This window comes from Paenibacillus konkukensis, assembly GCF_023523925.1.
Lineage (GTDB): Bacteria > Bacillota > Bacilli > Paenibacillales > NBRC-103111 > Paenibacillus_S > Paenibacillus_S doosanensis.
Map to the genome: position 1 here is coordinate 3024197 of NZ_CP027059.1, position 57671 is coordinate 3081867.

The following is a 57671-nucleotide window of genomic DNA, read 5'->3' on the forward strand; positions in this document are numbered from 1 at the left end:
ACTCGCCGTAGGCGAGCAAATCCTCGACGGCCCAGTCCAGAAATTCACGCCCGGAAGTACCCAGCGTCTCGGCCAGCGACATGCGGCACAGCGCGGCCTCTCCGATGATCGTATGCGCCTGCCTTGCCGTGGTCAGAGTCGCTTCGATCGGGGCATGCTCCTTAAGCTGCTCGCCGAACTGATCGACGGCCCTATCTCCCCGCAGTCCCGGCAGCACGGAGATGCTGAATTGGTAACCGCCGAGCCCCGTCTCGGGGTTGCGGGTTTCAACATAGCGATGGGCGAGCCGCTTAGCCCATTGCAGCGGCTTCTCTTCGCCGAAGAAGCGATGATACATCGCCGCGGCGTAGAACAGATCGCTCCCCGCATTAATGAACGTAAGTCCGCGCCCGGTGAAAAAGACCGGGCTGTCCTCCGCATAATCCTGCTCCCATACGTCCTGTTCCCGCAGATCACGGACCGGCTGCCCGTGGCGGCTGAATTCGAGATTGCTCCAATCGGTAATATGACCGGCCCACAGCGCCTCAATATAGCGCGCGGTCTCCTCCGGGTTTACCCGGTTCATCAGCTCATAATACGGATAATGGCATTTCAGCTCATGCTGCGGCCCTTTATCGGCGGCATGCACCGGCTGCTTGCTCTCCAAGTCGAATGCCATGTGCCCGCCCCAGTACAACAGCTTGCCGTAGCGCAGCTCATCCAAGGCGTAGCGGACCGCCGCTTCCGCCGCATCCCGATAACGGGCTTCTCCCGTCAGCTCGCTAAGTCCGTCAAGCGTCCGCAGCCAATTTTGCTGATTGGCCAAATTGGATAGAGTCCAGCTCTGTCCCTGAGATAGCCAGCGAACCGGCTCATAAGTCCGCGAATGAATGCCGTCGGCAAACAGCGGAGTAGCTTCCTTCCCGTAACGATCCCGCGCCTTATCCAGCGCCAATTCGGCGAATTGCCGCACCGCTTCGATATACCGCCGGACGATTGAAGCTTCCTTATCCGTCACACGCTCCGTCATATGCACTGTCCTCCCCGAATGTCGAACTTGCGCCAGCCCCGCAGAACAAATCGCCCGGAATACTGGCGCATCGATCTCTATACTTATTCGATCGGATGTTATTTCTTGCCTGCCTTCGCATAAGCCTGCTCATATTCCTTAATCATCATATCTCCGCCGGCCTTCCGCCATTTATCCACTTCGGAGAGCCAGCCGGCTTCATCGATTTTGCCCAAGATAAACCTGGTTTGCGCATCCATAATCATCGTCTCCAGCTCTTTGCCCTTATCCGTATACGTCGGAGAATCGAGATTAAGCGCCGGATTCGGAACCGAGAACTCGAGATTATCCCGAGCGACCTCATTGCCTTTTTCCCCCAACGGAGTGTCCTTAAGCGGAAGCACGTTATAGCCCTCTATATTGAACAAGCTGTCCCGGTACGGCTTGACCTCGCGCTGGAAGGCGCTGAAATCTTTCATTTCCGTCTTGCCGTCGGCCGTTTTGACAAAGTGCTTGCCTTCGAGCCCCCGCAGCTGCAGCGTCGACATCGGCGGGTCCATCATTTTATCCGCAAAAGCGAGAATTTTCTTAAGATCTTCTTCCGTTTTGACCGTCGATTTCGGAAAAACGTACAGGCCATTGTTGCCGATTTCTCCCGATACTCTCGTTCCTTTAGACCCTGCCAAAGGGATGACGTCGAATATGCCGTTCGGATTCGATTTCTGCAGGCGATCCTGCATGCTTTTGGCATTCTGGGCGACGGCTATGCGGATCGCCCCTTTGCCGAGGTCGTAAGCCTTCTCCGCCTCGGATTCGTCCAGCACGGCAAAATCCGGATTGATCAGCTTTTCGCTGTATGCCTTACGGAGCATCCGCAGCATATCCATAAACGGTTCCGTCATAAATTCCGGAATAAACCGGCCGTTTTCCACTCCCCATTTGTTCGGGGCTCCAAGGCTGGTGGCAAGCCGCGTCGTAACGGAAGCGGAGCCGTCGTTGTATTTTTTGGACAGCACCATGCCGTACGTATCGTTTTTCCCGTTTTTGTCAGGATCGTTGAGAGCCGTCGCCTTCAATGCCTGATACCATTCTTCCGCCGTAGCCGGAGGCTTTAGCCCGAGCGCATCGAGCCAATCTTTGCGGTAGATTAAGGCCGCTCTTGCGATATCGCGGTAGATCGGGATTCCGTAAACTTTGCCGTCGACCGAAATATTGTCGTAAAACTGCCCGTTTTGCGCGGACAAGTTTTTGTACTCCTTCAGATAAGGTCCGATTTCCCAGAACATGCCCGACTTCATCGCGCTGATCGCCGTCGGAATGTACTTGACTCTCAGCATCATAGGCATTTCATTCGAAGCGATCATAATATTAATCTTATCGTCGTAGGCTGCGGTCGGTATCCACTCAATATCCAGCCTCGTATTCGTATAGCTCTCGATCGCTTCGAGCACGTCGCTTTCCTTCTCCGGAATGTCGCCGACCTGCGCCGTCGCAATCGTCAATATAAACGGCGATTGGCCTTCCCCTTTCTTCGCCGTATTCGCCGCTCCACCCGGCCCGCTGCAGCCCGCGGCGATCCCGCTCGCGAGCATTAGTGTCAGCACCGCAGCAACTTCTTTTGTTCTCATTGTTCCGTCCACCTCCTGTAGAAGCTCAAGAAGCGTTCCGCCGGAGCCTTACGGCCCGGAGGCTTGCGGCGGGCAGGCAAGCTCATTATGCCTTTGCCCGCGCGTTACACGCTATCGGCAATTTTTAACCTGACGTTCGCTTGAGGATCATTCTGCGCCAAAAGACCCGAACAGCGAACGGTTCGAGCCTTATCAGCGTTTATTTCTTATTGTACTGGTCCCGGTACTGCCCCGGGGTCATGCCGACGATTTTACGGAACGTGCGGATAAACGCCGTCGTATTCGTATAGTTGAGCTTCTCGGCAATTTCGGAAATTTTCAGATTGGTCGTCTCCAGCCAAGTTTTCGCCATATTCATCCTGTATTCGGCGAGGTATTCGCTGAAATTGATACCCATCTCCTTCTTGAACACCCGGCTCAAATAAACCGGATGGAAGCTCAGTATGGTCGCGCATGCCTCCAGCGAGATTTCTTGATCGAACCGCTCGTGGACGAGCTTCACCATCTGATTGGCGATATTGACGTATTGCGACTCGGCCTGCGTGTTCAGGAAGCCGATGATCGGCTCGAACAGCTCGACCTTGAACCATTTTACAATTTCCTCCAGCGTGCTCAGTTTGATGAAATGGTCGATCGTCGCCTTGTCTCCGAGCACTTTCTTCACCGCTCCCCCTTGCTCCTGCACAAGTTGAAACGCTTTGGAGATAAGCTGCATCATGAGAACGGGATATTCGTTGAAATGAATGCCTTTCTCCACGATAACCCCGATATATTTGTCGAACACGCCGTCCACGCGTTCTGTATCTCCCAACTTGACTGCGTTGATAAGCTGATCCTCCAGCAGCTTCAGTTGGGTGTACACCGTCATTTCCATATCTTTCTTGCCGGCGTCGATATCGTCGTAGTGGATGATGATTTCATTGCCGAGGCTTATTCTGCACTTCAACGCTTCCAGACACTCGCCGTAGGCCCGGCTGGCTTCCGTTGCCCGGTCAAAGGGACGGCTGATCCCAATGCTGATCGGCAAGTGCAAATACTCGCGGATTTTCTCTCTGATCATCTCCGCCGTCCGGAAAAAGTATTCCTTGCAAGCCGCATCGTCCTCCAGATTGCAGATGAGCAGCGTAACCTGGGATTGCTCCAGCAAAATCGGGCTGAACCGTTCCTGCTGCGCAATGAGCTCGCCGACCATATTGTTGATGGCAAACAGCAGCAGCTCCTTGTCATGATCGCGGTATTTGCCCTCCTGCAGCGTATCGATCTGCACCGTAATGACGCCGAGCCGATTCCATTCCGTCGGAAAACCGAACATTTGCGAACGGTAAGCCAGATCGCCGTCCGATAACTGTCCCGTGAACAGCTTGAGTACGAAAAATTCCTTCAGCTGCGTAAACTGCCCCTTCACTTGCTGCTGAAGCTGCTGCTCCGTGCTGAACAAGGTGCGGAAACGCTGCTCGATCGAATCGAATTCATCCTTATGCTCCTGGCCCTCTACCTGGATATCCTTCGTAAATTCGAACAATCTCTTGATCGGGGAATACATCCGACGGCTGCCGTAAAAAGCGACCAGGGCGACGAGAATGAAAATGACGATGCAGGCGATGAACGTCACCCAAGCGATTTTCTTCGACTGCTTCGTAATGTCCTCGATCGAAACGACGGACACATAGATCCATCCGTTATACGACGAAGAACGGTAGGTTACGCCGAGCTCCTCGTCGTGAACGTAAGCGTTAAAAAATCCGGAGTCTTCGCCGGTTTCGCGCACTTTCTCCGCGACCAGGGCGTGAATTTCCGCGTTCGAGTCGGTCTCGCTATCGTCAAGCAAAAAGTTCTGTCCTTCGCTGTCGAGCACGCTTACATCGCCCAGTTTCTTATTGTTGGAAAGCAGCGCTTTCACTTGGCTGTTCAATATTTCAACGATTAGCAGCCCCTTAGGCTGGCTCGTCATTGGAATGACGGGAATCTTGTACACCATGCGGAGCGCCGGAGGGCTCGAAGAGCTTGTCTCCCCGCCGCTGCCGTCGTCGGTCTCGGCCGCTTCGTCCGGTATCTTGGCGTTATCCGGCTTTTTCGCGGCTTCGTCCGTTTTAGGGCTTTTCGTAATCCAGAACAGACTGTTAGGATATTTCGCATACGAAGCAAATTGCTCATGACCCGGATATGTGCTGAATTTACGGAATATGGAGAAGCTGACCATCCAATCTTTATTTAAATTGACGAAATACGCTTCTCTGACGCTCGTGAACGTTTGCAGATTATACAAGCCTTTGGATAAGTCCCTCAGCTTGGAAAAATCGTCATACCCGAGCTCTTCATTCAAAGAGGAGGTTACGGTGGGCGAGTTGACGAACTGCAGCGAGGTCAGCTCAAGCGTCTTTAGCGCTTGCTCCACGCGCATTTGCGTTTGCAGCAGCACCTGCATGTTGCCTTCTTTCACTTTATCTTCAATATCGCCCGAGGCGATGATATACGAGATGATACCGATCAAGCTAACAGGAACCGCCGCGAGAATGAAGCTGAAGCTGAGCAAACGAAATAAATATTTGGGCATTCGGCGTTTTCCTCCTGTCTAATTTGATGGCGGACCTGCACGGGAATTGTCCGGGCACGATGATTGAAAACGCTTAAATCCCGAGGACGATTAGGCCAAAAGTAGGATGAAAGCCTGCCGTTTTTCCCAGCCCGGGTAACACCGGTTCATTATACAGTATTCAAATATTGTACTGCAATGGGATATTGGTGTAAATACGATACCTGGAGCAGCAGGCAAGCGACGGACGCTTCGTCCGCCCCGGCAATCTACTTGTATCTTGGAGCAGAATGCAATTACAATCCATAGTCCGAATTTAACTTCGTAGCCGCAGTCGCTGTTCTGACAGGCATTTTCCGTTTCAATGATTGTGCCGGCCATGGCAATGATCCGGGGCAAAGAACCAATCCCCCAAAAGCCATCCATGCCGCTACGCGGCACCACAGACAATGGAAATGGGGTACCAAGAGTAATTTCCAGGGTAGTGACGTGATGCTCCGAAGCTTATTCCGTCCGCATCCAGCCTAAGCTGGATCGGCGTCTAACCCTTCTTCTGGGATCGTTCTATGGGTAGACTTTCCTTTCGGGGGAGACCCCGGATTTCCACAGGAATTTGCTGCGCATCATTTACTAAACAATAAAAAAACGCCCCCGGAACATCGGTTCCGAAAACGTCTTTCGTGTTCATTCGGATGCAATTGAAAATGCCTTACAAGAACGGTCGCGGCCCGCTTCCTTCAGTTCTCCAGACCGACCGCCTCTTCCAGAAGCCGTTTCCGGCCATATTTCATCCGGTATTCCCCCGGGGTCATACCTTGGCTTCTGCGGAAAGAGCGGATAAAGTTTTGCGAATTTTTGTACTGGAGCTTGCAGGCGATCTCCTTGACCGGCAGATGCGTCTCGATCAGCCATTGGCAAGCCATATCATGGCGATGCTTGGACAAATATTCGCTAAATGTAATATGCATTTCTTTATTGAACAAACCGCTTAAATAATTGGGATTGTAATGAAGACGACCGGCAACCGATTCCAGCGATAAATCGGTATCGTATTCTTCCCTGATCATCGTGACGATTTGATCAAGCAGGTTCCTTTTATATGATTTCATGTTTTCCTCGATTGTAGTTAGACATGGTTCCATCCAGACTTGCCGGAACCAGCGTTCCGCCTCGTCCGCGGTTCGCAGCGCCAGCACCTGCCGAATGTAAGATGCAGGATAGCTTGACCATAGCTTGGCGCTCATTCCCCATTGGCGCATATGGTCCAGAAGCGTCAAGAGCAGCCTGACAAGCCATAATTCCAGCATCCGGGGATTGCCCGCCGAGCCGAACAACTCGCCGACCAGCTCCCGCAGAAGCAAATTTGCATGCAGCCGCTCCCCCTGCTTCACCGCTTCAATCCATTCCCGCTCCAGCCGTTCGGGATAGAGCGCCGCCGAATTCGGAACTGCGGCATCCAGGTCCTCGCAGAGAAATACCGACGTCTCCTTCGTCCAAATACGGAATTTGAGCGCTTCGACGCTTTCCTGATAAGCTGCAGAGCTCTTGGACAGCTCCTTGAACGTTCGGCTGACTCCAATGCTGACCTGAAGGGAGAGATAGCGGAACAAAGCGCTCTGAACTTCCCGTATCCAGGAGCTCAGCGTGTTCTTGAACGCTTCCTGCGATGGTCCGATAGCGAAGACCAGCAGCGCCAGCTGCTGATCGTTCGAGACGGCCGGCAGCCGCGAGCCGGACGGAATCAGCTCATCCAGCATATTGCGAATGGCGAACATCATCAACCCGCGGTCCTGCTCCGCGAAGCGCGTTTGCAGAGCCAGCTCCGGCTCAATGATCATGACGGCAAACCATTCGGCCTCAGCCGGAATGCCGATAGACCCGAATGCGCGCTGCCCGGACGGCAGCCCTCTTAAGAGCAGCTCTTGCGCATAATAGTGACGGAGCTCCGCCCTTTGTCCGTTAAGCTCGGCTTCAAGCCGCCGCTTAAGGGCATTCCACTCGCAGGACGGGTCGGCCGATGGATGGGGGATGCTGGACGGCGGATGCTTGCTTGCGTCGGCGGAAGTTCGTCTTTGCCGCGGGTGCAGCCGGCCGATGATAAAAGAAACCATACAGCATAACAGCAGCAACCCTAGTGTCTTCCATGATGCATTTGCTTCCGACCATATCTCCACGACTGCGAGTCCACACACGAAGATAAGACTGAGAGTCAGGCAAATGATGAAGAGCTTATTTTGCGGCAAAAGATCATCCTCCCCGGAAATCCGTTTACCTTGTATTCGTCTATAGAAATTGTACCGCTCTTTGGCATAGCAGACTATCATCTGTATTTAACCATTCGCCCTTTGCAGGGGGTAAACCTAATTTCGGCATATCCGGTGTAACGCTGAAATTCGAGGCTCAGCCCGCATAACGGCGGCCTTGCTGCAAGAAAGTGCAAGCCCGTCAAAAATGTTGCAATCACAGCAGCGGCCCTATCAAAAAATTGCAATTGAACCGAAAGGGGCATTTTAATAAGATGGGATGTATATGACAAAACGGCAGTCTGGAGAGATGAATATGAGCAAAAGATTGTACCATGGGGCGGCGTTTTATCCCGAGCTATGGAGCGAGGAGATTATTGAGCAGGATATTCAATACATGAAGGAAGCGGGCATTAACGTTGCGCGCATCGGTGAATTTGCCTGGTCGCGGATGGAGCCGGAAGAAGGACGCATCGACATGTCGTTTTTCGTGGACGTCATTCAACGTCTCTACGACAACGGGATTGAAACGGTCATGTGCACGCCGACGCCGACACCGCCGATTTGGCTGACGCACGGCCATCCGGAGCGGATGTATGTGGATGAGAACGGGACGGCGATGGGTCACGGATCGCGGCAGCACGCCTGCACCAATAACGGTTATTTCCGCGCGAGAGCGGCTATCATCACCGAGCATATCGCCCGCGCCGTCGGCGCTTTGCCGGGCGTCATCGGCTGGCAGATCGACAACGAATTTAAAGCGCATGTAGCCGAGTGCATGTGCGCGACCTGCAAGAGCTTGTGGCAGGAATGGCTGGAGCGGCGCTACGGTACGATCGAGCAGTTAAACGAAGCTTGGGGCACGGATATTTGGAGCGAGTATTACCACAGCTTCGAGCAAGTCCCGCAGCCGGGACCGGCGCCGTTTCTGCACAACTCTTCGCTCAAGACGATGTATCAATTGTTCTCGATGGAAAAAATCGCCGAATTTGCGGACGAGCAGGCCGCGATCATCCGCAAATATTCAAAGGCGCCGATCACGCATAACAGCAGCGTCGCCTTTCATGTGGACAATGAACGCTTGTTCCAGCATCTGGACTTCGCTTCGTTCGACACGTATGCGAACTTTGACAACACGCCCGGCTATTTGATTAATTGCGACTTATTCCGCAACTTCAAGCGGGGCAAAGATTTCTGGATCATGGAAACAAGCACGTCGTTCAGCGCTTCGCTGGAGAGCTACGCCATGCCGCATCCGAACGGCTACTTGCGCTCCGAAGCGGTCGCCGCCTACGCCCTCGGCGCGGAGGCGTTCTGCTATTGGCTGTGGCGCCAGCAGCGGGCCGGCTGCGAGCAGCCGCACGGCTCGGTCATCAGCGCTTGGGGCAAGCCGACGATCGGCTACCAAAGCGTCCTTGAGGTAGAGGAAGCGCGCAAGCGCATCGAACCGATCATCGTGTCGTCCCGTCCGGCTCAAGCCGAAGTGGCCGTAACCTATTCCGACCGGGCCAAAGCGTTTCTCAAAACCGAGCCTCACCGCAAGCTGAACCACCGCGCTTTGGTCACTTCGTTCTACGAACGGATCTTATCGATGGGCATTCACCGCGATCTGATCCCAGAAGGAGCCGATCTGTCGGGGTACAAGCTGCTGATGACGCCGTTCATTCATTATTTGTCGCCGGACTATGTGCAGCGCGCCCGCGCCTTCGCAGAGCAGGGCGGCGTCTGGATCGTCGGACCGCTGAGCGGCGGCAGAACGGAGCATCACACCGTCCATACCGACGCCGCGCTCGGCAAGGAACTGGAGACGCTGGCCGGCGTAGAAACGCTGTACACGTATCCGATGGAAGGCACCGGAACGATCGGCCGCGCGTTCGGCCTGTCCGCTCCGCTCAGCCTATGGAGCGCTGTATTCGAGCCTAAGGAAGCTGCGGCGGTCGGGATTCTCGAGCAGGGACTCGCTCCCGGCAAGGCGTTCATTACCGAGCGGCCGCTCGGACGCGGCAAAATCGTCATGCTCGGCTCGCTTCCGGCGGGAGACGAAGGAGACGCGCTGCTGAAGGCGCTGATCGACCGCTACGCAGCCGATGCCGGAGTGACGCTGCGGACGGACGTCACCCAAGGCACGATCGTAGCGCCGAGATATACGGATCGTCACGAGCTGTGGGTCATCGTGAACATGGACGGCCAAGGAGGCTCCGTTACTCTGCCCCGGCAAGGGTTCGACCCGCTGACGCAGGCGGATGTGCCGGCCGGCAAGCTGGACGTCGGCGCCTTCGAATACCGCATCGTTCAATTTCCGCGGCCGGTGCAGAATTAAACTTCTCGTACAGCAAGCCAAAGGACCTTAAGCCCCCGTTTGTCTCCGACAAAACGGGCTTAAGGTCCTTTTTTTGCTCACAACCCCAGTGTTTTGAATCAATTTATTTTACAAGCCGCGCATGAATGAACCGTCCCTAAAAAGGATACAAATACGATTTTCGATTTAAACGATTGAACGATTCTGCCGTATGCGAAGCTCTCCGTCACCCAAGGCGAAAAAAGCGCAGCGATGAAAAGCAAAATACAAACGAGGAATGCGATCTCGGTTCTATGCTTCATCTCACTTGCCTGCCCGGAACAAAAGCTACCGCCCGGACCGGAGATCCCGAGCCTCCTTTGATTTTCAGCGGCAGGCCGATGAAGAACGACTCTCCGAGCGTCCGGTCGAGCCCCTTCAGGTTCTCGAAGATGTTAATGCCGCTGCCAAGCAGCGAATAATGCGCCGGATTGCCCGAGCTGCCGGAGCCGTCAATCGCCAGCGTATCGCAGCCGACCGCCTTAATTTTCCGGGAAACCAAATACTCCGCAGCTTCCCCGCTGATTCCGGGCCAACTGGCCGTGTAGGAGCGGTCGACGTTGCGCGGCGCATAATGACGGTCCCAGCCGAACCGAAACAGCACGATATCCCCTGGCTCGATAGGTCCGTTCGCTTGCTCCCATTCGCGCAATTCATCGATAGATACCAGGTCCTGATCCGTATAATGGGCAAAATCGAGCGTTACGGCCCGTCCCATGCAATTCGAAAGCGGCGTCTCCGCCATATACCGGTGCTCCGGATGCCCCTCTTGCAAAAAATGGCCCGTAGCGTCCACATGCGTTCCGCAATGCTCGTTGATCAACAGCTGTCCGACCAATGCCGGACTTCCCGTGTCGAAGGAATCCCACTTGGTGTGGAAATAACGGGAATGCGTCGGATATACCGGCATTTCCTCCTCCAGCGTGTGCGATAAATCGATCAGCCTCATCCCCGCCAACAGCTCCAGGCAGCTGCGAATTTGCTCCATCTTATTTTGGCCTCCATCCCGTTTGGTTTCCAGACAATACCATTATGCCGAAAAACGGGATGGACGGCAATGACACATTTCGCCGTATCCGCGTTCCGAAGGCGATGCGACAAAATGGGACGATCGGGCTACGGGCGGTCCCCTCCTAATCTGGTATACTCTTCCTTATACCGCTGCCGTAGAAAATGCCTCTGCTTTTAGAAGCCTGGTGAAAAAAGAGCGGAGGGGCCATTTGAATCTGGAAAAGCGTAAGCGGTCGCCTTTGAAAACGGATTCTCTCCACATAAAAACGAAAAAACAATCCAAAGAATCCGATTTCAACAGCGATTGGAGGATCAAATGGACGCCGCAGCGGACTTTTTCACCACCCTTTTAGAGCAATAGATGAAAAGGAGTGTGTCCGATGAGCGAACAAAATGAGTACCGGTTTCAAGTCAACTTAAGCGGCATGATCAATATTTTATCCAACCATCTGTACAGCAGTCCGAAAGTATATTTGCGCGAGCTGCTGCAGAACGCTACGGACGCCATTACAGCAAGAAACAAACTGGAGCCCGCGAGCCGGGGGCAAGTAACGGTAGACATCGCCGGCAGCGGCTCCAATCTGACGATGACGGTCGACGATAACGGCATCGGTTTGACCGAGGAGGATATTCACCGTTTCCTGGCCATGATCGGCCATTCTTCCAAGGTCGGAGAAGATTTCCTGGCTAGCGAGACGTCTTTTATCGGGCGCTTCGGCATCGGCCTGCTGTCCTGCTTTATGGTCAGCGAAGAAATTGTCGTGCTGACGCAATCGGCTCAAGGCGGCCCTTCGATGGAATGGCGCGGCAAGCCTGACGGCACGTACACGATCCGCAAGCTGGAAACCCGCCTGTCTACGGGGACACGCATCTATTTGCGCTGCAAACCCGGCTGTGAATCGTATTTCGAGCCGGAAACGGTCAAAGAGCTGCTCTTTTACTACGGAGCGCTGCTGCCTTACCCGGTGATTCTCCGGGCAAGCGGGCTCCAGGAGACGGTGAATGCCTCCCGTCCGATCTGGATCGAGGAACCGGAGCTGGCCCGCGGAAGCCGCCAGGAGGTTCTCGCCTTCGGTCAGCGGCTGCTCGGCGAGCGGTTCCATGACTTCATTCCGCTGCGTACGGCAAACGGGCGGACCGGCGGGATCGCCTACATCCTGCCGCGCAGCGTCAATCTGAACGCCAGACGGACGCATCGAGTCTATTTGAAGCAAATGCTCGTTTCGGATCAAGCGGAGAATATTTTGCCGGAATGGGCTTTCTTCGTCAAATGCCTCGTATGGACCGACGAGCTGCAGCCGACCGCCTCGCGGGAACATTTCTACGAGGACGAGCGGCTTCAGGAAGTCAGAAGCGAGCTGGGGCAGGCGATTCGGGAAGAGCTGATGAGGATGGGGGAATACGAGCCGGATCGGCTGCAGCATATGATCGGACTGCATGTGCTGTCCATGAAGGCGCTGGCTGCCGAGGATACGGAGTTTCTCTCCGTCATTTACCGCTGGCTTCCCTTTGAGAGCACTTACGGCGAACGCGCGCTGGGAGAGCTGCTGGACGAGGGAAAGAAGCTTTACTATACCCTCTCCGTCGACGAATACCGGCAGATCGCCCATGTTGCGGCGGCTCAGTCGCAGCTCGTCTTAAACGGAGGCTACATCTATAATGCCGAGTTGCTGGAGCATCTGGCCTATTTGAAGCCGGAGCTGCAGCTGGAACGTCTCGTTCCGGAGGATGTGTCTCTCGCGTTTACGGACCTGACCTTGGAAGAAAAGAACCGGTATTATGAAGCGATCCGCATGGCCGATGCAGCCCTGCAAAGCTTCAAATGCCAAATTCAGCTGAAGCGGTTCAAGCCGGCCGAGCTGCCCGCGCTCTATACGTTATCCAAGGAATCGTCCGCTCTGCGGTCGATCGAGAAGGCCAAGGAATCGAGTCCCGATCTGCTCGCTTCCGTTCTCGGCAATTTGGGAGCGAGTCTGAACGAAGCGGCGTATTCCACGCTCTATTTCAACCTCGACAACCCGATGATCGAGCGCATATTTTCGGCAGCTCATCCGCAGATGCTCCCGGCCGCGGCGGAAGTGCTGTACACGAACGCTCTCATGATGGGACACTATCCGATGACCCGGCAGGAGCTGTCGGCGATGAACCGCGGCATTATCCGTTTTATCGATTGGGGACTTGAGGCTACGGCCGAGAATGGGGGGACTTCCGTATGAACCAGGATTTACAAGCGCTGCTTCAGGAAGCCGGGACGCTTCCCGACGGCGCGGCGAAGCTGGAAGTGCTGGAGGCGGCCGTGCGGATCGCCGACGCCGAAGGAGAGCTCGAACTGGCTTACGATACAAGGAGCGATATTGTAAGAACCGCGATATTTAACGGCTTCCCGCTCAAGGCCGTTGTCGCCTTCTCCTGGCAGCTCGGACAATACGACCGGCATCCCGAATTATTCGACAGCTACGATCTGCTATGGTCGTACAAATGGATTGTCGGGGAGATTGCGCACTTCCCGGACATTCCGCTCCAGCAGATCGCAGCGCTGGTCGAAGACTTGGGCAAGCGGTACGAGGCGCATGGATACAGCTCGCGTACTTACCTGTATTACCGCTTCCGGCTGGCCATGGATTTGGGCAATATGCAGGAAGCCGAGACGTTCATGGAACGGTTTCGGCAAGCTCGGCGGGACTATATGAGCGACTGCGACGCCTGCGAGCAAAATCAAATCGTCCAATATTACGCGGCCGCGGGGGACGATCTGAAGGCCCTGGAGGCCGCCAAGCCTATATTGGCGGGCTCGATGCGCTGCGCCGAGGTTCCTCACATTACGCTAGCGCATCTGCTGCTGCCGCTGCACCGTGCGCGGTCCGCGGAAGAAGCGGCCAAGGCGCATACCCGCGGATATCGGCTGATCAAAGGAAAACGGGACTTTATCGAAGCGATCGCCAGACATATCGACTATTTGGCCGTGACGAACCCGAAGAAAGGCATCGAATTGTTCGAGCAGCATGTCGCGTTGACGCAGCAGCATGAGGACCCTTATCAGACGATGCTGTTCCGTCTGTATTCGTCGAAGCTGCTGCACAGAGTCGCCGCAGACGGCTTGAAGTATCAGCCCCGTCTTCCGGCTTCGTTCCTGGCGGAACACGGGGAGATGGATCTGGAAGCATTGGCCCGGCATCTGGGCCGGCAGGCGACTTCGGCAGCGGAGAAGTACGACTTGCGCAACGGCAATACGATCTACTCCGAACTGGCTGCCGCCGCCTTGAGCGAATAGCCGGGCGCACTTGAAAAGGACCGCTCGGGTTCGCCCCCGGACGGTCCTTATGCATATCTATGTATCCATCGGGATATGATCCCAGTCCTCGCGGTCGCAGCCGGCCATCCAGAACAATCCCCTGCGCCGCTCCATAACGACGCTCTCGTTCATGCCTGCCGGAGCCTCTTGCCCGTGAATCCGGCTGTTGACGCACGCCCAATGCAGACGGTAAATTTTGTCGGCCTCGTTCAGAATTTCTTCTCGGCTGCGCAGCGCCGTACTCCGGTAAAATTCCCCGAACGAATCGCATTTGGAGACGACCTCAATCGCATAATTGCAGTCGCAAGTACGATCCGGGAAATCCAGCGTATCCGTTAGCCGAAGCGCCCAGATGAGCGGCCAGTACGCTTCGTACTGCCAAGCGATATTGACGGCCTCTTGCGGCGACGGTTCTTCCGCTTCCAGCAGATGGCGCTCGTTCCCGGTCAGCTCGTCCTCCACGCCGAATTTGCGCAGCGTGCTCAGCACGAAGTCCCTCGATTCGGCGAGATCGCCGCCCTGGGCCGCATCGCAAGCGTATTGAATCACGATCAAGAGAGCAACCGCTCTTCTCGCAATCTCCTCTTGCGACTTCCACTGGCATTCCGCTAGGGGCGGGAGCGGCGGCAGCGAATCCAGATACGGGATACCGCGGCCGTGGATATAATCGATGGACGCCCGCTTTCTGCGCTCGCCTTCCTCGGATGGCCTCTCCGGCCCCATCACTTTGCCGGTGCATGCCCTGGGACGGAAGTTTGCCGGGCCCGATGCTCCATCGGGATACACGATGACTTGTCCGTCATCGTCAAGCAGCGTCCCGTCCTGCATAAAGCCGATTCCCCCGACGGCTGATAGCAGCGCCATGCACTGCCGCAGCTGTTCGTCGCCAAGAGCTTTCTCCGCCTCTACCGCAATCAGCGCGTTCAATACGGAGATTTGCGTCAGCACAAGCTCCTTCCGGTTCTCGTCGGCAAAAGGAATCCGGTCGTAAAACCCGATCATTCCCGGAATATTCGTTTCGAAATAAGCGGGATTCGTACTTTCATGCGAAACCCGAATCGTCATCTTCCGTTTGTTGAACAGCGAGTTCGTTTGAACCGTATAATCGTTGCCATTTTTCTTGATCGTGTGGCCTTTGGCGAACAGCTCCATGATGAAGCCATCGATATCGTCCATATCGTTTCTTGATGCAAAAATAGTAAAATAATTCAACGTCCAGCCTCCTTCCGCTTATACAACTAGCCTACTAAATTTCCGAAGCGGACGTCAAATTTACCATAAATTGGTTATAACACTCGTTTAGGGGCGCTATTTATCGTCGATAGAAGCGATCTTTTCGATCGTTTGCACAAAAGCTTCCACTTCACTGCGCTCCAAATGGGATAAGTAATGTTTAAGCATACCGCTATAATGCTGCAAATTTTGTTTTAACACGTCTTGCCCGTGCGGTGTAATGGAGACAAAGACATTGCGGCGGTCGTTATTGCCGTATTCCCGGGAAATGAAGCCTTCTTTCTCCATCCGGTTCACCATCGTAGAGATCGTGCTCGGATTCAAACCGAAACGTTTGGCCAATTCCGTAATTTTGCACGGCTGTTCATCGGCAATGATTTTAAGCAAATACATCTGCTCCCGGGTGATGCCGGATTGAAACTGCTGCTGCATTCTCGTATTCATATTGCGCTGCACTTTATTCATAGCGGCTCGGATGCGAAAGGCAAATTCATTAAGCTCGTCCAGAAAGAATGCCCCCTTTGTACAAATAATTCGGATTATAAGCGTCGCTTGTTAGCGCATTCACGATTCGGTGATGGAAACCATAACAGCAGTGTGACAAAAAACCGTTTCTTCTATTATACAATAAACACGCAAAAAAGGGCCTGCCTCCATACAAAATGAGGCAAACCCTTTCTTGCGTCATCAGATTCCGATCTCGATCATCGGCTTCAGCAAGTCGTCATGCACCTTGCCGTTGCTTCCGACCACATGGGATACGGTCAAACTGTACGGCCATCCGAGCGTGTCGGTAACCTTGCCGCCCGCTTCCTCAATAATCAGCACGCCCGCGGCGATATCCCACGCGTTCAGGCCGTATTCCCAGAATGCGCCGAGCCGGCCTGCCGCGACATAAGCCAGATGCAGCGCCGCCGAGCCGAGCGAACGGATGGAGCGGCATTGCGGCGCTATCGTCCGCAAGCTCTCCATCACCGCCTGCCGGTTGGCCGCTTTGGAGGGGAACCCTGTCCCGACGACCGTTAGCCGCAGCTCGGGCGCGGCGGAGACCGCGATCGGGCTGCCGTTCATAAAGGCGCCCTCGCCCTTCTCCGCCCAGAACATTTCATCGCGGCACGGGTCGTAGATGACCCCGGCGACAAGCTCTCCGTAAGAAGCGAGCGCTATCGATACGGTAAATCCCGGAATGCCCTGCACGTAATTGTTCGTTCCGTCGATCGGATCGACGATCCAGACGAACGGTTCGCTCTTGGCCCGCTCTAACCGGTCCGCCAGCTCGCCGGCATGAGCGAACGATTCTTCCTCTCCGAGAAACCCGTGTTCCGGATAAGCTTCCTCCAGCCTCTGGCGGATCAGCTGCTCCGAAGCCCGGTCGACTTCGGTGACGACATCGAATACGGAGCTTTTCTCTTCCGCGGCAAAGCCGCTGCCCATCTTCGCCTGAATCATCAGCCCCGCTTCTCTGGCGATTCTCCCCGCCGTTTCCAAATAACTCATGCCAGCTCTCTCCTCTTCTCGATAAAATCGCCTATAATCGCAGCGATGGCATGCCGCTCATGATGCACCGTCACCGCATCGGCCGCGGCCGCAAGCTCGGGATGCGCATTCGCCACGGCGTACCCGAGGTCAGCCTGCCGGATCATCGCCAAATCGTTCAGATTGTCTCCGACCGCGATCGTGTAGGGCTTATCGAGCTGAAGCAGCCGGATAAGCTCGGTCAGCGCGCTGCCTTTGGTCGTATGCGGAGGCAAAATTTCCAAATAATTGGATTCCGAATATACCAGCTCGCAAGGGTAAGCGCTATCCCTAATAGCCTGCTCAATCCCCTTCATTTTCTCCGGAGAGGCGCTGATCAGCATCAGCTTGGTCACCGGACCGTCCATCATCTCGTCGTTCCAAGGAAGGCAGACGACGCCGTCCTTGCGTTCATGCCGTTCAAGCACCTCGTTCCGAGCCGGGGCGTATACTTGGCCGTCGCGGTACACGAGCAGCGCCGTTTCCTCCGGCCCCGGCAAGCTTGCCATCAGCAAGCTCCGGATGCCGGGAGGGACGGTCAGCCGGCGTTCGTACAACACTTCATTCGTTGCCGGGCGTACGATTTTGGCCCCGTTGTACAAAATGACGGGCAGCTCCAAGCCAAGCTTCCGCACGAACGGCTCCACCGCCGCCTCCATCCGGCCTGTGGCCAAAGTAAACAAGCCGCCCATTTCCATAAACCGCCGGATCGCGCTCTCGTTCTCGGGACTAATTTGCTGCGTTTGATTCAATAAGGTTCCGTCCAAATCGGAAATGAGTAGTATATTTTTCACATGCTCCAGCCACCCTGTCTGTTTTATATGGAAACCGAACCTTCCTTATTTCCACTGTTTTTCAGGCCTGTGACCAGCTGGGATTCCAAAGAAACGACCATATCCATCGAAGCGATTTGCTCCATGGCGGATATGAGCTGCTCCTGCTTTTTCAGCTTCAGGCTAAAATGCAGGTGCATCGACGGAGCGGACCCGTCTTCCGGGGCGTGCTCATCGGGGAGCATCTTCAGGTTGGTGATCTGTACGTCGTGATCCCCGAAGATCGAAGCGATTTTGCCCAGCGCTCCGGGGTTATCGATAATCTGAATGGCGACCTCTTGATATCGGCGGTGGCGCATCAGATGCTTCTCCCACTTATTAAGCAGGAACAGGCTGATCAGCACGAGAAAGGTGCAGAACAGCGCGCCCATATAAAATCCCGCGCCCACGCTGAGGCCGATGGCGGCGACTACCCATACCGAGGCGGCCGTCGTCAAGCCTTTGATCATATTGCCGTTGCGGAGAATCGCCCCGGCTCCCAGAAAACCGATACCGCTAATGACCTGCGCCGCCAAACGGGCCGGGTCCGTCCGCACATTCGCCTCATTGACAAATTGGGAAAAGCCGTAGCTGGACAGCAGCATAATCGTCGTCGAACCGAGACAAACCAGAATATGCGTGCGGAATCCCGCCGCATGATTGCTCCATTCCCGTTCCATTCCGATCAAACCGCCCAATACGACGGACAATATCATCCGGAGCACAAGCTCCCAGTGAGTGATTTCCCATACGCTTCCGCTTGTCATTGTCAATTTCTTTCTCTCCCAGCCCAGTAAAATAAGTTAGATGTATTAAATAATGCCTCGCTTCAATTCGGGGCTTGCCGCCGACTCCTCCGTTCGGGGAATCAGCCTGCCCGTCTCCTTGTCGTACACATTGACCTTCTCCTGCGGGATCGTCACCCACACCATTTTGCCGACCGGATAGTCCAACTCTCCGATCACCTTGGCCAGCAGCAGATTGTCGCCCCGGGTCGTCAGCTGAATAAGCGTCTCCGATCCCGCAGGCATCACGGAATAAATGCTGAGCATTGCGGCGCCTTCCGTTTTCTCGGACGAAATGAGGATATCCTCCGGATATACCGCAAGCACCGCTTTGCCGCTTCCCGCTCCGGATGAAGCTCCCGGCAGGACGAGCGTGCCGAGCTCCGATTCCGCGGTCAGGCTGCCGTTAAGATAAGCGACATCCGCGTCGATGAAATTAATTTTGGGATTGCCGATAAAGTCGGCGACCCTTAAGTCGACCGGGTGGCGGTAAATATTTCTCGGCGTATCCACCTGAACCAAATGGCCTTCGAAAAACACAGCGATCTTGGTCGACATCGTAAGCGCTTCAACCTGATCATGCGTAACGTAAATAATCGTCGTCTTCAGCTCGCGGTGAAGCCGTTTCAGCTCCGCTCTCATTTCCAGTCTCAGCTTGGCGTCAAGATTGGAGAGCGGTTCGTCCAGCAGCAAAATCTTCGGCTCGGTCACGATCGCTCTCGCAATCGCCACCCGCTGCTGCTGGCCGCCGGACAGCTCCGACGGATAGCGGTCCTTGTACTGGATAATCCGCATCTTCTCCAGGGCGCTTTCCACCTTGGCGCGGATTTCCGCCTTCGGCGTCTTGTTGATCGACAGCCCGAAGGCCACGTTGTCGAATACCGTCATATGAGGCCACAAAGCATAGCTTTGGAATACGAGATTCAGTCCGCGCTTGGAAGGGGGCGCATAATAGCCCTTCGCGCCGTTGACCATCTCCTTGCCGTTAATGGTAAGGACGCCTTCCTCCGGGTTCTCCAGTCCCGTAATCACGCGCAGCGTCGTCGTCTTGCCGCAGCCCGAAGGTCCGAGCAGCGTCATGAAATCGCCGTCTTCAATGAACAAATCCAGATCCTTCAGTATATGATTGTTATCGAAATATTTATTAATCTTTCTCAGCTGTATCCCGCTCATATTATCCTCCTATGCCCTTCGAAAGGTCGGCTTTGCCGTATTTGGTCGCAACGAAATTCGTAATCAAAATAATCGCGATAATAATGATAACGATAGCGTCGGCATACTGTTGATAGCCTTTTTCCGCATAGCGGAACGTCAATGTCGTCAGCGTGCTCGTCTTCGGCGTCACCAGCAGAATGATCAGATCAAGCTCCTTCATCGCGCTTATGAACAAGAGCAGGAAGGCGCTGATCAGCCCTTTGCGGCTCAGCGGCACCATGATATTGAAGAATCTCCGGAACCAGGAGGCTCCGTGCAGCTTGGCCGCTTCCTCCAATTCCCCGCTGATTTGCAGCATGGTGCTCGTACCCGAGCGGGTGGCGAACGGCAGCTCTTTGACGATCGTGATCAGAATGACGATGGACAAGGTTCCATACAAGGCAGGCAGCAGCAAATGCGGCTGTGCGAACATCGAAAGATAGATGGCGGCGAAGGATATGCCGGGAATGAGGTAGGGCATGAAGGAAAGCTGCTCCACCAATTTTCCGGAAAAGCTTTTACGTCCTTTGGAGATGACGTATCCGAATATTAAACCCATTATAGCCGCGATTGACGCTGCCAGCAATGCGATTTGTAAAGAATTTTTTAAGCCGAGCCAGATTGTGTCGCTCTTGAGAATTCCTACCTCGCCGGAAGCGATGGAGAAGTCCGAATCGCCGAACCAGTAATGCGTCGTCAGGTTGCTTAAGCTGTAATTGCCGTCCTGCAGCATGAACGTTTGCCATAAGAGCAGCAGTAGCGGGAAGATGCCCGCCGAGAACATGAACAGGAAGACGGCGGCGACGGCCGGTATTTTCCACTTCCCGAGCGGAGTGACGGTTTTGCGCGAATCTTTGCCGCCGATCGTCGCATAGCTCTTGCGCTTGCCGATCGCCCGCTGATTGAAGTAGATCGTCAGCGACGAGATGATGATCAGAATCAGGCTGAGCACGTAGGCGTCGGAAATCATCCGGTTTTTCATGCTGCCGTACAGCATCGTAGCGATCGTATAATATTTGACCGGAAGCCCGAGAAAGGCGGCGGCGCCGAAGGTGCCCATGCTTTTGGAGAAGGTCAGGATGAGCGCCGACAAAATCGCCGGAAGGACGAGCGGGAACGTAATTTTGCGCAATATCGTAAACCGGCCTGCCCCCAAAATATCCGCCGTTTCCTCCAGCGAGCTGTTGATCGAGCTGAGCGATACCGCGATCAACAGGTAAAAGAACGTATAGTAGTGGGCGACCAGCACGATGGAAATCGGGAAGAAGCCGTACGAAATCCAGTCGGGCGGGTTCACGCCGAGCACATATTGCAGCATCCCTTGCGTTCCGCCGACGCGGTCGTTCTTGAAGACAATCAGCCAGGCGAACGATTTGATCCAGGAAGGCAGCATGTAGGGAATGATCGCCAGAAACGCCCACGTCTTTTTATAGGGAAGGTCGGTGCGCGTGACGAGCCAGGCGAGCCCTCCGCCGATGACCATCGAGAAGAACGAGACGAATACGGCGATATTGAATGAATTCAGCAGCGGCTTGTAAAAAATCGACGAGCTGATATCGCTGTACAGCACATGCAGCCAATGATTGATTGTCAGCTCCCCCGGTACGGCGCCGGGATTGGCCCGAATGTCCTCCGGATGCCAGGTGAACGTATGCGCTACGATCTCCCACAGCGGAATGACGATAGTATAGCCCAGGAAAATAATCGCTATGATGCTGATCAAGCTGAGTGGATTCGTAAAGATGCCCTTAACCCTGTTCAATGAGCGCGTCATCGTAAACTTCGGAACGGGTCTGCCGGGATATTCGACTTTGTTCACCGCGTCTACACCTCTTTTTTCCAGCCTGTCGCTGTTATGTTGTCGCTTCCGTCCGAACCGCATTTCGCAAGCGCTCTACCGAAGCCAGAACCTGCTCGCGCAGCGGTCTATCCTGCTCGAATTTATTCATCGTCAGCTCCAAATTATATACGCCGTCATACCCCGCCTGCCGCAAAGCGGATACGTACTGCTCCAGAGGCAGGCTGCTGCGCTCGGTCAGCGGGTTATGGGTGCCGGTCTTGCCGATGCCGTGGATATGGGTATGAACCGCCCTCGCCACAAACTCCGCATCCGGCAGATCGGTCAGCAGCTCCTTGGGAGGAGCCTTTAATTGATGCGCGTCGAGCAGATTGGAGTAGAAATGTCCCATATCCCACGTAACGCCGACGGCGGGATGGTTCACCTCGCTTACGATACGCAGCACGCCGCCGATCGAATCGCCCGGATCGACCTTGCTGGCCTTCTTGCGGTTGTTCTCGATGCCGATCCGAAGCGGCAGGCTCTCCGCATCGATCAGCGCGGTCCATTCGCCGAGCAGCGCGACGGTTTGGCGGTGCAATTCCTCCTCGGAGCCCGTCTTCGCGTCGAACGCATGCAGCGCCATCGTCAAGCCGCTCTGGTATTTATGGAAATGCTTCAATATATAGCTCATCGAAGGATAAATTTCGGCGAAGCTCGTTCCCGGATGCTCTCCGGCCACATGGCCGTGAACCGTCAGCTGCAGCCCCGTATCCCAGATCAGCTGAATCAGATCGCGGTAAGCCCATTCGTCGGCTCCGCGGGGCAATATCCGCACCTCGACCGAACGGACGCCGCCTGCTTTGAGCGCATCGAGCAGCTGCTCTACCCGGTCGTAATGCGCGATCAGATCGTTCGGGCTGTCCTTGCTCGCCTTGCCGAGAAACACCGGGCTTTGAATCGAAAAACCTAACATGGAACAACACTCCGTTTCGTTAGAAGGTCACTGACTTTTAAGAAGGTCACCGATTTTTAGGAAGAAGATCATTGATTTTTGATCCAGAAGTTGACGACATCCTGATATACTTTGTAAAACTTCTCGCTGTCGTACTGCCATACGTTCAGCTGATCGATGTTTTTGCCGTTCTTGTGCTGCACGTCCGAACGGGTCATCCACGAGCCGACCTCGTTGAACGGCGTCGTGCCCTCGCCCTTGCCGTCCGCCTCGCCGGCCATCCAGCGCACGAGCAGCTTCGCCGCGTTCGGATGCGGCGCCTTGTTGGCGACGAAGAGCAGTCCCTCGTCGACGACCGACAGCTTCGGCTTCATATCCCAGATGATGTCGGCCTTCAAGCCTTTGTCGGCCATCTTGCGGATATCGCCGGATACGCCGATGAAGACCGGCGCCGGTTTGTTCGGAGCCGCCTTGCCGACCGCATCCTGGCCGTCCCCGCTCGCCTTGACGAGGATGACGTTTTTGTAAAACCGCTGCAAAAATTCATAGCCCGCATTCGTCGTGCCGTTCAGCACGATATCGCTCCCGAACTTCTCTTTGTAAGCCGCAGCCATCTCATCGGCATTGACGACGAAGGAGACGAACATATCCATCTGCGCCGGGGATTGCAGCGGATCGACCATCAGCACCCGGTTTTTCCATTCCGGGGTCGTCAGATCCCACCAGTTATTGACCGGAGGCGTCTTGTTCTGCTCCGTATTGTAGAAGAGCGTGCGGAATTCGAGATACGGCACGAACGCGATGCCTTTGCTGCGCCACGGCTCATACACCTTCTCGGCGATATCGGCCGGCAAGTATTTGAAGAGCGCGCCCTTCTTCACCAATTCTTCCTCGATGCCCCCGCCCACTTCCTTGGTCAGCACGAGGTCCGCGTTGAAAATGCCGGCGGCCTGCTCGCGAATCAGTTTATCCATAATGACGTTGGATTTCAGATCGAAGGCTTCCACTTGAATGCCGGGATACTTGGCCTCAAACGTCTTTTCTACGTCGTTGATGCGCCCGGAGGTCGAATAGACGGTCACTTTGCCTTCTTTTTTGGCCTTTTCGTACAGCTCCTCCACCGTCTCCGTCTTATACAATCCGTTCTGCTCGGCCCACTCCGATTTGCCGCTTCCGGCTGCGGCGGCTGCTCCGCCTGCGGGCTGGTCCGCCGTCTTGGGTGCTGAAGTGCTGCAGGCTGCGATCACCATGCTGAAAGTCATCAGTAACGCGCAAACATTCCTCGCTTTTTTCATCCGAAACACCCCTGTTTCTTTAATAAAAACAAATTGTACCTGCCCTGTCCTACTGCATTCTCAGCCAAAATTCTCTGAACTTTACGAAGTTAGCGTAAAAGTAATCGGAGTCGTAATCCCACACTTTGAGCTGATCGATCCCGGGCTGATCGGTGCGGCCGTTATCGGTGCGCGTCGACCAGGAGCCCATGACGTTAAACGGCTTGAACCCGTCGGACTTGCCGTCCGCTTCGCCCGCCATCCAGCGGATCATCAGCTTGGCGGCATTCACGTTCGGCGCTTTGTCGGCCACGTACAAGTAGGACGGACCGACAACGGAAATACGGGGCAGCACATCGTAGGTCGCCGCAATGCTCAGCTTTTTCTCTATAACCTCCCGCAGCTTGCTGGATGCGCCGATGCCGATCGGCGGCTTGCCCTGCGCCGCAGACCCGACCGCTTCGACGACCTCGTCGCTCGATTTAAGCAGAACCGGATCGTTCGCAAGAAACCGTTTGAAAAACTCGTAAGCCGCATTTTCCGTCCCGTTCAAAACGATATCTTTGCCGAATTTGGCCTTGTACGCCTCCTTCATTTCGTCGGCATGCTGCGCCATCGCCAGGAACAGATCCATCATATCGGCCGAATCGATCGGATCGTTCATCAGCACCTTGCCTTTCCACTCCGGCATCGTCAGATCCCACCAGTTGGTGACCGGAGGCGTTTTGTACACATCCGTATTGTAAAAGATCGCGCGCAAGCTGAAGTACGGCACCAGCCCCTCGCTCTTGCTCTTATACGGCTCCACCATCTTCGCCGTCAAATCGGCCGGCATGTAGCTGTGAACGAGCTTCTTGGTCGTCAGCTCCGTCGAGACCGCACCGCTCGCATCCTTGACGAAGATGACATCCGCGTTGTAAATGCCGGCGCCCTGCTCGCGGATGACCTTCTCCACGATATCGTTGGTCGACATATTGAAGGCTTCCACCTTAATGCCCGGGTATTTGGCCTCGAAGCTCGCCTTCACGTCTTTAATCCGGCTCGACTGCGAGTAGACGACGACCTTGCCCTCCTGCTTCGCCTTCGCATACAGCTCGTCGACGGTTTCCGTCTTGTTCAGCCCGTTTTGCTCCGCCCATTCGGAAGCTGCGGCCACGCCGCCGGCCCCTCCCGCTTTGCCTCCTCCGCCGTGGGTCTTCTCTCCCGCGCCGGAGCCGCAGGCGGCAAGCATAAACATCATGGTAAAGGCGACGAGCAGGCCGGTCGCCGCTTTGCGCTTTTTCTTCATTGTGATGAAACCTCCTGTATCATACGTACATGAATACAACGGACTGCGCATGCGTAAACGGTCTTTCGATCGCAACTTCCTCCCGTTACTGCTGCTTCAACCAGAAATCGCGGATTTGGGGCGAGTTTTCATAGAAAAATACCGGATCGTACTTCCAAACGTTCAGCTTCTCCAGAGGCAAATCCTCCACCTGCTTAACATCCGACCGCGTCGGCCACGCCCCCCAAATATTGAACGGCTTCAGTCCCGCTCCGTTGCCGTCCGCCTCTCCCGCCATCCAGCGGATCAGCAGTTTGGCCGCATTCGGATGCTTCGACTGGTCGCCGACGTACAGCAGCGCCTGCTCGACATGGGATACCTTCGGCTTGATGTCGTAGGAGACGCCCAGCTTCAGCCCCTGTCCCTGCGCTTCCCGCAGCTTCGTCGATACGGCGAGCCCGATCGGCGGCTTCGTCTGTCCGGTTTTGCCTACCGCCTTGACGATGTCCCCGCCGGAATTGGTCAAGATGAGGTCGTTGGCCGACAGGCGGCGGATAAACTCATAACCTGCGTTCGGCGAACCGTTCAAATCGATGTCTTTGCCGAATTTGTCCTTGTACGCCTGCTTCATATCGTCGGCGTTCTGCACCATCGCGAGGAACAAATCCATCGTATCGGCCGATTTCATCGGGTCGCTGATCATGATGCGTCCCTTCCACTCCGGCGTGGTCAAATCCCACCAATTGGTGATCGGCGGCTTCGGGTATACCTCGGAGTTGTAGAAAATGCCTCTGGCTTCCACGTACGGCACGAGCCCTTCCACCTGGCTCTTGTACGGCTCCGTCATTTTGCTTACAATGTCGCTCGGCATATATTTATGAACGATGCCTTTCTTCAGCAGCTCCATCGTGAACGTGCCGCCCGTATCCTTCGTGAAAATGACATCGGCGTTATAGACGCCGGCTCCGTGCTCCCGAATCAGCTTCTCGAGCATATCGACCGAGCTGATATTATAAGCTTCTACTTTCACGCCGGGATATTTGGCCTCGAAGGAATCCTTCACATCGCTGACCCGGCTGGACATCGAGTACAGGACGACGGTTCCTTCCTCCTTCGCCTTGGCGTACAGCTCCGCCGCCGTCTCCGTCTTGTTCAGTCCCGCCTGCTCCGCCCATCCGGCCGACGCTTGAGCGCCCCCCGGCGCCCCGTTGCCTTTGCTCTCCGCTCCCCCGCCGGTGCCGCCGCATCCGCCTATTGCCAGCATCGCCGAGCATATCAACGCCGCTGCCGCCAATCTTACCTTTGTCCGCTGCATTGTGATCCCCCTATTGTCTAAGAGTGTGATGATTTCATCGTGTCCTGCGGCGATAGAGGTTCCACTCGCTGTTCCAACTCTCTACCGACTCTCCGGCCACTTTTTCACCACGCTTCTAAAAATGTGGCGAAAAAGTCCGCTGCGGTGCCGTTTGATCTTCCAATCGCTCTTCCAGATTCAAATGGCCCCTCCGCTCTTTTTTCACGGCTTCTAAAATTCGTGATGGATTCGCGGACTGCGGCCGCTTTTTCCTTTCACCGCATGTATAAGCCGCCCCAGGTTAAGCGCTTTATCTATTACTTGGGCCAACTAGGTCCTTGCCGAAATAAACGCTGCGCCGCTTGTTATTCCGCTGCATTTCAGCATCGCTCGAAGCGCCCCTTCCCGGCGATGATTCGGCCGATTTGAACAGCGTCTTCGCTTTTCGCCCGTCGTTTAAGCTCTATTCCCCGGGCTTTTCAAAAAAGTAAGCGTTATCATTCCTTGCGAAAAAGGAGAGACTCTAGCGCAGTCTCTACTCCTTATTGTCATCCGGCCCGTTCACGGGCGAACAAGTGCTGCGTATGATCAGCTCGGTATCCAATATAATCGAATCCGCCGTCCTTTGGTTGCTCTGCATCATCTGCAAGAGCAGCTCCGCCGCCTGGCGTCCCATTTCCTTCCGCGGCTGCGCCACCGTCGACAGCTTGATCCAATGCAAATTCGTCATTTCCAGATTGTCGAAGCCGATGACGCTGATCCGCCCCGGAACCGCAATATGATGGCGGGCCGAGTACTCCAGCGCTCCGATACCCAGCAGGTCGTTCGCCGCGAACACCGCGGTCATATCGGGCGCATCCTGGAGCAGCCGCCCCATCGCCTTATATCCGCATTCAATCGTCCGACCGTTCCACGATATAGCCTTCGAATCCGGCTCGATCCCTTGCCGATTCAAGCTGTCGACATATCCGCGGTACCGTTCCTGACCGGTAAACGAATAGCGCGGCATTCCGATAAATCCAATCCTCCGATGCCCTAAGGAGAACAAGTAATCCATCGCGTTGCAGGTACCCTCGTAATGATTGACGTCGACGAACGGCATCCCGAGCCCCGCCGGAGGCCGTCTGCGAAGAAAGACGACCGGTATATCCAGACGCTGCAGCAGTTCTATAGCTTCTTCGTCCAAAAAATCCGGCGTCACGATGATCCCGTCCATTTTCCGTTCCATCACGCTGGTCAAAAACCGCTTCTCCTTATCGGGACGCCGCGACGTGTTGACGTAGACGACCTGATATCCGTTCTCCGACAGCACTTCCTCGACATCGTGAGCCATCGCCGAGAAGAACGGATCGGTGATATCCGGGATCATTAACCCGACCGTATTCGATTTGCGTTGAATCAGGCTTCGCGCCACGGCGTTCGGCGTGTAGTTGAACCGCTTCATCGCCTCCAGCACTTCCTGCTTCGTCTCCTCCCGGATATCGGGATGGTTATTGAGCGCCCGCGATACGGTAGAAACGGAAACCCCGAGCTGTTTAGCGATATCTTTTATAGTTGGCATAATGTGTCATTCTCCTTTTGGCAACGTTTCCGGTAACGTTACCAAAAGTGTAAAATAAAACGCTATCGTTGTCAACGAAAAGATACTTGCTTCTCGCCGACCGCAATCGCGATTTATTTGCCCTCCGCCGCAAGCCACTCGGACCATGTCGTAGCATAGCCGTCCCGGTTGCCGGCGCAATAATCGTAAAACCGATGAATGAAAGCCAGCCGCTCCAGCGCGGGCTCGTATTTGTACTGGTCCTGCGGGTCCGTCCTCCCCACGTCCTTGCCTCCGATGAGCACATGCCTGCGCAGCAGATCGTCCCTCCCCACCTCCTTCGCATTGCGCAGCATATCGTACATCAGCATGAAGCTGGTCGTCCTCCCCACCCCGCCGCGGCAGTGAAAATGCAGCCACATTCCTGCGGGCAGCCCGTTCACATAGCGGATAAACCGGTCGACCTCGCCGTCAAGCGGCCGGTGGTGATCCGTGACGAAAAACCGGATGTATCCCGCTCCTTCGGATAGCACAAGCTCCTCCTCGGTCTGCACCTTTCTCGGGCCGGTCAAGGCTGCGTCCAAATCCACCGATTTATTCGGCAGCCGGTCGAATACAAGCTCGGGCGCTTGCCCGGCTTCATCCAGCAGCCGCCGTTCTTCGGCACAGACGTCCTCATGGGTTAAGCCTTTATTGCAGCCGTTATGCTCGCCGTACCAACTAACCGCCATCCCGTTGACAAAACCGTGGCTTTCCTGGCGCAAATCGACAACGGTCAGCGGCCCCGGGCCTATCGCCTTCCGAATCAGCCGAAGCCCGTTATGCGAAAATTGTCCGCTCCCCGACGCCCGCAATTCGGCTAATCCCGACAGATTGGGCGGCTCCTCCGTCCCCGGCGGAATCGGCGTCGTCGTCATGCGGAATTTTTTGGGCAATGTCTCCTGATTGTCCACATCGATAATCCGATGCGCTGTTTGACTTGGCATGTGCATCATGCTCCTTTCGTTCTTTTGAATCGATACCTTCTTCCGAATGTAAATCTAAAACGGCTGAGTGCGGACGGGCAGCGTATTTTCCGTTTGCAGCAGACGCTGCAGCAGCTGCCAGACGAGCCCGAAGCGAATCTCCGCATATTCCGGGACGTCCCAGACGTTGCGATCTTGGGCAGGGTCCGTACGCAAATCGTACAGCTCCCCGTCATCGCGGCCGCTCCAAACCGTTAAGCGAAAATCTTTGCTGCGCAACGTTTTCTCGAACACTTCGGCCGCATCGGTCCGCGACGTTTCGAAATTATGCTCGATCAGGGCAAAAGGCGGCCGCCCCGGGTCCGTCCCTCCGCCGAGCAGCGGCAGCAAGCTTCGAGCCTGCATCGAGTGCGGCTTCATGCTCCCCGTCAGGTCGCAAATCGTCGGCGCGAGATCGAACAGCTGAACGATGTCGTCGACGACGCGCGGTACGGGCGGCGCCTCCGTCATCTCCGGCGTCTTCACGATCATCGGGATGCGAATGCTCTCATCTTCGGGACGTCCTTTGCCCCATCGTCCGTAATCGCCAAGAAACTCTCCGTGATCGCTGGAAAACAAAATCGCCGTTCGCTTCGCCAAGCCCGATTCGTCCAAGTAACGAAGAATCTCTCCTACGCAATCGTCCACATGCGAGACCAGCGTATAATAAGCGGCACGCTTCTTGCGGATGCTTTCCTCATTATCGGAGGTTATGTCGCATTTTCTCGGCAAGGGCATATCCGCGGGATCGTATCGGCCGGCCAGATCGGACGGAACGATAAACGGCGAATGCGGGTCGAAGAAGCTCGACCAGAGCAGGAACGGGGCGTTCCCGTACTCGCGCAAAAACTCGACCGACGCCTCGCCGACCCAGCGGCTGTGGGAAGCCCGCGCCGGAAAAGCCCCCGTCGTCTCCGCATGGTCGGTCCGGCTGCGGACTCGCGAAGCACCGGGCTCGATGCGGATCGCGTCCGCATATTCCGGATAATTGCGCTCTACCCATTGGGTGTACGGATCTCGGTAGACGCCGCGCTCGTCGGTCACCTGCAGCGTCCGAAAGCCGTAGCCCGGATGAGGCGCCGTATGGTCGCGGTACGTATGATTCTGCACATGAAGCTTGCCGATATGCGCCGTATGATAGCCGCGCTGACTTACGATTTGCGGAAAAGTCACCTCCCGCTCGGACAAGCGGACACCGCCGCCGCGAACGCCGTGCGCATGAGGAAAGCGGCCGGTCAATAGAGATGAGCGAGCCGGCATGCAGGCCGGGGCGTTGGTGAACGCTTGGGAGAAGCGGACGCCCTCCCGGGCCAGTCTGTCGATATGAGGCGTATGAGCCCCGCCCTCTCCCGCACATGACAGCGCGTCCCAGCGCAGCTGATCGACGGTAATGAGCAAAACGTTCATCATCCTGCTGTCGCCTCCTTATGAATGCCGAGATTTTGCAATCGTTGTGAAAAAATAAGGTAAGCGCTTAACCTAAAGCTAAAAATAAATTCGCAAGCTAATTTCGATAGGATTGTGAACAGTAAGTTAATTCAGCTGGTAACGTTACCGGAAACGTTACCAAAATTTTAAAATAAACACGGCGCTTTGTCAACAAAAAAATGAAATCGCTTTAATTCCGCGAACCAAGGACAATCCTCCCCTCATATGATAGCTTATGGGAGGTGCTTTACATGAAAACAAGAAGCGTCTTCATCACACTATTCGGCATATGGTTTATTGCGGCTCCGTCGGTGTTCGGCTATACCGATCTTTATGCGGCGGCATGGATAAGTGTTGGCTTAGGCATCGTTCAAATCATAGCATCGCTCTGGTCGCTGCGTTATGCTTCGGGCGATTCCCCTCCACATCTTGTCACTCTTTTGACAGGTCTCGTGATGGCGGTTATGCCCTTCACGCTTTTGTCCGATCGTACGATCTGGATCAGCGCAGCCATCGGCGTATTGACCATTCTATTCAGCTTTGCCAATCTAAGCGTCAGAGCGCGGAAATGAGAATTTGTCGCCAACGGGAAATATCTTTACCGCGCTGACGCTTTCGTAAACTTAAGCTTTCCAATGCGGCAAGAAAACGCGGCGCTATCGCTTATCCTCTCGTCCGAAACGATGCATAGAAAAACGACAGATGTAAATACTTTACATAAAAACGCAAAGACGAGGTGGAACCATGATCAGCCGATTCATCGCGTTTCTCAAAGATTATTTCCTGCCTAACCAACTGGATAATCCCTTTCATTATTACGATGAATATGGGCACTATTCCTACTATAGAATCGCCGAGCAAGACTATGATCCGATTCAAGACGACCCCGGCACCGAATTTCAATTGTACCGCGGCGGAAGATAAATTCCGGTCTGATCCGTTCCGCGCGTTCAAACCGTCAGGAGATGACTATGGATATCGATCAATTGCTGGAGAAGTTGTTTCAATCCGCCGAGGATCGGCACGAGTGGACCGTCACGCCGTTCGGCAGCACGTATATCGTGGAACCCGTCCGCCGCTCGGCGAACGCCGTGGAACTTGCGGAGGAAGCTTTGCCGTCTTCGCCGAATGAGATACCGCCGCAATAAACAAAGAGCCGCGACGACCAAACCAAAATGGAAAATCGGCAGCCATCCCAAACGGACACCGCAGCCGCTATTTTTGCCAAAATCGGCTTATCGGATTTCTAATGGACAATTAGTCCCAATAAGCGCTGCGATGACCGCCAGCATTTGAAATCGGCGGATTGCGACAGCTTAAGCATCCTCTATGTCCGTTAGCGCTTGTAAAAGTAAACGGCCCTGCTCCGTATGGAGAGGGCCGTTTTTCCAGTCTCGAAAAGCGAGGCGTTCCAACTCTCTATCGACTCTCCGGCCCCTTGCTCACCGCGCTTTTAAGGAGTCTGTCCGACGGAGTTACTTTTGTGCATATCCTATTTTGCCGCTAACGCTGCATGACCGCTGTCATTTTGATTATATTTACCTTCTGCGCGGTTCATCGGACAGACTCTTACGGCAGCCGGTAAAAACGTACGCAGGTCGGCTGCGGAAGCGAAATGGACTGTCCGTTCGGCGTCAAGCGGCCGCTATCGCGATCGACCTTGAAGACGACGACCGAATCGGAGTCCTTGTTGGCTGCAAGCAAGTAGCCGCCGCTTGGCGTCAAGCTGAAATGCCGCGGATGCGCGCCGCCGGTCGAGATCGTCTGCACAGCGCTTAAGACGCCGCTCTCCGGATCGACAGCGAACACCGCGAGGCTGTCATGTCCGCGGTTCGAGCCGTACAGGTACGAGCCGCAGGGCGAAATCTGAACTTCCGCGCAAATGCTCTCGCCCGCGAAATCATCCGGCAGCGTGGAAATCGTCTGCACCGGCTGCAGCTTGCCCGCGTCCCCGTCGTAGACGAACGCGGTCACTGTAGAGCTCAGCTCGTTGATGACATAGGCGTGTCTGCCGTTCGGATGAAAGGCGAAATGGCGCGGGCCCGAGCCCGGCTCCATCGCAACCTCGTCATGCGGATGCAGCTTGCCCTGTTCGCGGTCCAGCCGGTATACCACGATCTTGTCCATCCCCAGATCCGGTACGATGACGAACCGGTCGGACGGATCGGTATAAACCGAATGCGGATGCGCGCTGTCCTGGCGCTTCGCTACAACGCTGGAGCCCTCATGACGCGCCTTGTCGGCAAGCTGGCCGACCTCGCCGTTGCCCTGCACAGGGAACAGATTGACGGTCCCTTCCGAATAACTGACGGTAAGCGCAAACTGCTCCGCGTGATCCAGGTTAATATGCGTCGCCGATTTGTCCAGCGACAGCGCTTGTCCGGCCGGGGCCAGCGTGCCCGTTGCCGGATCGATGCGGAACGTAAGCACCGCTCCGCTGTCCTGGCCTTCATCCGCCTGCGTATACGAGTACAGCAGCCCCTGCCGCTGGCTTACAGCCATAAACGTCGGGTTGATCAGCCCCGGAATCGCATCGACCGCCGACAGCGTCCCTTCTTGCTCGTCCCAGGCATAAACATGAATGCCCGGTGCTTGTTTGCCGGCGTAAGAGCCGAAATATGCTATCATTTTACCCGTTTCCATAGCTTCCTCTCCTGTCCGGTTTCCAAATATACCTTATTGTACCCGCCTCTACTTCAATTCAACCTGCTTGCCTCCGCCAATCTCAACGACGGTGCCGTCCACGCTGATCCAAACGGACTGCGCCGACGGATTGTATACGAATTCGCTGGAAGCGGCAAATTGCAGCCGGCGGAACGCCTTGAAATAATCGACGATTTCGATATTGGTCGCATACCAAATATCGTCCCGTTTCCCGATAAACTCGCAGAAGCCTTCGATCAAATCCCAGTTATTGTCGGTGTCGAACTCATAGCTGTGTCCCCAAACATACATTAAGTACAAGTACTGCTGTTTATGTAATTGCGTGAAGCTTTCGGCCAATTCCATTAAATTCCGCTTGTGATGGCAGGTCGCCTTCCACTCCATCCAATCGTCCGGCAAACCGAAGCCTCCGGTAGCTTCAACCACTCTGGAATATTCAATGCCGAGGTGCGGCAGCATCTCCTTGATTTGACGGTTGAACGAGCCGTTAGGATAAGACATGCCGCGAACCGTATAACCGGCGACTTTCTCCAGCGCCTTCCGGTCTTCGACAATCTCTTCAAGCAGCTGCTCCCGCGGCGATCTGACGATCGTCGGATGCGTCACGGTATGCGCGGATATTTCGTGCCCCCGGTACAGCTCGGCCGCTTCCTCTTGTCCAATCCGGTCGCCGGTTCCCATCAGACCGGAGTTCAAGTGAAACGTCCCTTTGATCCCGTGATCGTTAAATATGCGCACCAGCCTGCGGTCGGCGGCTCTCCCGTCGTCGTAGCTCATCGTCAGCGCTTTGAACTTCCCTTCCGGGTAGGTCATCAAAATTTTGGACATAACAGCCTCCTGCTAATAGATATAGGATGATTCGCCATAGCTATCTATTAGTTTACCATTGAACAAGCAGCGGTGAAATATGGGAATTTCATGGAGTCGTTCGCAACTTTTCCTTACTTGTATCTCCGGATGAATTCGACCGCCTTGCGGATATCCTCCTCCGGCCGGTCGCCGACCTCGCGTTCGATCGTCAAATAGCCTTGGTAGCCGATCTCCTGCAGCGCGGCGAAATACGCGTCGAACGGCACCTTGCCTTCGCCGAGCGGCACCTCCTTGAAAATTTCGCCGGAGGATACCATCTGCGCGATTTTCCCGTGATCCATCGGCTCGAAGCCGAGCGCGCCGTACACTTCCCGCGGATCGACCTCGCGGTAACGAATGCCGTCCTTCACATGCGTATGGACGATGTAGTCCTTCAGCAGGCGGACGCCCTGCACCGGGTCGTCGCCCGTCACCATCACCATGTTGGCCGGATCGAAGTTGACCGAGACGCCGTTCGTGCTAAGCGTATCAAGGAACCGCTTCAGATGCGCGGCGGGCTCCGGCCCGGTTTCGATCGCGAAGTAGGCGTTCAGGCTTTTGGCATACTGCCCGAGCTCCTCACAGGCCGCCTGCATGCTGTGATACACTTCGCCGTTCTCGTCCTCCGGCACGATGCCGATATGCGTCGTGACGATGCTCGTGCCCAGATCCAGCGCCAGATCGAGAATCCGCTTCGACTTCTCGACTTTGGCCGCGTTGGCGGTTTTGTCCTGGAAGCCGTGCCCGCCCAAGTCTCCGCACAGCGCGGAAATGTCCAGGCCCAGCGAGGCGATAAACGCTTTCAGCTCCTTGCGGGCCGAAGGCGTCAGCGCGGCCGGGTCCATCTCCCCGCTCACCGCGTAAATCTGCACCCCGTCGGCGCCGACCTCCTTGGCTTTTTTCAAGCCTTCCCGCACTCCTATGCCGAAGCTGTCGACGATCACGCCGATGCGATTGGTCAATGCCATCTTTCATCCTCCTCGATTTTTGAGATTGCAATCTCAGTTTTCCTGCTGATTCCATTTTACCCTTTTACCGCCCCCGCCGTCATCCCCTTCATAATTTGCTCCTGAAACAGCAGGAAGACGATAATCGTCGGCAGCACCGCGATGGACAAGGCGGCCATCGTCAGCTTATAATCGGTCGCATAGCCGGTGGCGAAGACGGAGAGACTGAGCGGCAGCGTCTTGAGCGCAGGCTTGCTGATGAAAACCAATGCGAAGGCAAAGTCGTTCCAGAAGCGGAGAAAAGCCAGAATCGCGACCGTAGACAGAGCCGGAATGCTGAGCGGCAGCATGATCCGGACGAAGATGCCCCAATATCCCGTTCCGTCCATCAGCGCCGCTTCCTCGATTTCCTTCGGCACCGAGGTTAAGTAGGCGGCGGCGACGAAAATCGCCAGCGGCAGCTCGAACGCCGTATAAGGCAGGATGAGCGCTCCGTACGTGTCCAGCAGGCCGACTTTTTTCATAATAATGAACAGCGGCACCAGCGTGCTATGAATCGGAATTAGCATGCCAAGCAAAAACAAACCCATCATCATCGGCTTCAGCTTGAACTCGAACCGGGCCAGCGCATAGGCGGCCAAAGCGCCGAGAATGAGCGTCAGCGCCAACGATACGACCGTCACGATCGTCGAATTGACGAGCGAGACGCCCATCGCCGACACTTTCCAAGCCCGGCCGAAATTATCCCAATGCCACTCGGCAGGCAGCGCAAAGGGCTGCGAATAAAACTCCTCGTTGGACTTGAATGCGCTCATAAACAGCCAGATGAGCGGATAGAGCGTGCCCAAAGCATAAAGCGCAAGCAGCGCGTTGATCAGACCCCGCGTCCATGCCGCGCTCTTTTTTCCCTGAGGGAAGGCGGTCGTCTTTATTTGGTAAGCCTGTTCCATCGGATTCCCCCCTAGTCGTTAGCGAACTTCGCGCTTCATTAAATATTGGCTGCCCGCAATAAGGAGCATGCTCAAAATAATAATTGCCGTCGACACCGCGCTGCCGTAGCCGTAGCGGAATACGTTGAACGTGTTGTTGTACATGTACGAAGCGAGCAGCTCTGTAGAATGGGCGGGGCCTCCGCCGGTCATAACGTAGATGAGGTCGAACGCCTTCAAGCTGCCGGAAATGCACAGCACGACGGCAACCTTGATCGTATCCCAGATCATCGGCAAGGTGATGACAAACAGCTTGCGCACCGGTCCGACGCCGTCGATCTGCGAAGCGTCGTCGATTTCCGGGGAAATGTTTTGCAGCGCCGCGATAAACATAATCATGTAAGGCCCGATATAATTCCAGATAATCGGCACCATCAGCGCATACATCGAAATTTTCGGATCGGAGAGCCACGCTTTTTTCCAGGAAGCCAGCCCCATGTTATCGAGTAAAAAGTTCAAAATCCCGATTTGCGGATGATAAATATAGCCCCAGATAATCCCGACCACGACCGACGAAAGAACCATCGGCATAAAGACCGAGGCGCGGATAATTCTTTGAAACAGCGTGCTTTTCATCAGCAGCACGGCGAGTATCAGGGCGATAGGCACCTGTCCGAATACCGAGGCGGCGACGATGAGCATGTTGTTTTTGAACGATTTCCAGAATATCGGGTCTTTCACGACCTCCGCATAGTTATCGAATCCGATGAAAGTTGCCGCGCCGATCCCCTTCCAATCGAAGAAACCATAGTATGCCGACCAAAATACCGGTATGATGACAAAAAAGGCGTACAGCAGAAAAGCCGGAAGCAGAGCTACGGTGATGAAGCCCCGTATGCGTGCCGTCGTTGTCATGATGTTCCCTCCTCGTATAGTATTTCTAGAACCAAGTTTTAAGCCGATTTCCAGTTCCCATGGGAACTGGCCGCAAACTTTTCGATTTCCAGTAAATCGCACCTTGAAAATTGCAAAAGGGACTGGACTTTCCCGCATGCCTCTGGACAATAGATCATAGGGATCTATCGGGGAAATTCTTTCTCCTCCTGTAGCACGTCTACATTTCTAAGTCTGTTTCTCCGGTACGCGTCTGAGCTTCTGACCCGCTGGCCGTTCCCTTCGGCACCCCATGCCTGGCCTAGCAAGCCAGGGCAGCTCATGGACCGAAGCGTGTTCTTATAGGCGAGGGTGATTGATCTGCGCGTGCGCCGGAGGCATCCCGGAGAGTCTATTCCCTGCATCCCTCATCGAAAGGAGGAAATTCCATTTGACGCTTTTTGTCGGTATTGACGTCAGTTCGAAAGAACTGGAAACGTGTTTCATGAACACAGACGGGGATAAGCTCGAGACCCTCACAGTGAAAAACAATCTGGAGGGGGCTGCTCATCTGCGAGATCGCATCGTTGCCCTAGCGGACAAGCACGCGGTCTCCGAGATTCACATTGGGCTTGAATCGACCTCGGTCTACAGCTGGCATCCCGCCATGTACCTGCATAGTGACCCTACACTCCAGGAGCGCCATACCAAGGTCTTTACCATGAATCCAAAGTTGGTCAGCAAGTTCCGGGAAACCTATCCCGACCTGAATAAAACCGACCGGCTTGATGCCTGGGTGATTGCGGACCGTCTGCGCTTCGGGCGGCTGACAACCACCATTGTCATGCAGGAGCAGTATGTTGCGCTCCAGCGTTTAACGCGCATGCGGTTTCACTTGATCCATAACCTGACGCGCGAGAAACAGTACTTCTTGCAAAACCTGTTCTACAAGTGCAATGCCTTCACGACCGAAGTCGAGAGCTCGGTGTTCGGCCATGCCATCCTTGAGATGCTCTCCGAAAAGTACAGTCTGGACGACATCGCGACGATGGATGTCGGCGATCTGGCCGACTACTTGCGGGACAAGGGGCGCAATCGCTTCCCGGATCCCGAGAACGTCGCGCGCTGCATTCAGAAAGCGGCCAGAGCCTCTTACCGGCTGTCCAAAGTCGTCGAGGATTCCATTGATCTTGTGCTGGGTACATCCATTCAAGCAATCCGGAGCATCCAGGCTCAGCTCAAGGATTTGGACAAGGCGATTGAGCAAATTCTCGAGACGATCCCTGGCTCCCTGTGCCTGCGTTCTGTTCCCGGCATTGATCGCGTCTATGCCGCTGGCATCCTTGCCGAGATCGGTGACATCGAGCGCTTTAGCGACCAAGCCGCTGTCGCCAAGTATGCTGGCCTCACCTGGCGCAAGAGCCAGTCTGGCGCCTTTGAAGCCGAAGACACCAAACGGATTAAATCCGGCAACCGATTCCTTCGCTATTACCTCGTTGAAGCTGCCAACTCGGTAAAGAACCGCGATGAAGAATTCGGCGAGTACTACCGGAAGAAATACAAGGAAGTGCCCAAGCACCAACATAAACGCGCCCTCGTCTTAACCGCAAGAAAGCTTGTGCGTCTGGTCGATGTGCTGCTACGCAACGGCCAACTCTATACGCCACGGAAGAAGGTGACGCCTGCGAAGGATTAACGCCTCCTTTGCTAAAGTCCCTGGCATAATTCCCAGTTAAAATCTGGATATTATCTCGATTTTTCGCTGGGTTTAGTTTGAGCTGTCCTTTTTTCGGCACTCCCAGCTGTTACAGCCAAGAAAATTTCCAATTCCACCGATTCGGGGACTTGACATCATACCGCTGGACTTAAAAGCTTTGCCTTAGGCAGAGCATTCTTTCAACATGAGCAAGGTTCGCTTTATCACTTCAACGCTTTATCTTAACAAATAGAACGGACAGGGTTAAAAAGCAATTCCAGTCTCTGTCACAAGACTGGAACCGCCGTACCGCTATGCTTTTTTACTTGATTCCGAGCGATTTCGCCTGCGCATCCTGAATTTTCTTCGCGATATCGTCCGGTTTGCCGCCCATAAGCAGCTCCTGCAGTCCGTTATTCACGACATCGCTCGCCGCGGAGCTGAGCACGCCGTCGTATACAGGCGTCCGCTTCACCTTCCCGAGCATTTCATGCACTTGCGCGAACAGAGAAGACACCTTCGTTTTGTCCAGCTCGACTTTGTAGCTGACGAGTTGGTTGCTTTCAAGCGTAGCCTTTTGCGCCGCCGGGCCGGACAACGCGTAGATCAATTCATACGCGGCGTCTTTGGCCGCTCCGCCCGTTTTCTTGCTCATGCCGAGGCCCGTGCCGACGACGCCGGACAGCGAGTTCGGATCGCCCTTGCCGCCGGGTACGGATGGGAGCACCGTGACGCCCATATTGTCCAAGGCTTCCTTGGACGCGCTGGCCGCAAGATTCGTCAGCGCCCAGCCGCCGTCGATCATCATCGCCGCTTTGCCCTGCGCGAACATTTGCTCCATTTGCGTATTGTCGATACTGTTGAAGCCTTCCTGGAAGGCGCCCGCTTTACCGAGCTGCTGCAGATAAGTCAGCGCCTGGATAAATTCAGGATCGGTGAATTTCGCGCCCTTCTGGTTCGCTGCGTTCAAGAACCATTCCGAGCCGGTGACGCGATCCGCCAAAGAGCTTAAAATGCTCGATTGAGCCAGCCAGGCCGCCTTATTGCCGAGCGCGATCGGGGTGATGTTATTCTTTTTGAACGTGTCGACGAGGCTCATCAGCTCATCCCATGTTTTCGGCGGCTTTACGCCGTATTTATCGAAGATCGATTTGTTATAGTACAAAATCGAGGTCGGCGACAGTCCCATAGGGGCGCTGTACGTTTTGCCGTCGATCGTGAAATCGTCAAACGAGTTCGGGAGAAAGCCGTTCTTCCAATCCGGTTTGCTGTCCAGCAAGCCGTTGATCGGCTGCAGCAGGTCGCCCCCGACGAATTCCTTGGTCATGGCGCCAGGCCACATGACGAACAGATCGGGCATTTCGTTGGCTGCGGCAACCGTTTTCAAACGGGCTTTATAGCCGTCGGGCGGAATCCCTTGAATATCAAGGTCGACATTCGGATGATCCTTTTGGAACTGCTCCATGATCGCCCGCATATTTTTGGCACGAAGATCGTCCCCCGTATAGTTATGCCACAGAGAAAGCTTTACCTTTTGTCCGGCTTTGTCGTTATTGCCGCCGTCTCCCGCCGCCTTGCCGTCCGTGCCGCCGCTGGAACCGCAACCGGCCAGCAAAGCCGTCGTCATTACCGCAGTCAGCGCAATGGTCGTTATCTTTTTCAATCGCTGCACCCTCCTCGTTATCTCTTCACATGTTCAAGTATAGAGGACAGCCGCAGGCTGCAAAAAGGGAGAGACTTCGGCGCCAGGGGGGGAATTTTTTCAGTCTTTCGACGATTGGCGAAATTCCGAAGGCGTCTGCCCGGTATGCTTTTTAAACTGCTGGCTGAAATATTTGATATCCTCGTAGCCGACGAGGCCGGCGACTTCGCTGATCTTGGCCTGCGTGCCCTGCAAAATGTCGGCGGCCCGCCGCATCCGCTCCTGCGTCACGAACTCGATATAGTTAAGGCCGGTTTCCCGCTTGAACACCTCGCTGAAATGATTCGGGTTCAAATGGACGAATTTCGCCACCTGCTGAAGCGATAAATGCTGATCGAGATTCGCTTGAATATATGCGATCGATTTTTGAATATATGGGAACCTGTTATCCGCCATCGCATCGTGAAACGACGACATAATCGAGTTCAACTGGCGGAACACTTCCTCCTCCGGCTGGTCGGCCAGCTCGAACGTCATCGTATGCGCTTCTCCCGGAGCCGTCTGCTCCCGAAGCTTCGCATTCCCGGCGATGCCCGCGTCAGCCGCGCCTTCTCTAACCCGGTCCAGCCACCGGTGCCCGGACCAGACGATAGACTGCAAATATGCCTGCACCGACGCGGCCGTAGCCGAAGGCTCCTCCATCCGGGCGCGCACCTTCTGATTGACCCAGTGACGCAGCTCCGGCGGATGATTGCTCATCAGAATGGCGGACAGCTCCGCCTCCTCCTTTTGCGAGCAAACCGTTCTTCCGCCTTGACGGTCCTTGACGTCGTCCATCGCGAACAACCCGCGGGCAGCGACCAGCCCCCGAAAGGAGAAAACATACTCCGCCTCGCCGCAGGACAGCTTCAAGCCGTCGTAGCTGTCCACCGCACGGCCGAGCGCGGCGAAGACCGCGCACTTGAGCGTCTGCTCCACCCGCTGCAGCGCCTGCTTCAGCGCCCCGTCATCGCTCATGCCTTCGGGGCCGCGTACGACGAGCAGCAGCCGGTCATGCTTCAGCAGCGTAACGGCGGGCAGCAGCTCGAACAGCATATTCTCCGCGGCGCCGAGCAGCAGCCTGGCGAGCGGCTCATCCCCCCAACCCGAAGCGGAGACCATCAGGACCGACATCGGGGACATAGCCGCAGCGTCCGGCTGTACGCCGTTTTGGGCGAACCACAGCTTCAGCTGCTCCTGAACCGAAGACGGCTCTTGTCCCAAACCCTGTGTAACGAGCCGCTCCAGCAGCTGATTGCGAAGCGCCGCCGTCTGGAAATTTTCCTGCTTGAGCGCCTCCCATTTCTCCAGAATGCGCTGCTTCGCCTTCATCGCCGCCTTAATAATTTCCTCCGGACGGCTCGTCTTAAGCAAATAATCGGTCACGCCCTCCCGCAGCGCCTGCTGCGCATAAGCGAAATCGTCATAGCCGGTTAAAATGACAATTTCCGTATCCGGCAGCAGCTTCTTCACTTCGCGCGCCAGCTCGATCCCGTCTTTCCCCGACATCCGGATATCGGTAAGCAAAATATGGGGCTTCTCCGCCGGAATACGGGCGAGCGCCTCCTCTGCGGACGAAGCCGGAGGCAGCAGCTCCAGCCCGAGCTCCTTCCAGTCGATCACCGTGCACAGTCCGGTCCGAATGATCACTTCGTCGTCTACAATCAATATCCTCATATCGGTTCCCCCGCTATCGGTATGGTGAATGAAATAATCGTGCCTTTCCCCGGCTCGCTCTCGATCGTTAGCCCTGCTTCGGGCCCGTAATGGAGCAGCAGCCTCTGATGCACGTTGCGCAGTCCGTAGCCGCCTCTCGGCTGAACCGCCGGCGTTCGCGCTTCCTCCATGGTCAGGTTGCGCCGCACTTCCCGCAGCTTCCCCGGATCGATTCCGATCCCCGTGTCCTCGACGATAAACTTCATGCGCGCCGCGCCGGACAGCTCTCCGTGAACGTAGACATAGCCTTTGCTCTGCTTTTTCTGAATGCCGTGAATGACGCTGTTCTCGATTAACGGCTGAAGCAGCAGCTTGAGCATCGGAATCGGCAGCATCGCCGGATCGATATAAAATTCAATGTGGAACTGCTCGGGAAAACGAATCGATTGAATATAAGCGTAATTTTGCGCATGGGCCACCTCCTGCTGAACGGGGCAAAACTCCTCGCCTTTGTTCAGGCTGAATCTGAGAAAATCGCTGAGCGCCCCGACCATCTCGGCGATCTGGCGGTCCTTGTTCATCAGCGCGATCCAATGGATCGAAGACAGCGTATTGTACAGAAAATGCGGATTGATCTGCGCCTGCAGCGCCTGAATGTCCGCTTCCTTCTTCATCGCCTCGTTCTTCTGCACCTGCTCCTTCAAGCGCTGGATTCGGTCGCTCAGCTTATTGTAGCTGCGCAGCAGCAGCCCTACTTCATCCGTGCTCCGCACCTCGAAATGAGGAATCGGCTCATCCGGATTGATGTCCTTCATGTTTTGCGTCAGACGGGTCAGCGGCCTCGTCACCCATTGCAGGAAGTACAGCGCCAGTCCTGCGGCCAAAATCAAGCCGAGCCCTACCGCCGAAGCGGTGACCATCAGGACGTAGCCGTTCTGCTTCGTATAAATTTGCGTCGGAATGAAACCGACCAGCTTCCAGCCGAGACCGGGAATCGTGTAATACAAAATCGTCTTCTGTTCCTTGCCGCCGTAATTGAGAATTCCGCTGTCCCCTTCCATCGACCCGATATCGGGAAAAATATCCGCTACCGGACGATTCAGCCACTGCGGCTGGCCGGAGGACAGAATCTCGTCCCGGGAATCCAGCAGCAGGACGAACCCGCTCTCCTCCCAACCCGCTTCCGCCAAGTAACGGGCGATTTCTTCCTCGTCGACGCTGATCGAGATCGTTCCGAGCGGCTTGAAATTGTTGTAGCTGCGCACCGGGCGCACGAGAGAGAATACCTTCTTCAGACCGTCGGTCGTCTGATTCTCGTAGAGCGGCGACCACCATTTTACGCTGCTGCGGTACGTCTCTTCATTTTGCTTCAGCACATCCGGAAGGCCGGAGCGAAGCACCGTCGTATTCGACAACGGCGGTCTGCCGCTATCGTTCGTAATCGTAATGTTCGATATATACTTTTTGGAAAAAGCCAGATTCGTCAAAAATCCTACGTTAGTCATGAAGCGGAGCACGTCTTCCTTGTCATCGTCCAAGTAAGCCTGAATATCCCGCTGCCCGATAATGAACAAGGACATCGTCTCCACGTCCTGAATAATAAATTCCAGTTTGCCCGCGATTTGCCTAAGCGTATTCATCCCCGACTGCTTCGCTTTATCCTCGGTAATCGAGGAGGCGATTTTGTACGAGATTCCTCCGGTTAACAGGAGCGGCAGCAAAATGGCGAACAACAAAAACAAAGACAGCTTGCGTTTCAACGACTTACCGAACCACCGCTTCATAGCAGGTTCCCCCATCAACCGTGAATTGTTACCGGTCGCAATCGTCCATAACCCCGTGCGTCCGTTCATTTTGCAAGCGGTAACAATATTATACTAACATACTTTTTTTCTTTCGAACAAACTTTTTGTTTGACATTTCAATCCGTTATGATACTATCGGTTTCAAGAAGATTTCGAAGCTATAGCGAGAGGAGGATAAGCAATCCCATGGAGCACATCCGCGACGAATCCGAGCTTCTAAACAGTCTGGTCAAAGGCATCGCCGCCCAGTTCGGCGACAACTGCGAGGTGGTGCTGCACGATCTGACCGGATCGTACGAGAGCACGATTACCGCCATCGAGAACGGCCACATTACAGGAAGAAAAATCGGCGATCCGGGCACCAACCTCGGTCTGGAGCTGCTGCGGGGCAACCATGTCGACGGCAATAAATTCAATTACGTCACGCAAACCAAGGACGGCCGTATTTTACGTTCTACCTCCATTTACATGAAAAATAACGAAGGTAAAACCATCGGCGCACTGTGCATCAATTTCGACATCACCGAGCTGATGGTAGCGGAGAAGACGCTGCATTCCTTAACCAGCACGGGCCTGCAGCCGGAGGTCAAAGAATCGTTCGTCAGCAACGTCAGCGATCTGCTCGACGCCTTGATTCAGGAAGCCCAGGAGCAGGTCGGCAAGCCGGTCGCCGTAATGGCCAAGGAAGACAAGATGAAGATGATTCAGCTGTTGGACCGCAAAGGGGCGTTTCTGATCAAAAAAGGCGGCGAAAAAATTTGCAGCTATTTGAATATTTCCAAATATACGCTGTACAACTATTTGGAGGAAGGCAAGTCATTATCCGAAGCGGAAGGGGATGAAGACGCTTGACCGACAGCAAACCGATGTCCGGCATGCCGGAAACGCCCTGCGTCATTATCGACGCGGAGCGAATGAACCGCAATATTCAAACGATGGCGGAGGTGGCCCGCAAGCATAACGTCCGGCTTCGGCCCCATGCCAAAACGCATAAAATTCCCGATGTAGCCAAGCTGCAATTGGAGGCCGGAGCGGTCGGCATCACCGTCGCCAAAGTATCGGAAGCCGAGGTGATGGCGGAGCACGGCATCGCGGATATTTTCATCGCTTATCCGCTCGTTGCCCCCGGCAAAATCGAACGCGCCGCGGCGCTCAGCCGACGCATCCGGCTGATCCTGGGGGTCGACAGCGACGAAGGCGCGGCCCGCATGAACGAAACTGCCGGGAGGCTGGGCGTTCAGCTTACAGTACGGCTCGAAATCGATACGGGCCTGCGCCGCAGCGGCGTTCCATATGACGATGCCGCCGCTCTGGCGGCCCGTATCCATGCGCTGGAGCATCTGAAGCTGACCGGCATTTATACGTTCCGCGGCGCGCTGCTGCAGCAGAGGCCGACGCTGGACTTGGCCGACGCCGGCGAAGAGGAAGGCCGCATCATGGTTCAGCTCGCCGAACGGATGCGCGCTCAAGGCATCCCCATCGCCGACGTCAGCGTCGGATCGACGCCTACGGGCGCATATGCCGCAGCCGTCGAAGGCGTGACGGAAATTCGTCCCGGCACCTATGTATACCAGGACAGAATGCAGGCCCGCTTCGGCGTCTGCGGCCTGGAGGATTGCGCGGGCAGCGTGCTCGTCACCGTCGTCAGCCGTCCCTCCCCCGATCTCGCCGTCATCGACGGCGGCAGCAAGACGTTCGCCACCGACGTACAGCCGAATTCGGCGCCGCTGATGCTCGAAGGCTTCGGCCATGTCGTAGGCTACGAGGATGCGGTATTGGAGCGGATGTCCGAGGAGCACGGCATGCTTCGGCTCGGGCCGGAAGCGCAGCGGAAGGGGCTTAAGGTCGGCGACCGGATATCCGTTATTCCAAACCATATATGCAGCACGGTCAATTTGCATAATCGGGTATTGTTTCGCCAGGGCGACGTGCTGGAGCCGAAACGGGTTGCCGGCCGGGGAATGCTCGAATAAAGGGAATGCCGCAGCGATTATGCAAACGGTTTCAATGACGTCACATGAAAAACGGGAGGTTTAACCGCATGATCGATCTCGTATTGAAAAACGGACGCATCGTCGACGGCACCGGCAATCCGTGGTTTATCGGAGATGTCGGGATCAAGGACGGGCGCATCGCCGCCGTGGGGCGGCTCGACCAAGAGGCGCGAGAGACCGTCGAAGTCCACCGTCAAGTCATTGCGCCGGGATTTATCGACGGCCACTGCCATTCCGATCTGATGATATTCGATCATCCGCTAAGCGAAATTAAAATCCGCCAGGGCGTCACCACGGAAGTGGTCGGCAACTGCGGCCTCGCCCCCGCCCCGTTCGTCAAAGACCAGGCGGAGCTATTGCAAAGCTACGTGCAGCCCGTGCTCGGCAAAACCTCCTGGGAGTGGCCCTGGGAGACGGTCGAGCAGTATATGGAATCGCTCGCCCGCTCGAATCCGTCGGAGAATCTCGCCACCTACGTAGCGCATGGCGCGCTTCGCATCGCCGTAATGGGCTTCGCCAACCGCCCGGCCACCCGGCAAGAGCTGCAGCGGATGAAGCAAATGCTGGAGCAGGGTCTTCAAGCCGGAGCGATCGGCTTCTCCATCGGCCTGCTGTATGCGCCCGGCAGCTACACCTCCAAGGAAGAGCTTGCCGAGCTGTGCTCCGTGCTGCCCCGGTATAACGGGCTGTTCTCCACCCATATCCGCGGCGAGGGCAATAATCTGATCCCTTCCGTGAAGGAAGTGATCTGGATTGCCGAAAAAGCGGGCGTCTCCCTGCACATCAGCCATTTGAAGGCGGCCGGCAAAATCAACTGGGGCAAGGTGCTTGAGGCGATGGAGTTAATCGAAGATGCGCGCTCCCGAGGACTCGACGTCACCTGCGATGTATACCCTTACAATGCCGGTTCCACGACGCTCACGACCGTTCTCCCTCCATGGGCCGTCGAAGGCGGCATCGAATGCGTGCTGGAGCGGTTCCGGGACGCCGCATTGCGCAAGCGGATTCGCGAGGAGCTTGGCCGGGAACAGGACGATTGGGATAATCTGGTCTGCTCGACAGGCTGGCAGAGCGTTTACATCTCCGCCGTGCATACGGAAGCGAACCGCCATCTGGAGGGCAAGCATATCGCCGCGATCAGCGAGGAACGCGGCCTGCATCCGGCCGACTGCATGATGGACCTATTGCTTGAGGAGGACGGGCGAATTTCCATCGTCTACTTCCACATGTCCGATGAAGACGTCAAGCAGGTCGTCGGCTACGAGCGGTCGCTGATCGCCTCGGACAGCCTGACCTGCGAAACCGGCAAGCCGCATCCCCGGCTGTACGGCACCTTCCCTCGCGTCTTCGCCAAGTATGTCCGCGAAGACAAGGTGCTTACGCTGGAGCAAGCGGTGCGCAAGCTGACGAGCTTTCCTGTGCAGCGGTTCAAGCTCGGCAAGCGCGGTCTGCTCGTGCCCGGCTATGCCGCCGACGTGACCGTATTCGATCCGGAGACGATCCGTGATCTTGCGACCTTTGACGAGCCGCGACAGTATCCGGCCGGCATTTCCCATGTCGTTGTCGGCGGCAAGCCGACGCTGCTCGCCGAACGCCACACCCAAGCCCGCGAAGGCGTCTTGATCCGGGCGCACCACTGCTGCCGTCATTAATTTTACGGCACGAGCGAAGGCGGCCGTTTCCGCATCGCAGAACGCCGGGGGGGAACCCGCTGCTTTGCAGCTCCCGTCCCCATCGCTTCGGCCGCTGAGAAATCGCAACATCACTAAACCCTTATTCGGAGGTATTTATATGAGCCAAATCGAACAAAGACTGCATGAGCTCGGCATCGCGCTTCCGCCGTCGCCCGAACCCCGCTTCACCTATGTTCCTTGCAGCCGCACCGGCAATCTGATCTATTTGTCCGGACAAGATTGCCGTATTAACGGCGAGCTGATGTACGCAGGCAAGGTCGGCGGCGAGCTGACGATCGAGCAGGGCCAGGAAGCGGCACGGCAGGTCATTATCAACTGCCTCGCCGTCATGAAAGGCTATCTTGGCGACCTTGACCGCGTCGTACAAATCGTCAAGCTGCTCGGCTTCGTCAACAGCGCTCCCGGCTTCGCCGATCAGCCTTACGTCATGAACGGCGCATCCGATCTGCTGGTGGAAGTGTTCGGGGAACGCGGCAAGCACGCCCGCTCCGCGATCGGCGCCAGCGACCTGCCTTTCCATACGCCGGTCGAAATCGAAATCATTGCCGAAATCCGCGACTAGGCGGCCATTATCGCATCCCTAGAATGACGCCTTCACCGATTGTCGCTTTAAGATAGTTCACTGTCTGTTCATTTTCCTTTAGGAGGCGTTATTATTGGAATTTCGACTCGTACGCAATGAAGAGCTGCAGCAAGCCGTTCATCTGGCGGACAGCATCTTCCGCGATGCCGAGCAATCGTCGATGGGAACCGCTTTTCCGCTTATTTTCTCGCCGGGACAAAGCCACTCCTACGGCGCTTTTGCAGACGGCAAGCTGGTCAGCTTCATGGGCTTCGTTCCTTTCGTACTCCGTGTGGGCGCGGCGCGGCTGAACGTCTTCTCCGTCGGCTCGGTCTGCACCGATCCGGACTACCGCGGCCAAGGCACCGCGGGCCGCCTGCTGGAGCTGTGCAAGCGGCATGCCGATCAGGCCGGCGCTTCGCTGATCTTCGTCTCGGGCGACCGGTCGCTCTATACGCGGGCGCACTGCTATCACTTCGGCCGCACGGAGCGGTTTACGCTGGACGCCGCCGGCGCCGCCCGGCTCCGCGCGCGAACCGCGGCGCATAGCGGCCGCGAGATTCGCCCGTACGCGCCGCAGGACGCGTTCGCACTGCATGCAGCCGCGGACGCCCGCGAAGTCGCGTTCGCGCATAGCGTCACCGAGCTGCAGCGGCTGCTCGGCGCGCAGGCCCACGCCAGCTGCGCGAAGCTGGCGCACGAGGCGCTCGTCGCCGCTCCGGCGGGCGGCGGCGTCGACAGCTTCGCTGTGATCGAGGCCCCCGGCCGCTATCACAGCAAGAGGCATCCGGCCGCCGTCGAGTGGGGCGGCCCGGCGGAAGCCGTCGCGGCGCTGCTCGCCGACGCGGTGGAGCGCTTCAACCTCGCGGAGCTGACGGTTGCGGTAGGTTGGCACGAGCGCGAGCTCGCGCTGCTGCTGCGCGAAGCAGGCGTGCCGTCTGCGCCGGCGGCGAACAGCGGCACCGTGTTCGTCGTCAGCGCAGCGCGCCTGCTGGAGCAAGCGGCCCCTTATCTTCGCGCGGCCGGCGGGATTATCCCTGCTGTCGGCGAGCAGCAGGAGGATGGCTGCACCGTTGCCGCAGAGGGCGGCGGCAGCGTGCGCTTATCGGCAGGGGAGCTCGTCTCCCTGCTGTTCGATCCCTCATCGGAGCAGGCCGCAAGCCTGCCCGGCTGGACCGCGATTCCGCTGCCTTCTCTCAGCGGACTCAGCTATACTTAAGACCGCTTCCGGCGCAAGCGATCGGATCGTATTGTCTCCGGGCACTTCTTCACCATGCGGTGAAAAAGTCCCTGTTATTGCAAAATAAAGCCATCAAAGCTACCAACAAAAACGGAACCCTAAGCATATCGTAGAGCAGCATAAACAGCCCGAACGACCTCATCATACGGTCATTCGGGCTGTTCCTATGCAAATACTATTGTTTCCCTTTACTTACCCAGAAAGTAACTTTGGTGCCCGCGTCCACGGTCTGCCCCGCCTGCAGGTCCTGCTTGAATACTTTCCCTTGCTCCATATCGTTCGGTTCAATTTCAAAGTAAAACCGCAAACCGGCATTCACAGCCGCTTTTCCCGCTTCATCCTGCGTCATACCGATCAGGCTCGGCACCTGGACCGGCCCGCTGTTCGGCGGCTTGGCCGCTCCCGTATCATTGTTATTTGCATCATTATTCGCATTCCCTGTATTTCCGGCATTATTCGTTCCGCCCTTATTGGCGTTATTGCCTTGTTTTCCGGCATCCGTCCCTTTTCCTGCATTATTCGACTGCCCGCCGTTCTGATTTTGGGCTGCGCCCGACCCGTCAGCGGCGGGAGGCGTCGTCTGGGAGGCGTCCGAGCTCGGAGGAAGATACCCGCCTTTATCCGGCTTCAGCGTTTCGAACAAACCCATGAGAATGAGCACGGAGCAAATTCCGATAACGACGATCGCTCCGCCGATCAGAAGCGTCTTTTTCATGACGCCTCCTACGGTAATGCGCCGGGGCTCATCCTCCTCGTCCTCCTCATCTTCTTCCTCTTCCTCGATCACCGGAGGCCGTCTTGCCGGTTCTTCCTGCAGCGTCTTTTGCCTTCTGGCGTCGGCCGTAATCGCCGGCTTCACTATCACCGCCGGCTCAATTTCCCTTGCGGCCTCTTTCGGCGCGCTCATATAGCCGCGCAGCTCGGCAATGAACATTTTGACCGGGACATCCTCATCCATCGTCTGCCTAAGCAGATCGGCCAGCCTTCTTCTTTGCTCCGCAGGAATCGTTCTTAGCGCCGCCTGAACTCTCGGATCGTCCAGTTCCGGCTGCGCCGAGTTCGCTGCGCTACCGGACAGCATCCGCAGCAGCAGGCCGCTCAGTCCCCGGGTGCCGCGCTGCGCGCTCGCTCCCTGCTCCCAATAGTTCATGACGACGGGGCGCCGTTCAAAATCAAGCCAGACATTGTCCGCGCCGACCGAAAATCCGGCAATCCCTTCCTCCATCGCCTTCTGCATGCCGCGCGCCAGCTCGTACACAATCGTGATAGCTTCCTCGGCAGACATCTCCTGCTTGGCGATCTCATGCAGCAGCAGCGTTCCGTTGCAAGGCTTGAGCACCGCAATCAGCCGGTTCGACGAGCGATTGAATCCGATATCCAATATATGCATAAAACTGTTATCGGTAAACTGGGAAGCTTCTCCCAGCAGCTGCGTATACGTTTGCGTAAACGACTCATTCGGACTGTCCAGCGAATATAAAATCACTTTTCGATTCAGCGACAAGTCTTTTCCCATATAAATCATGCCGCCAGGCAGCGGCAATATCGGCTGTTCCGGCAAATATCGTTGTTCCATGCGATCTTCCATCCAGTAAGCCCCCCTTTCTCTTCTAAGCGACGCTAGGGTTCGACCCTATTCATCTTACTCATATAGTTCGATCTTTAGTCCGGATTTTCGCTGATACGAGCAAAAAAACAAGGAATGGACGCCGTCATTTCGAACATTGCCTATTCTATTATAATACGAAACGGCAAAAAAGCCGACTTTTGCAAAAAAGCGGCGTACCTCAGTGACATTATATAGTTTGTTAAATATCATTGGCAGCTTTTCATATGTAAATGGATCATTTTAAAATTCGTTTATTTTTCTTCTCCACGTAACCGAATGCCACTCCGTTTTTACTAAAAACATTCATGCCGTGATAAATGGTTATTCCGAGCGTCACAACGATCCAGATAATCCCTAAGAAACCTGCATAGGGAACTACTTTAAAGATCCCAAACAATAACATTAAACAACCTGCGATCATGGTAATGAAAGAAATACCTTTAGACGGCCGGATTCTGTATATGGTGAAACCCCGCTTCCTTTTCATCCAATCCATAAGCTTTCAGGATTATTGTACCATTTTTATAATAAATAAGGAAATCAAATCATTCGAGACAACGGATGGTGAAATATGAAGACTGCGCGCGAGGCATGCGGAAAACATCTTCCGGTTGCTGCTGAACCCGATTTCCTGTGAGCGGACGTAAGTACGTTTCCGTAACCGGTCGAGAAGCGCCAATTCCCGGCAATTTTGCCCCATATCCCGGTTTACTTCCCTGCAAACGGTGATTATAATGAAGCAGTTATTATGACGATATATGGAAAGGAACAGAAACCAGTGTCCCATCGGGCTGTTATTTTGCGCTTGCTCGGCGTCTCTCTGCTGTGGGGATGCAATTATGTGGCGAGCGCCTATTTGTTAAGGGATTTCTCCCCTATCTTTTTGTCCTACTCTCGTTTGGTCCTAACCTCACTCTTCCTGATTTCGGTCGCCTTTGTGAACCGCAAGATGAAGCGGCCAACGCTGCAAGAATGGCTTATCCTGATCTTCGCCGGGCTGTTCGGCACCTTGTTCAACCAATTTTTTTATTTTACCGGTTTGCAGCATTCCACTGCAGGCAACGCTTCGCTCATTATCGCCTTGTCTCCGGTCGCGACGACCTTCCTGGCGAGAATGTTTCTCGGTGAGTCCATTACCGTGAACAAGCTTACTGGGGCCGGACTGGCGCTGGTCGGCGTCGTGCTGATCGTGCTGTTCGGCGGCAAATCGATCGGCATTTCCCAAGGGGATATTTTGCTGGTGCTCGCCATGCTGGCATTGTCCATTAGTCTCTTGTTCATTCGCAAATTGTCTTCCAGCATGCCGTCCTACGATATTACGATATTAGCCACGGTCATCGGCACCGTTTTGATGACTCCGGCAGCCCTATGGGAAGCCAGTCAAGGGCAAATGCACTTCAGTATGCACCTTACGATGTGGCTGCTTCTGACCTGCGTAGCTATTTTGGGCCAAGGCTTAGCGAGCTTTTGGTGGAATCAGGGCATTTCGGAGGTCGGCGCTTCGACCAGCTCGATGTTTATGAATATTCCGCCGTTTATTGCCATTATCGTCGCTTATCTGGTTCTCGGCGATGCCATTTTACCCGCGCAAATTGCCGGGGGCATCCTGATTCTTACCGGCGTCGCCGTCTCCAACCGGAGAAGCGCCGTTCCTGCGGCGGCCGCTTGACGCCAATCGCATAAACACAATGAGGCGTTCCCCCGCGGAGCGCCTCTCTTATTTTCACCCGCAATTATATCGCAATACTGCTGCGGATCGCTTCGCGCAAAACGCGCAGGAATGAGCAGATAGCTTCCGTTCTTCCTCCCATCAGCTTTACGTTTATACCTTGCCAGGATTACAATATATTCAAAAAACCGTTTATGGTGGTGACAACATGATGAAGATCGGTTTCCGCACTATTAAAACCGCCGTCGGCGTCAGCATTTCGATTTTACTCGCCCAGCTGCTGCAGCTGGAGTACTATTCCTCCGCGGGAATCTTGACTCTGCTCTGCATTCAAAAATCGCGCAAACAATCGACTCAAGCCGTCATAAGCCGATTTTTCGCCTGCCTGGCCGGATTGTTGTTTTCCAGCGTATTGTTTACTCTCATCGGTTATCATCCGTACGCTTTCCTGGTGCTGCTGCTCGTGTTCATTCCGCTTTGCGTTCGCATGAAAATTCAGGAGGGCATCGCCAGCAGCTCGGTTATCGTTATGCACGTATATATGCATCGGAAGATCGAAGCGGCTTTTTTCCTGAACGAATTTCTGGTCATTTTGATCGGCCTCGGGGTGGCCCTGCTCGTCAATTGGTACATGCCCAGCATCGACAAGGAGCTTAACCGCTGTAAGGAAGAGGTCGATCGCCTGATCGCCGCGATATTGAAAGAGATGGCCGCCTATCTCAAGGAAGGCTATACGATGTGGGACGGCAAAGAGATCATTCAGCTCGGCGACGCCCTGAATCAAGCGAAGCGTCTGGCGCTGCTGGACGCCGAGAACAACCTGCTGCGCAAAGCCAGCTCTTATGAAGCCTATTTTGAAACCAAGCGCAGGCAGTTCGAAATATTGGATCGCATGCTCCCGCCGATCTCAAAAATCACGGTGCAGATGGAGCAGGGAAGCCGCATCGGGGATTTTGTGCTGGAGCTGAGCGGCAGCTTGGGCAATAACGATTCGACCGACCAGTTCCGCGAGAAGCTGCATGCGATCAGGGAATACCACAAGCTGCTTCCGCTGCCCGAATCGCGCCATGAGTTCGAAAACCGGGCAAGCCTCTATACCGTAGCCAACGAGCTGGAGCGGTTTATCCAAACCTTGTAACCTTTCCTGCGCTTGCTCATAGAAAAAAAGCAGTCGAGACGTCTCGGCTGCTTTTTTCCGTAAATATCCTCTTAAATCGTATGAGCTCCAAAAAATTGATAAGTCCCTTTCGGATAGCTGGTCCATTCTCCTTGATCGCTGAACGATTTCGAACCGGTATAAATCCCCCGTTTGCGGATAATCGTTCCGCCGTTCGGCATGAACCGCTCATGGGAGTTCGGATCTCCCAGCACATCGACGACTTGCCCGTCCTTTTTTAACACCAGTGCAACCGTGTTGCCGTCATTGAGGTATAAGTTTAATTCATTATTATAGTATGAGGTATTAGTCAAATCAAAATAGTCATAGAAAATGGCGTTAATAAATATATAAGGAACCCCTGCATATACACCATTTTCTGCGGGACGATCTGAAAATGAAGCGATCTTTGTAGAAGTGATCTGCATCTTACCCTGCGCCCATTGATACACATCCACCGAATACCCTGTCGCTTTATGAGAGGGGTCTCCATCGCCTTTGTAATAAAGCTCAATCGCAATTCGGCCATCCCCGCCATCCAAATATTGCGAGAAAAACAATTCCGGCGCACCTTGAGGCTCGACGACAACCTTGAAGACGGCTGCCTTGCCGTCGGCGCCGATAACCCAAGTGTACATCGAGTCATTAGCAAGGGTAACTACCTTGCCGCCAAGAGGCGTAGGGCCGACAAAGGTTGAGTCCGGCGTCCCCTTGTACACTTTAAATTGAGTTTGACCCGGGAACAGCGTCGAAAGGTCATAGGAAAAGTCGCTGACCCCCTGCTTGGTCGTGTACGTGACAAAAGCATTGCCGGCCGTTAACGGAGCGTTCCGCACCGTAAAGGTATAGGCTGCTACGCCTCCGTTGCCGTCATTGGCCGTAACCGTCACTTGTGCGCTACCGGCCGTACTCCCCGGAGATAATGTCAGCATACTTCCCGACACAGTCACTTGAGCGATATTCGGGACATCGGCGCTTGCCGTAAATTGAAGCACGTCTTCATCAGCATCGTAGAACAATTGAGAAAGATCAAACGATCTGCTATTCGTTACCGTTGCGGTCAATACTTGCTCGTAAATCGCGGCTTCTACCACAGGTATTTGATTCGATTTGGACGTGACCGTAAGCCGTATAGTTCCGGCAGTTACTCCTCCGCGATGATCGTCCGCATGGACGGTGATTTCCGTCTGCCCGGCGGCCTTCGCCGAAATGGACAGCATATTGCCTGTAACCGTGACTGTGGCTATCGAAGGATCTTTTGTGTCTGCAGTGATTGTCAAGACATCGCCGTCCGCATCCTGCACGTAAGAACTTATATCCAACTGCAGCGGAGAGTCCCCTGATGTTACGGACTGATCAGGAATCGGCTGAATGACCGGCGCATGGTTCGCCGCCTGCACCGTCATCTGGAACGAGGTTGTGACCTCGCCTCCTCGGCCGTCGGCCGCCTTCACCGTCACCGTCGATTCGCCCGGAGCTACCGGCGTGATCTCCACTTTGCTTCCCGTAATACTTACCGTCGCCACGCTCGTATTCGACGATACGGCGCTAAGCGTCAGCGCATCTCCGTCTTCGTCCGTGAACGTTCCGCTCAAGTCGTACACTACGGCCGACCCTTGCTCTGTCCCGCTTTGAGCAGGAATCGCTGCGGCTACCTTCGGCGCATGGTTCGCCGCCTGCACCGTCATCTGGAACGAGGTCGTGACTTCGCCTCCTCGGCCGTCGGCCGCCTTCACCGTCACCGTCGATTCGCCCGGAGCTACCGGCGTGATCTCCACTTTGCTTCCCGTAATACTTACCGTAGCCACGCTCGTATTCGACGATACGGCGCTAAGCGTCAGCGCATCTCCGTCTTCGTCCGTAAACGTGCCGCTCAGGTCGTACTCCACGGCCGAGCCTTGCTCCGTCCCGCTTTGCGCTGGGATCGCCGCCGCTACCTTCGGCGCATGGTTCGCTGCCTGCACCGTCACCTTGAACGAGGTTGTGACCTCGCCTCCTTGGCCATCAGACGCCTTCACCGTCACCGTCGATTCGCCCGGAGCTACCGGCGTGATCTCCACTTTGCTTCCCGTAATACTTACCGTCGCCACTCTCGCATTCGACGATACGGCGCTAAGCGTCAGCGCATCTCCGTCTTCATCCGTGAACGTTCCGCTCAGGTCGTACTCCACGGCCGAGCCTTGCTCTGTCCCGCTTTGAGCAGGAATCGCTGCGGCTACCTTCGGCGCATGGTTCGCCGCCTTCACCGTCACCTTGAACGAGGTTGTGACCTCGCCTCCTTGGCCATCAGACGCCTTCACCGTCACCGTCGATTCGCCCGGAGCTACCGGCGTGATCTCCAGCTTGCTTCCCGTAATACTTACCGTCGCCACGCTCGTATTCGACGATACGGCGCTAAGCGTCAGCGCATCTCCGTCTTCATCCGTGAACGTTCCGCTCAGGTCGTACACTACGGCCGACCCTTGCTCTGTTCCGCTTTGCGCTGGGATCGCTGCGGCTACCTTCGGCGCGTGGTTCGCCGCCTGCACCGTCATCTTGAACGAGGTTGTGACCTCGCCTCCTCGGCCGTCGGCCGCCTTCACCGTCACCATCGATTCGCCCGGAGCTACCAGCGTGATCTCCACTTTGCTTCCCGTAATACTTACCGTCGCCACGCTCGTATTCGACGATACGGCGCTGAGCGTCAGCGCATCTCCGTCTTCGTCCGTGAACGTTCCGCTCAGGTCGTACTCCACGGCCGACCCTTGCTCCGTTCCGCTTTGCACTGGGATCGCTGTGGCTACCTTCGGCGCATGGTTCGCCGGAGGCTCTGACGTGACCGTCATTGTGAACGAAGCCGTCGCTTTTCCGCCCTTGCCGTCCTCCGCCGTGACACGAATCGAGGAAACGCCCGCTTGCAAAGGCTTCAGCTTAAGCACGCTTCCGTATACTGCTGCCGTCACGGAGCTCTCATTGGAGGATACCGCATTGAAGCTCAACGCATCTCCGTCTTCATCGGTGAAGCTACCTGCCAAGCTCACGCTAATCTCGGGTTCGCCCGCCATGGCCGTCTGATCGGCTAAACCGGCAGCCGACACTTTAGGATCGTGATTAACCGGCGCCGCCGTCACCGTTACGGAGAACGTCGAATTGACCGATTTCCCTTTTCCGTCATTGGCCGATATAGCTATGCTAGCCGTTCCTGCGCCGACCGGTATCAGCTTCAGTATGCTGCCGTTTATTTCTGTTTTGACAACCTTCGTATTTAAGGAAACGACGGTAAACTTGAGAATATCGCCGTCCTCGTCGCTGAACCTTTCGTTCAGATTAAAAACGGGTTCCTCTTCCCCCAGCGATATCGTCTGTTTCGGAATAGCTTGAGCGACAACCGGAGCATGATTCGTCGCCGTTCCGAGCACGATAACGGGAACCGTCGTCGTCTGACCTCCAAACACGTCCAATGTCGTCGTATACGGATTCGGAACATACCCGCTCGCCGCTACGCTAAGCATCAAACCGGTTCCCGCGGGAACCGAAGGCAGCTCATAGCTGCCGTCCGATCCGGTAGTGGCAGTAAGATCTCGTACCGTTACCGTGGCGTTCGCCAAAGGTTTATTGGCCGCGCCATAGTAAACGAAACCCGATACGGCGCCTAACAGCACCTTAGACGAATGGGAAGAGCTTGAACCGCCGGAGGAAGCGCTGCCGCCGCTAACCGTCTGGCCTGAAGCGCTTGTTACCGAACCAATCTGCCCGCTGACCGCGGCATAATTGGCGATCACATCGCTCGCGGCTGCACCGTCCGGAAGCACGATGCTCTGCACCTGCACTCCGGGCGGTATCGTAATCTGCACATCTTTATTTGTCACTTCGAGCTTACCGATCGTACCTGTCGTTTGAATGGTCACCGCGGCGGTTCCCGACACGGTAATCGATTGGATATTTCCGCTGCCGCCGATAACCGCCGGCTGCGACGATTCCAGTTGTAACGAAGAGACATTGGCATTAATCTCTACGTTGGCTGCGCCGTCCGTCACCGTCAGCTTGGGAATCGTGACCCCGGGGTCGGCCGTTACCGTTGCATTCGCGCTTACTACTACATCTCCCGTGGTTGTGTTGCCGATCGCCTCGACCCGGACCTCTTGTTTATTGATCTGAACGGTATCCAGCGAAGCATTGTCGAACACAATCGTATGGGAAGAGCCCCCATTAATGACCGTCGTTCCTTTTACATACAGATTTTTTCCGTAAAAATCGTTCTTCAGTTCATCCCCTATCCGAAAATTTCCGCTAACTTGCAAATTGCGAATCGTAATAAAATCCGCTTGAATATCCAAATTCCCTTCGATTCGGTTCCCTTGTCCATCCAGCACAAGATTTCCGCCGAATTCCTCCTCCGCCTCTTTCGGCTCTCGACCGCTTTTATGAAGTGTAAGCGATGTTAGCTTCGTTATCGTATTATCCTTAGTATCGAACGTGACCGCAGCCCCGTCCAGCACATCACGGTTGGCCTCGTTCAAAATTCCTTTCACCGAATCGCCGACGGCATATGTATGC

The 57671-nt window shown here is 55.4% G+C and carries 43 protein-coding genes (2 of these 43 running past the window's edge); 14 read left to right on the forward strand and 29 right to left on the reverse strand.

The window, feature by feature from the left end; genetic code table 11:
* The 4 genes from SK3146_RS12930 to SK3146_RS12945 all read right to left on the reverse strand — a co-directional run.
* Positions 1 to 1009 carry the 5' portion of a hypothetical protein gene (locus tag SK3146_RS12930; protein ID WP_249865426.1) on the reverse strand. 632 nt of this gene lie to the left of the window's left edge, so only the first 1009 of its 1641 coding nucleotides appear in the window; its start codon is at positions 1007 to 1009; the stop codon falls past the left edge of the window.
* A gap of 98 nt (positions 1010 to 1107) precedes the next feature.
* Positions 1108 to 2616 (reverse strand): extracellular solute-binding protein, encoded by a 1509-nt coding sequence (locus tag SK3146_RS12935; protein WP_249865427.1) that lies wholly within the window; start codon positions 2614 to 2616, stop codon positions 1108 to 1110.
* 199 nt (positions 2617 to 2815) lie between these two features.
* A complete protein-coding gene (locus SK3146_RS12940) occupies positions 2816 to 5170 on the reverse strand; it encodes a helix-turn-helix domain-containing protein (RefSeq protein ID WP_249865428.1) in 2355 nt (784 codons plus the stop codon).
* A gap of 716 nt (positions 5171 to 5886) precedes the next feature.
* Positions 5887 to 7260 carry a helix-turn-helix domain-containing protein gene (locus SK3146_RS12945; RefSeq protein WP_249865429.1) on the reverse strand — a complete coding sequence of 458 codons (1374 nt, stop codon included), beginning with the start codon at positions 7258 to 7260 and terminating at the stop codon, positions 5887 to 5889.
* 448 nt (positions 7261 to 7708) lie between these two features.
* Here SK3146_RS12945 and SK3146_RS12950 point away from each other — a divergent pair, with 448 nt between their 5' ends.
* Entirely contained in the window at positions 7709 to 9712 is a 2004-nt protein-coding gene (locus SK3146_RS12950; protein ID WP_249865430.1) for a beta-galactosidase, read from the forward strand.
* Positions 9713 to 9989: 277 nt separating this feature from the next.
* Here the strand turns inward: SK3146_RS12950 and SK3146_RS12955 are convergent, their stop codons facing one another.
* Positions 9990 to 10718, reverse strand: a complete 729-nt coding sequence (locus SK3146_RS12955; protein WP_249865431.1) for a cyclase family protein — start codon at positions 10716 to 10718, stop codon at positions 9990 to 9992.
* Between the two features lie 403 nt (positions 10719 to 11121).
* Between SK3146_RS12955 and SK3146_RS12960 the strand changes: the two genes are divergently transcribed.
* Complete coding sequence (locus SK3146_RS12960) at positions 11122 to 12957, forward strand: HSP90 family protein (RefSeq protein ID WP_249865432.1); 1836 nt, start codon at positions 11122 to 11124, stop codon at positions 12955 to 12957.
* Positions 12954 to 14012 (forward strand): hypothetical protein, encoded by a 1059-nt coding sequence (locus SK3146_RS12965; protein ID WP_249865433.1) that lies wholly within the window; start codon positions 12954 to 12956, stop codon positions 14010 to 14012. Before SK3146_RS12960 ends, SK3146_RS12965 begins: the two co-directional genes overlap by 4 nt.
* Before the next feature lie 57 nt (positions 14013 to 14069).
* On the opposite strand, the gene SK3146_RS12970 is transcribed toward SK3146_RS12965, so the two are convergent.
* The 14 genes from SK3146_RS12970 to SK3146_RS13035 form a co-directional block, all read right to left on the reverse strand.
* A complete protein-coding gene (locus tag SK3146_RS12970; protein WP_249865434.1) occupies positions 14070 to 15245 on the reverse strand; it encodes a DUF4272 domain-containing protein in 1176 nt (391 codons plus the stop codon).
* A 96-nt stretch (positions 15246 to 15341) separates the two neighbouring features.
* Entirely contained in the window at positions 15342 to 15731 is a 390-nt protein-coding gene (locus SK3146_RS12975; RefSeq protein WP_249865435.1) for a MarR family winged helix-turn-helix transcriptional regulator, read from the reverse strand.
* A gap of 222 nt (positions 15732 to 15953) precedes the next feature.
* On the reverse strand, positions 15954 to 16763 hold the full coding sequence (locus SK3146_RS12980; protein ID WP_249865436.1) for an inositol monophosphatase family protein: 810 nt from the start codon (positions 16761 to 16763) through the stop codon (positions 15954 to 15956).
* Positions 16760 to 17575: an HAD family hydrolase gene (locus SK3146_RS12985; protein ID WP_249865437.1), complete on the reverse strand. Its 816-nt coding sequence runs from the start codon at positions 17573 to 17575 to the stop codon at positions 16760 to 16762. Before SK3146_RS12985 ends, SK3146_RS12980 begins: the two co-directional genes overlap by 4 nt.
* Positions 17576 to 17598: 23 nt before the next feature.
* A complete protein-coding gene (locus SK3146_RS12990) occupies positions 17599 to 18360 on the reverse strand; it encodes an MgtC/SapB family protein (RefSeq protein ID WP_249866283.1) in 762 nt (253 codons plus the stop codon).
* Positions 18361 to 18405: 45 nt separating this feature from the next.
* Positions 18406 to 19551, reverse strand: a complete 1146-nt coding sequence (locus SK3146_RS12995) for an ABC transporter ATP-binding protein (RefSeq protein WP_249865438.1) — start codon at positions 19549 to 19551, stop codon at positions 18406 to 18408.
* Between the two features lies 1 nt (position 19552).
* Positions 19553 to 21391: an ABC transporter permease gene (locus SK3146_RS13000; protein ID WP_249865439.1), complete on the reverse strand. Its 1839-nt coding sequence runs from the start codon at positions 21389 to 21391 to the stop codon at positions 19553 to 19555.
* 34 nt (positions 21392 to 21425) lie between these two features.
* The gene (locus SK3146_RS13005; protein WP_249865440.1) at positions 21426 to 22325 is read right to left on the reverse strand and encodes a sugar phosphate isomerase/epimerase family protein; all 900 of its coding nucleotides are present in this window, start codon (positions 22323 to 22325) and stop codon (positions 21426 to 21428) included.
* Between the two features lie 68 nt (positions 22326 to 22393).
* Positions 22394 to 23554: an ABC transporter substrate-binding protein gene (locus tag SK3146_RS13010; RefSeq protein WP_249865441.1), complete on the reverse strand. Its 1161-nt coding sequence runs from the start codon at positions 23552 to 23554 to the stop codon at positions 22394 to 22396.
* A gap of 94 nt (positions 23555 to 23648) precedes the next feature.
* Positions 23649 to 24866 carry an ABC transporter substrate-binding protein gene (locus SK3146_RS13015; protein WP_249865442.1) on the reverse strand — a complete coding sequence of 406 codons (1218 nt, stop codon included), beginning with the start codon at positions 24864 to 24866 and terminating at the stop codon, positions 23649 to 23651.
* 85 nt (positions 24867 to 24951) lie between these two features.
* Positions 24952 to 26160 (reverse strand): ABC transporter substrate-binding protein, encoded by a 1209-nt coding sequence (locus tag SK3146_RS13020; RefSeq protein ID WP_249865443.1) that lies wholly within the window; start codon positions 26158 to 26160, stop codon positions 24952 to 24954.
* A gap of 514 nt (positions 26161 to 26674) precedes the next feature.
* A complete protein-coding gene (locus SK3146_RS13025) occupies positions 26675 to 27700 on the reverse strand; it encodes a LacI family DNA-binding transcriptional regulator (protein ID WP_249865444.1) in 1026 nt (341 codons plus the stop codon).
* 113 nt (positions 27701 to 27813) lie between these two features.
* Positions 27814 to 28665: a protein-tyrosine phosphatase family protein gene (locus tag SK3146_RS13030; protein ID WP_249865445.1), complete on the reverse strand. Its 852-nt coding sequence runs from the start codon at positions 28663 to 28665 to the stop codon at positions 27814 to 27816.
* Between the two features lie 54 nt (positions 28666 to 28719).
* Entirely contained in the window at positions 28720 to 30093 is a 1374-nt protein-coding gene (locus SK3146_RS13035; RefSeq protein ID WP_249865446.1) for a sulfatase family protein, read from the reverse strand.
* 269 nt (positions 30094 to 30362) lie between these two features.
* On the opposite strand from SK3146_RS13035, the gene SK3146_RS13040 reads away from it, so the two are divergent.
* From SK3146_RS13040 to SK3146_RS13050, 3 genes are all read left to right on the forward strand, one after another.
* A complete protein-coding gene (locus SK3146_RS13040; RefSeq protein ID WP_249865447.1) occupies positions 30363 to 30683 on the forward strand; it encodes an SPW repeat domain-containing protein in 321 nt (106 codons plus the stop codon).
* 172 nt (positions 30684 to 30855) lie between these two features.
* Positions 30856 to 31035, forward strand: coding sequence for a hypothetical protein (locus SK3146_RS13045; RefSeq protein WP_249865448.1), 180 nt, complete (start codon positions 30856 to 30858; stop codon positions 31033 to 31035).
* Between the two features lie 47 nt (positions 31036 to 31082).
* Positions 31083 to 31259, forward strand: coding sequence for a hypothetical protein (locus tag SK3146_RS13050; RefSeq protein ID WP_249865449.1), 177 nt, complete (start codon positions 31083 to 31085; stop codon positions 31257 to 31259).
* Between the two features lie 421 nt (positions 31260 to 31680).
* On the opposite strand, the gene SK3146_RS13055 is transcribed toward SK3146_RS13050, so the two are convergent.
* The 5 genes from SK3146_RS13055 to SK3146_RS13075 form a co-directional block, all read right to left on the reverse strand.
* Entirely contained in the window at positions 31681 to 32754 is a 1074-nt protein-coding gene (locus SK3146_RS13055) for a lactonase family protein (RefSeq protein ID WP_249865450.1), read from the reverse strand.
* A gap of 48 nt (positions 32755 to 32802) precedes the next feature.
* On the reverse strand, positions 32803 to 33603 hold the full coding sequence (locus tag SK3146_RS13060) for a polysaccharide deacetylase family protein (protein ID WP_249865451.1): 801 nt from the start codon (positions 33601 to 33603) through the stop codon (positions 32803 to 32805).
* A 113-nt stretch (positions 33604 to 33716) separates the two neighbouring features.
* Positions 33717 to 34592 carry a sugar phosphate isomerase/epimerase family protein gene (locus tag SK3146_RS13065; RefSeq protein ID WP_249865452.1) on the reverse strand — a complete coding sequence of 292 codons (876 nt, stop codon included), beginning with the start codon at positions 34590 to 34592 and terminating at the stop codon, positions 33717 to 33719.
* A gap of 56 nt (positions 34593 to 34648) precedes the next feature.
* Positions 34649 to 35521, reverse strand: a complete 873-nt coding sequence (locus SK3146_RS13070; protein WP_249865453.1) for a carbohydrate ABC transporter permease — start codon at positions 35519 to 35521, stop codon at positions 34649 to 34651.
* Between the two features lie 18 nt (positions 35522 to 35539).
* Positions 35540 to 36415 (reverse strand): carbohydrate ABC transporter permease, encoded by an 876-nt coding sequence (locus tag SK3146_RS13075; RefSeq protein WP_249865454.1) that lies wholly within the window; start codon positions 36413 to 36415, stop codon positions 35540 to 35542.
* A gap of 409 nt (positions 36416 to 36824) precedes the next feature.
* Here SK3146_RS13075 and SK3146_RS13080 point away from each other — a divergent pair, with 409 nt between their 5' ends.
* A complete protein-coding gene (locus tag SK3146_RS13080; RefSeq protein ID WP_249860219.1) occupies positions 36825 to 38069 on the forward strand; it encodes an IS110 family RNA-guided transposase in 1245 nt (414 codons plus the stop codon).
* Between the two features lie 322 nt (positions 38070 to 38391).
* Here the strand turns inward: SK3146_RS13080 and SK3146_RS13085 are convergent, their stop codons facing one another.
* The 3 genes from SK3146_RS13085 to SK3146_RS13095 form a co-directional block, all read right to left on the reverse strand.
* Entirely contained in the window at positions 38392 to 39696 is a 1305-nt protein-coding gene (locus SK3146_RS13085) for an extracellular solute-binding protein (protein WP_249866284.1), read from the reverse strand.
* Between the two features lie 135 nt (positions 39697 to 39831).
* Entirely contained in the window at positions 39832 to 41427 is a 1596-nt protein-coding gene (locus tag SK3146_RS13090; protein WP_249865455.1) for a response regulator transcription factor, read from the reverse strand.
* A complete protein-coding gene (locus SK3146_RS13095; RefSeq protein WP_249865456.1) occupies positions 41424 to 43190 on the reverse strand; it encodes a cache domain-containing sensor histidine kinase in 1767 nt (588 codons plus the stop codon). Before SK3146_RS13095 ends, SK3146_RS13090 begins: the two co-directional genes overlap by 4 nt.
* Before the next feature lie 207 nt (positions 43191 to 43397).
* Between SK3146_RS13095 and SK3146_RS13100 the strand changes: the two genes are divergently transcribed.
* The 5 genes from SK3146_RS13100 (at position 43398) to SK3146_RS13120 (ending at position 48680) form a co-directional block, all read left to right on the forward strand.
* A complete protein-coding gene (locus SK3146_RS13100) occupies positions 43398 to 44063 on the forward strand; it encodes a helix-turn-helix transcriptional regulator (protein ID WP_249865457.1) in 666 nt (221 codons plus the stop codon).
* A gap of 14 nt (positions 44064 to 44077) precedes the next feature.
* A complete protein-coding gene (locus SK3146_RS13105) occupies positions 44078 to 45184 on the forward strand; it encodes an alanine racemase (protein WP_249866285.1) in 1107 nt (368 codons plus the stop codon).
* Positions 45185 to 45252: 68 nt separating this feature from the next.
* Positions 45253 to 46857: an N-acyl-D-amino-acid deacylase family protein gene (locus SK3146_RS13110; RefSeq protein WP_249865458.1), complete on the forward strand. Its 1605-nt coding sequence runs from the start codon at positions 45253 to 45255 to the stop codon at positions 46855 to 46857.
* A 139-nt stretch (positions 46858 to 46996) separates the two neighbouring features.
* On the forward strand, positions 46997 to 47461 hold the full coding sequence (locus SK3146_RS13115; RefSeq protein WP_249865459.1) for a RidA family protein: 465 nt from the start codon (positions 46997 to 46999) through the stop codon (positions 47459 to 47461).
* 94 nt (positions 47462 to 47555) lie between these two features.
* Positions 47556 to 48680 (forward strand): GNAT family N-acetyltransferase, encoded by a 1125-nt coding sequence (locus tag SK3146_RS13120; protein ID WP_249865460.1) that lies wholly within the window; start codon positions 47556 to 47558, stop codon positions 48678 to 48680.
* A 196-nt stretch (positions 48681 to 48876) separates the two neighbouring features.
* On the opposite strand, the gene SK3146_RS13125 is transcribed toward SK3146_RS13120, so the two are convergent.
* Positions 48877 to 50289, reverse strand: a complete 1413-nt coding sequence (locus SK3146_RS13125; protein ID WP_249865461.1) for a PASTA domain-containing protein — start codon at positions 50287 to 50289, stop codon at positions 48877 to 48879.
* A 799-nt stretch (positions 50290 to 51088) separates the two neighbouring features.
* Here SK3146_RS13125 and SK3146_RS13130 point away from each other — a divergent pair.
* Positions 51089 to 51979: a DMT family transporter gene (locus SK3146_RS13130; protein ID WP_249865462.1), complete on the forward strand. Its 891-nt coding sequence runs from the start codon at positions 51089 to 51091 to the stop codon at positions 51977 to 51979.
* 208 nt (positions 51980 to 52187) lie between these two features.
* Positions 52188 to 53117, forward strand: a complete 930-nt coding sequence (locus SK3146_RS13135) for an aromatic acid exporter family protein (protein WP_249865463.1) — start codon at positions 52188 to 52190, stop codon at positions 53115 to 53117.
* Between the two features lie 71 nt (positions 53118 to 53188).
* Here the strand turns inward: SK3146_RS13135 and SK3146_RS13140 are convergent, their stop codons facing one another.
* A protein-coding gene (locus SK3146_RS13140; protein WP_249865464.1) for an S-layer homology domain-containing protein crosses the window boundary here: on the reverse strand, positions 53189 to 57671 show its 3' portion. The gene runs 632 nt beyond the window's last position; only the last 4483 of its 5115 coding nucleotides appear in the window; its start codon lies beyond the right edge, outside the window; its stop codon occupies positions 53189 to 53191.

Coding starts and splice junctions, on each gene's coding strand:
- SK3146_RS12935 (WP_249865427.1), bottom strand. CDS start 2,616: ATGAGAACAAAAGAAGTTGCTGCGGTGCTGACACTAATGCTCGCGAGC.
- SK3146_RS12940 (WP_249865428.1), bottom strand. CDS start 5,170: ATGCCCAAATATTTATTTCGTTTGCTCAGCTTCAGCTTCATTCTCGCG.
- SK3146_RS12945 (WP_249865429.1), bottom strand. CDS start 7,260: ATGGTTTCTTTTATCATCGGCCGGCTGCACCCGCGGCAAAGACGAACT.
- SK3146_RS12950 (WP_249865430.1), top strand. CDS start 7,709: ATGAGCAAAAGATTGTACCATGGGGCGGCGTTTTATCCCGAGCTATGG.
- SK3146_RS12955 (WP_249865431.1), bottom strand. CDS start 10,718: ATGGAGCAAATTCGCAGCTGCCTGGAGCTGTTGGCGGGGATGAGGCTG.
- SK3146_RS12960 (WP_249865432.1), top strand. CDS start 11,122: ATGAGCGAACAAAATGAGTACCGGTTTCAAGTCAACTTAAGCGGCATG.
- SK3146_RS12965 (WP_249865433.1), top strand. CDS start 12,954: ATGAACCAGGATTTACAAGCGCTGCTTCAGGAAGCCGGGACGCTTCCC.
- SK3146_RS12975 (WP_249865435.1), bottom strand. CDS start 15,731: ATGAATAAAGTGCAGCGCAATATGAATACGAGAATGCAGCAGCAGTTT.
- SK3146_RS12980 (WP_249865436.1), bottom strand. CDS start 16,763: ATGAGTTATTTGGAAACGGCGGGGAGAATCGCCAGAGAAGCGGGGCTG.
- SK3146_RS12990 (WP_249866283.1), bottom strand. CDS start 18,360: ATGACAAGCGGAAGCGTATGGGAAATCACTCACTGGGAGCTTGTGCTC.
- SK3146_RS12995 (WP_249865438.1), bottom strand. CDS start 19,551: ATGAGCGGGATACAGCTGAGAAAGATTAATAAATATTTCGATAACAAT.
- SK3146_RS13005 (WP_249865440.1), bottom strand. CDS start 22,325: ATGTTAGGTTTTTCGATTCAAAGCCCGGTGTTTCTCGGCAAGGCGAGC.
- SK3146_RS13010 (WP_249865441.1), bottom strand. CDS start 23,554: ATGGTGATCGCAGCCTGCAGCACTTCAGCACCCAAGACGGCGGACCAG.
- SK3146_RS13015 (WP_249865442.1), bottom strand. CDS start 24,866: ATGAAGAAAAAGCGCAAAGCGGCGACCGGCCTGCTCGTCGCCTTTACC.
- SK3146_RS13020 (WP_249865443.1), bottom strand. CDS start 26,160: ATGCAGCGGACAAAGGTAAGATTGGCGGCAGCGGCGTTGATATGCTCG.
- SK3146_RS13025 (WP_249865444.1), bottom strand. CDS start 27,700: ATGCCAACTATAAAAGATATCGCTAAACAGCTCGGGGTTTCCGTTTCT.
- SK3146_RS13030 (WP_249865445.1), bottom strand. CDS start 28,665: ATGCCAAGTCAAACAGCGCATCGGATTATCGATGTGGACAATCAGGAG.
- SK3146_RS13035 (WP_249865446.1), bottom strand. CDS start 30,093: ATGATGAACGTTTTGCTCATTACCGTCGATCAGCTGCGCTGGGACGCG.
- SK3146_RS13040 (WP_249865447.1), top strand. CDS start 30,363: ATGAAAACAAGAAGCGTCTTCATCACACTATTCGGCATATGGTTTATT.
- SK3146_RS13045 (WP_249865448.1), top strand. CDS start 30,856: ATGATCAGCCGATTCATCGCGTTTCTCAAAGATTATTTCCTGCCTAAC.
- SK3146_RS13050 (WP_249865449.1), top strand. CDS start 31,083: ATGGATATCGATCAATTGCTGGAGAAGTTGTTTCAATCCGCCGAGGAT.
- SK3146_RS13055 (WP_249865450.1), bottom strand. CDS start 32,754: ATGGAAACGGGTAAAATGATAGCATATTTCGGCTCTTACGCCGGCAAA.
- SK3146_RS13060 (WP_249865451.1), bottom strand. CDS start 33,603: ATGTCCAAAATTTTGATGACCTACCCGGAAGGGAAGTTCAAAGCGCTG.
- SK3146_RS13065 (WP_249865452.1), bottom strand. CDS start 34,592: ATGGCATTGACCAATCGCATCGGCGTGATCGTCGACAGCTTCGGCATA.
- SK3146_RS13070 (WP_249865453.1), bottom strand. CDS start 35,521: ATGGAACAGGCTTACCAAATAAAGACGACCGCCTTCCCTCAGGGAAAA.
- SK3146_RS13075 (WP_249865454.1), bottom strand. CDS start 36,415: ATGACAACGACGGCACGCATACGGGGCTTCATCACCGTAGCTCTGCTT.
- SK3146_RS13085 (WP_249866284.1), bottom strand. CDS start 39,696: ATGACGACGGCTTTGCTGGCCGGTTGCGGTTCCAGCGGCGGCACGGAC.
- SK3146_RS13090 (WP_249865455.1), bottom strand. CDS start 41,427: ATGAGGATATTGATTGTAGACGACGAAGTGATCATTCGGACCGGACTG.
- SK3146_RS13095 (WP_249865456.1), bottom strand. CDS start 43,190: ATGAAGCGGTGGTTCGGTAAGTCGTTGAAACGCAAGCTGTCTTTGTTT.
- SK3146_RS13100 (WP_249865457.1), top strand. CDS start 43,398: ATGGAGCACATCCGCGACGAATCCGAGCTTCTAAACAGTCTGGTCAAA.
- SK3146_RS13105 (WP_249866285.1), top strand. CDS start 44,078: ATGTCCGGCATGCCGGAAACGCCCTGCGTCATTATCGACGCGGAGCGA.
- SK3146_RS13110 (WP_249865458.1), top strand. CDS start 45,253: ATGATCGATCTCGTATTGAAAAACGGACGCATCGTCGACGGCACCGGC.
- SK3146_RS13115 (WP_249865459.1), top strand. CDS start 46,997: ATGAGCCAAATCGAACAAAGACTGCATGAGCTCGGCATCGCGCTTCCG.
- SK3146_RS13125 (WP_249865461.1), bottom strand. CDS start 50,289: ATGGAAGATCGCATGGAACAACGATATTTGCCGGAACAGCCGATATTG.
- SK3146_RS13135 (WP_249865463.1), top strand. CDS start 52,188: ATGATGAAGATCGGTTTCCGCACTATTAAAACCGCCGTCGGCGTCAGC.